This window comes from Vibrio tapetis subsp. tapetis (assembly GCF_900233005.1).
GTDB classification, from domain to species: domain Bacteria; phylum Pseudomonadota; class Gammaproteobacteria; order Enterobacterales; family Vibrionaceae; genus Vibrio; species Vibrio tapetis.
The window spans coordinates 1,672,236-1,729,906 of sequence record NZ_LT960611.1; the positions used below are offsets into that span (position 1 = coordinate 1,672,236).

The 57,671-nt window shown below is 44.4% G+C and carries 38 protein-coding genes, 3 pseudogenes and 1 riboswitch (2 of these 42 cut by a window edge); of the genes and pseudogenes, 21 read left to right on the forward strand and 20 right to left on the reverse strand.

Annotated features, from left to right (window positions below):
- A protein-coding gene (locus tag VTAP4600_RS07475; protein WP_102522220.1) for a peptidoglycan DD-endopeptidase ShyC crosses the window boundary here: on the forward strand, window positions 1-406 show its end. 899 nt of this gene lie to the left of the window's left edge; 406 of the gene's 1,305 nt are visible here — the last part of the coding sequence; its start codon lies beyond the left edge, outside the window; its stop codon occupies window positions 404-406.
- 118 nt (window positions 407-524) lie between these two features.
- Here the strand turns inward: VTAP4600_RS07475 and VTAP4600_RS07480 are convergent, their stop codons facing one another.
- The 4 genes from VTAP4600_RS07480 to erpA form a co-directional block, all read right to left on the reverse strand.
- On the reverse strand, window positions 525-1,586 hold the full coding sequence (locus VTAP4600_RS07480) for a glycosyltransferase family 9 protein (RefSeq protein WP_102522221.1): 1,062 nt from the start codon (window positions 1,584-1,586) through the stop codon (window positions 525-527).
- Window positions 1,587-1,689: 103 nt separating this feature from the next.
- Window positions 1,690-4,851, reverse strand: a complete 3,162-nt coding sequence (locus tag VTAP4600_RS07485) for an efflux RND transporter permease subunit (protein WP_102522222.1) — start codon at window positions 4,849-4,851, stop codon at window positions 1,690-1,692.
- 9 nt (window positions 4,852-4,860) lie between these two features.
- Window positions 4,861-5,952 carry an efflux RND transporter periplasmic adaptor subunit gene (locus VTAP4600_RS07490; RefSeq protein ID WP_102522223.1) on the reverse strand — a complete coding sequence of 364 codons (1,092 nt, stop codon included), beginning with the start codon at window positions 5,950-5,952 and terminating at the stop codon, window positions 4,861-4,863.
- Window positions 5,953-6,177: 225 nt separating this feature from the next.
- Window positions 6,178-6,519: an iron-sulfur cluster insertion protein ErpA gene (erpA, locus tag VTAP4600_RS07495; protein WP_102522224.1), complete on the reverse strand. Its 342-nt coding sequence runs from the start codon at window positions 6,517-6,519 to the stop codon at window positions 6,178-6,180.
- A 379-nt stretch (window positions 6,520-6,898) separates the two neighbouring features.
- On the opposite strand from erpA, the gene hemL reads away from it, so the two are divergent.
- From hemL to VTAP4600_RS07565, 14 genes are all read left to right on the forward strand, one after another.
- Complete coding sequence (gene hemL / locus VTAP4600_RS07500) at window positions 6,899-8,194, forward strand: glutamate-1-semialdehyde 2,1-aminomutase (RefSeq protein ID WP_102522225.1); 1,296 nt, start codon at window positions 6,899-6,901, stop codon at window positions 8,192-8,194.
- Between the two features lie 399 nt (window positions 8,195-8,593).
- Window positions 8,594-9,679 carry an AI-2E family transporter gene (locus VTAP4600_RS07505; protein WP_102522226.1) on the forward strand — a complete coding sequence of 362 codons (1,086 nt, stop codon included), beginning with the start codon at window positions 8,594-8,596 and terminating at the stop codon, window positions 9,677-9,679.
- Window positions 9,680-9,761: 82 nt separating this feature from the next.
- Window positions 9,762-10,784, forward strand: coding sequence for a 16S rRNA (guanine(1207)-N(2))-methyltransferase RsmC (rsmC, locus tag VTAP4600_RS07510; protein WP_102522227.1), 1,023 nt, complete (start codon window positions 9,762-9,764; stop codon window positions 10,782-10,784).
- 212 nt (window positions 10,785-10,996) lie between these two features.
- Window positions 10,997-14,383, forward strand: a complete 3,387-nt coding sequence (locus VTAP4600_RS07515) for a response regulator (protein WP_102522228.1) — start codon at window positions 10,997-10,999, stop codon at window positions 14,381-14,383.
- 774 nt (window positions 14,384-15,157) lie between these two features.
- Window positions 15,158-16,834, forward strand: coding sequence for an ABC transporter substrate-binding protein (locus VTAP4600_RS07520; protein ID WP_102522229.1), 1,677 nt, complete (start codon window positions 15,158-15,160; stop codon window positions 16,832-16,834).
- Between the two features lie 160 nt (window positions 16,835-16,994).
- On the forward strand, window positions 16,995-17,981 hold the full coding sequence (locus tag VTAP4600_RS07525) for an ABC transporter permease (RefSeq protein WP_102522230.1): 987 nt from the start codon (window positions 16,995-16,997) through the stop codon (window positions 17,979-17,981).
- Window positions 17,982-17,983: 2 nt separating this feature from the next.
- Window positions 17,984-19,009 carry an ABC transporter permease gene (locus VTAP4600_RS07530; protein ID WP_102522231.1) on the forward strand — a complete coding sequence of 342 codons (1,026 nt, stop codon included), beginning with the start codon at window positions 17,984-17,986 and terminating at the stop codon, window positions 19,007-19,009.
- A 2-nt stretch (window positions 19,010-19,011) separates the two neighbouring features.
- The gene (locus VTAP4600_RS07535; protein ID WP_102522232.1) at window positions 19,012-19,995 is read left to right on the forward strand and encodes an ABC transporter ATP-binding protein; all 984 of its coding nucleotides are present in this window, start codon (window positions 19,012-19,014) and stop codon (window positions 19,993-19,995) included.
- 42 nt (window positions 19,996-20,037) lie between these two features.
- Window positions 20,038-21,033 (forward strand): ABC transporter ATP-binding protein, encoded by a 996-nt coding sequence (locus tag VTAP4600_RS07540; protein ID WP_102522233.1) that lies wholly within the window; start codon window positions 20,038-20,040, stop codon window positions 21,031-21,033.
- A gap of 99 nt (window positions 21,034-21,132) precedes the next feature.
- The gene (locus tag VTAP4600_RS07545) at window positions 21,133-22,860 is read left to right on the forward strand and encodes a glycoside hydrolase family 9 protein (RefSeq protein ID WP_102522234.1); all 1,728 of its coding nucleotides are present in this window, start codon (window positions 21,133-21,135) and stop codon (window positions 22,858-22,860) included.
- On the forward strand, window positions 22,853-23,755 hold the full coding sequence (locus tag VTAP4600_RS07550; protein ID WP_102522235.1) for a glucosamine kinase nucleotide-binding domain-containing protein: 903 nt from the start codon (window positions 22,853-22,855) through the stop codon (window positions 23,753-23,755). Before VTAP4600_RS07545 ends, VTAP4600_RS07550 begins: the two co-directional genes overlap by 8 nt.
- Entirely contained in the window at window positions 23,752-25,671 is a 1,920-nt protein-coding gene (locus tag VTAP4600_RS07555) for a beta-N-acetylhexosaminidase (RefSeq protein ID WP_102522236.1), read from the forward strand. Before VTAP4600_RS07550 ends, VTAP4600_RS07555 begins: the two co-directional genes overlap by 4 nt.
- Window positions 25,672-25,747: 76 nt before the next feature.
- Window positions 25,748-28,153, forward strand: a complete 2,406-nt coding sequence (locus VTAP4600_RS07560) for a glycoside hydrolase family 94 protein (RefSeq protein ID WP_102522237.1) — start codon at window positions 25,748-25,750, stop codon at window positions 28,151-28,153.
- Between the two features lie 86 nt (window positions 28,154-28,239).
- Window positions 28,240-29,652, forward strand: a complete 1,413-nt coding sequence (locus VTAP4600_RS07565; protein ID WP_102522238.1) for a phosphoglucomutase/phosphomannomutase family protein — start codon at window positions 28,240-28,242, stop codon at window positions 29,650-29,652.
- 123 nt (window positions 29,653-29,775) lie between these two features.
- Here VTAP4600_RS07565 and VTAP4600_RS26670 read toward each other — a convergent pair.
- The 9 genes and pseudogenes from VTAP4600_RS26670 to cmoM form a co-directional block, all read right to left on the reverse strand.
- Window positions 29,776-29,988: pseudogene (locus VTAP4600_RS26670) on the reverse strand (TOBE domain-containing protein); the annotation flags it as partial.
- 80 nt (window positions 29,989-30,068) lie between these two features.
- Window positions 30,069-30,807 (reverse strand): annotated as a pseudogene (locus VTAP4600_RS07570) (ABC transporter ATP-binding protein); the annotation flags it as partial.
- Window positions 30,807-32,432, reverse strand: a complete 1,626-nt coding sequence (locus tag VTAP4600_RS07575; RefSeq protein ID WP_102522240.1) for an ABC transporter permease — start codon at window positions 32,430-32,432, stop codon at window positions 30,807-30,809. The pseudogene VTAP4600_RS07570 and the gene VTAP4600_RS07575, both read right to left, overlap by 1 nt.
- A gap of 86 nt (window positions 32,433-32,518) precedes the next feature.
- Window positions 32,519-33,532: a Fe(3+) ABC transporter substrate-binding protein gene (locus VTAP4600_RS07580; RefSeq protein ID WP_102522241.1), complete on the reverse strand. Its 1,014-nt coding sequence runs from the start codon at window positions 33,530-33,532 to the stop codon at window positions 32,519-32,521.
- 168 nt (window positions 33,533-33,700) lie between these two features.
- On the reverse strand, window positions 33,701-34,984 hold the full coding sequence (gene ltrA, locus VTAP4600_RS07585; protein ID WP_102521018.1) for a group II intron reverse transcriptase/maturase: 1,284 nt from the start codon (window positions 34,982-34,984) through the stop codon (window positions 33,701-33,703).
- An 801-nt stretch (window positions 34,985-35,785) separates the two neighbouring features.
- Complete coding sequence (mukB, locus tag VTAP4600_RS07590; RefSeq protein WP_102522242.1) at window positions 35,786-40,252, reverse strand: chromosome partition protein MukB; 4,467 nt, start codon at window positions 40,250-40,252, stop codon at window positions 35,786-35,788.
- Window positions 40,249-40,983, reverse strand: coding sequence for a chromosome partition protein MukE (gene mukE, locus VTAP4600_RS07595; RefSeq protein WP_172443092.1), 735 nt, complete (start codon window positions 40,981-40,983; stop codon window positions 40,249-40,251). The genes mukB and mukE overlap by 4 nt, the downstream gene beginning before the upstream one ends.
- The gene (gene mukF, locus VTAP4600_RS07600; protein WP_102522244.1) at window positions 40,964-42,301 is read right to left on the reverse strand and encodes a chromosome partition protein MukF; all 1,338 of its coding nucleotides are present in this window, start codon (window positions 42,299-42,301) and stop codon (window positions 40,964-40,966) included. The genes mukE and mukF overlap by 20 nt, the downstream gene beginning before the upstream one ends.
- A gap of 11 nt (window positions 42,302-42,312) precedes the next feature.
- A complete protein-coding gene (gene cmoM, locus VTAP4600_RS07605) occupies window positions 42,313-43,098 on the reverse strand; it encodes a tRNA uridine 5-oxyacetic acid(34) methyltransferase CmoM (RefSeq protein WP_102522245.1) in 786 nt (261 codons plus the stop codon).
- Window positions 43,099-43,213: 115 nt separating this feature from the next.
- Between cmoM and elyC the strand changes: the two genes are divergently transcribed.
- Window positions 43,214-43,996, forward strand: coding sequence for an envelope biogenesis factor ElyC (gene elyC, locus VTAP4600_RS07610; RefSeq protein ID WP_102522246.1), 783 nt, complete (start codon window positions 43,214-43,216; stop codon window positions 43,994-43,996).
- A gap of 62 nt (window positions 43,997-44,058) precedes the next feature.
- On the opposite strand, the gene VTAP4600_RS07615 is transcribed toward elyC, so the two are convergent.
- The 3 genes from VTAP4600_RS07615 to torR all read right to left on the reverse strand — a co-directional run bounded on the left by VTAP4600_RS07615 (window position 44,059) and on the right by torR (window position 48,317).
- On the reverse strand, window positions 44,059-45,381 hold the full coding sequence (locus VTAP4600_RS07615) for an IS4 family transposase (protein WP_012397019.1): 1,323 nt from the start codon (window positions 45,379-45,381) through the stop codon (window positions 44,059-44,061).
- Window positions 45,382-45,451: 70 nt separating this feature from the next.
- Window positions 45,452-46,735 (reverse strand): group II intron reverse transcriptase/maturase, encoded by a 1,284-nt coding sequence (gene ltrA / locus VTAP4600_RS07620; RefSeq protein ID WP_102521018.1) that lies wholly within the window; start codon window positions 46,733-46,735, stop codon window positions 45,452-45,454.
- A gap of 868 nt (window positions 46,736-47,603) precedes the next feature.
- Complete coding sequence (torR, locus tag VTAP4600_RS07625) at window positions 47,604-48,317, reverse strand: two-component system response regulator TorR (protein ID WP_102522247.1); 714 nt, start codon at window positions 48,315-48,317, stop codon at window positions 47,604-47,606.
- 238 nt (window positions 48,318-48,555) lie between these two features.
- On the opposite strand from torR, the gene torD reads away from it, so the two are divergent.
- From torD to VTAP4600_RS07650, 5 genes are all read left to right on the forward strand, one after another.
- Complete coding sequence (gene torD / locus VTAP4600_RS07630; RefSeq protein ID WP_102522248.1) at window positions 48,556-49,206, forward strand: molecular chaperone TorD; 651 nt, start codon at window positions 48,556-48,558, stop codon at window positions 49,204-49,206.
- 296 nt (window positions 49,207-49,502) lie between these two features.
- On the forward strand, window positions 49,503-50,507 hold the full coding sequence (gene purR / locus VTAP4600_RS07635; RefSeq protein WP_102522249.1) for an HTH-type transcriptional repressor PurR: 1,005 nt from the start codon (window positions 49,503-49,505) through the stop codon (window positions 50,505-50,507).
- Window positions 50,508-50,652: 145 nt separating this feature from the next.
- Window positions 50,653-50,744: riboswitch (cyclic di-GMP riboswitch) on the forward strand.
- Window positions 50,745-50,858: 114 nt separating this feature from the next.
- A complete protein-coding gene (locus VTAP4600_RS07640) occupies window positions 50,859-51,449 on the forward strand; it encodes a TfoX/Sxy family DNA transformation protein (protein ID WP_102522250.1) in 591 nt (196 codons plus the stop codon).
- A 135-nt stretch (window positions 51,450-51,584) separates the two neighbouring features.
- Window positions 51,585-52,271 (forward strand): TVP38/TMEM64 family protein, encoded by a 687-nt coding sequence (locus tag VTAP4600_RS07645; RefSeq protein WP_102522251.1) that lies wholly within the window; start codon window positions 51,585-51,587, stop codon window positions 52,269-52,271.
- Window positions 52,272-52,298: 27 nt separating this feature from the next.
- Window positions 52,299-52,610 carry a putative signal transducing protein gene (locus VTAP4600_RS07650; RefSeq protein WP_102522252.1) on the forward strand — a complete coding sequence of 104 codons (312 nt, stop codon included), beginning with the start codon at window positions 52,299-52,301 and terminating at the stop codon, window positions 52,608-52,610.
- An 89-nt stretch (window positions 52,611-52,699) separates the two neighbouring features.
- Here VTAP4600_RS07650 and VTAP4600_RS07655 read toward each other — a convergent pair whose 3' ends face one another.
- From VTAP4600_RS07655 to VTAP4600_RS07675, 4 genes and pseudogenes are all read right to left on the reverse strand, one after another.
- Window positions 52,700-53,500, reverse strand: a complete 801-nt coding sequence (locus tag VTAP4600_RS07655) for an alpha/beta fold hydrolase (RefSeq protein ID WP_102522253.1) — start codon at window positions 53,498-53,500, stop codon at window positions 52,700-52,702.
- Between the two features lie 314 nt (window positions 53,501-53,814).
- Window positions 53,815-55,266, reverse strand: a complete 1,452-nt coding sequence (gene glgA, locus VTAP4600_RS07660; RefSeq protein ID WP_102522254.1) for a glycogen synthase GlgA — start codon at window positions 55,264-55,266, stop codon at window positions 53,815-53,817.
- 1 nt (window position 55,267) lies between these two features.
- Window positions 55,268-56,488, reverse strand: coding sequence for a glucose-1-phosphate adenylyltransferase (glgC, locus tag VTAP4600_RS07665; protein ID WP_102522255.1), 1,221 nt, complete (start codon window positions 56,486-56,488; stop codon window positions 55,268-55,270).
- A 417-nt stretch (window positions 56,489-56,905) separates the two neighbouring features.
- Window positions 56,906-57,671, reverse strand: a pseudogene (locus VTAP4600_RS07675) (bifunctional diguanylate cyclase/phosphodiesterase); it runs 1,633 nt beyond the window's last position.

Here is a 57,671-nt window from a genome sequence, read left to right on the forward strand (position 1 = left end):
TGTCGCTCCTGTTGGCACCCCGATATGGGCTGCCGGTGACGGTACAGTAGAAAAATCTGGCTACAATCGCTTTAACGGTAATTACGTATTTATTCGCCATAGCAACACGTACATTACTAAATACCTGCACATGACCAAGCGCTATGTCAAAACCGGACAAAGAGTAAAGCAAGGTCAAACTGTGGGGACATTAGGCGGTACAGGTCGTGTAACCGGCCCTCACCTCCACTACGAATTTTTGGTCAATGGCGTTCACAAGAACCCACGTACGGTAAAGCTTCCACAATCTAAATCGCTGAAGGGAAAAACAAAGCAAACCTTCATCGCGAACTCCATAATTAGGTTGGAGCAGCTAGAAAGATACAAGCAGCTACTAGAGCCGATGGAATTAAGTGCTAAAAGCTAAGTGCTAAGTGCTAAGTGCTAAGTGCTAAGTGCCGAAGGCTAAAGAAAAAAAGAGCCAGAGCGAGGTTATCTTCGGTCTGGCTTTTTATTTGGTTCGTAAGGAATCCGATTGGCCGACACTAACTAGGATCTTGGAAGGCTTTAAGTACTTTCTCTGCATCGAGATTATCTAGACCGTCCACATCTACGCAGCGTTCGCCGAGTAAGCCGTAACGTTCAATATTCGTGTGCGTGTACAAGCCAACACACTTCGCTCCGGCGGCATCCGCTAAGTGAAGCGGCCCTGTATCACAACAGATAAAGCCATCAAGCTCTTTAAGCACTGCCGCGAGATGACGCATGTCTTTTGACTGAAATGTTTTCATGTTTGGCTGCAGCGGTTGCTTTATGTCTGGACTCAATACTTCAATCCATTGAATCGACCGCTTAGATGCTTCATCAAACTTATCAACAATGCCTTGCCATGTTAGTTCATCGAGTTGCTTGTCGCCTCTTGCACCACGAAAATATGCCATAGTGATACCTTGGTGATCACCGCGAAGCTCCGTAGCAACGTTGATTCCTTGGGAGTGCTCTTTATCATTAAATGCCATGGTATGATCCGCAGGCAACTGAACATCCAACCCCATCCCCGTTAATACATCCAAACTCTCCAAGGCGGCATGGGCATGGCGGTTTACTGCTTTATTTGAGTGAGGTGAGGCAATATTGCGACGCGGGTTAAATTCAGCCACTTTGTTTTTAGCATTCATCAATGCAGACATCATGCTATCGCCAACGGATGCATAAGGTAGCAATACCAAATCATATTGATTAGTACGCAGTTTTCTCATACAAGAAATCCACTGCGATAAACCTTTGAAAGAGAAAAACGAATAATCCATCGCTTCAAACCCCATGTTAGCAAAGACACTACCTTGCCAAGGCTCATTAAGCAGTAAATCAATTCGGGCATCTGGATACTGCTTTCGTACTTCACGCAAAAATGGCAGCATGAAATACATGTTGCCGATACGCTTATTATTACGGATCACCAATATATGTTTAATCTCATCTTTCGGTAACACTGATGAAGACAAACTGCGTTTATTGTTTAAAAGCTTATAAAGTAAGGTTTCCAAACCGCCCATCTGGTCTCGGCGGTAACTGTCAAACTGGCGCAAGGCATTCCGTAAAGTCATAGTTCCGTATCATTCTTAGTTATAAAAAAACGCTTACTAAGAATCTATCTATTGATTCTTTAGCAAGCGTTCGATTCTAGCATACCTTACCGTTCAAGTTCGATTAGGAGCGGGGCTTATCCACCTCTAAAGCGATTTGAGGCTCTGGTGACTCATGCGTATCCGTATTTGATGCACTGGTTTTATCCTTTGGATCTCGGCCAAGCATCAACAAACATGGCGTAAGAACCAATGTCAGCACCGTGGCAAATGCCAAGCCACCCGCGATTGCCGTTGCTAATTGAGACCACCATTGTGTACTTGGCGCACCAAACTCAATTTTTTGATTGATCAAATCAATGTTCATTTCCAACACCATTGGCATCAATCCAAGAATGGTCGTGATGGTCGTTAACATAACGGGTCTTAAACGCTGAACCCCGGTTCGGAGTATGGCGTCTTGCTTAGCTAACCCTCGTTTACGCAGTTGGTTATACGTGTCAATCAAGACGATATTGTTATTCACCACTATTCCAGCTAAAGCGATGACACCAATACCTGACATCACGATACCGAAAGGCCTTTGGAAAATCAGTAACCCGGCAAACACACCCACCGTAGAAAACAAAACCGCACTCAAGATCAAAAATGCTTGGTAGAAGCTATTAAACTGCGTCACCAATATCAATGCCATTACGGCCAATGCGACCACAAAGGCATTCTGTAGGAAAGCCGATGAATTGGCCTGCTCTTCATTTTGACCTCTGATCTTAAATTCTACCGAAGATGGAAAGTCCATTTCAGCAAGCGCTTGCTCTATATTCGGGAGCTCTAGCGCTAAGTTGTATCCCTCTCTCATATCAGCCGTTATATTCAGCACCCGATGGCCGTCGATACGTTCAATAGCGTCTTGCTTTGGTGTTGGGCTAATTTCTGCAAAGTTGGTGATCGGAACAAGCCCCATTGGCGTTTTGACCCTTAACTGCTCAAATCTACCAATGTCACGCTTATCTTCTGGGTACCTAACTAAAATATCGACTTCTTCATTAGCGTCATCAGGTAAGTAGTCACCAATCTTCAAACCATTGGTAACAAATTGAACCGTATTACCCACAAGCGTTGCATCTGCTGCGAAACGAGAGGCATCATCACGGCGAATATCAATTTGCCAATCGATGCCTTCCTTGCTTGAAGTATCACTGACGTTGATAAGAGCCGGGTTATTATCAGCCCAATGCCTAACTAATTTAGTTGCTTGATCCAGTTCACTCGGGACTCGAGAAGACATTTCGATAACCAAATCATTTTCTACTGGAGGCCCTGCATCTGGGAACTTAAATTCGATTTCAACCCCAGCAAACTTATCCGTATCTTCACGAAGTTCTTCAATGATCTCTTTCACTTTACGGCGATACTGCCAATCCACAGGGGTGATCTGAATTTGGCCAATAACGTCTTTACCACCAGTACGAGTGTAAACACTATCGAACTCATCATGCCCCAATACCACTTGTTCGATATCACGCATGATGGCATCTTTTTCTTGAATTGAATGATCCCCATAAGAGCGTACTTTCACGGTAAAAAATGGCGGATCAACTTCAGGAAAGAACTCTGCTCCCAAACCAGCCTTACCATAGCCAACCCCAACAGCGACAGCTAAGGCAATAGCGCTGAATAGGATCTTAATTGGGTGGTGAATTGCAATAGCCAACGTTTGGTAATACAAGCGAGTTAAGCCCGTCGCTTGTTCAAATAGGCCATTATGTAAATCAACCATTTTGGCTTGGTTTTCTTTTGACACATTTTGTGGCTTGCCGATTAAACCGCCAAGCACCGGAACAAATAGTAATGCCATCACTAACGACGCGGTTAAGGTCGCGATCAACGTAAGCGGCAAAAACTTCATGAACTCCCCGGTTACGTCAGGCCAAAACAATAGCGGCGCAAATGCGGCAAGAGTCGTAGCAGTAGAGGCGGTAATAGGCCATGCCATTCGCTTAGCCGCGTCACGATAAGCTTGTTTCTTGTCTACCCCTTCTTGCATACGACGATCAGCAAATTCTGTCACTACGATCGCACCGTCCACTAACATGCCAACAGCCATGATTAACGAAAACAAAACCACAATATTGACCGTCATGCCAAATATCGACAGAACAAGTAAGCCAGTTAAGAATGAACCGGGTATGGAGATGCCCACTAAGAAAGCAGTGCGTGTGCCAAGAATAGCGATGATAACGATAACGACCAAAATAATGGCCGACAAGATGTTGTTTTGCAGATCATTTAGCATGATCTTAACGTCTTTCGACTCATCCTTGGTGTACTTAACTCGGAGGTTAGACGGCCAATCATCACGCAGTTGAGCTTGCGCCATCACCTCTTTCACCAGATCAACGGTTTCAATGATGTTTTCACCAGCCCGCTTCTTGATGTCTAAAATAACGGCGGACTCACCGTCAAGACGGGCAAAACTTTCTGGGTCTCGAAACGCGCGGCGCACCGTTGCGATATCAGCAAAGGTGATGACTTGCTTGCCTTCAACCTTAACCGGAAGCTCCAACACGTCTTTAAGAGAGTCAAACACCGAAGGGACTTTGACAGAAAATCGCCCGTAACCAGTATCAACATAACCGGCGGCGACGACCTTATTATTCAACGCGATCAGATTGTAAATATCCCCCTGATCTAAGCCATAGCTTTCCATCAATAATGGATCAACGATGATTTCAACCACATCGTCCCGATCACCGGCAATATCCACCTCTAATACTTGACGATAACTTTCTAATTTATCTCTGATTATGCGGCCAATTTGTACTATTGTTCGTTCAGGTACGGTGCCGTATAAAACAACAGAAAGAACGGGTTGTTCTGACGCTAACGTTACCTCATTGACCGTGGGTTCATCGCTATCTGCTGGCAATTTTGGCTTGGCAAGATCCACCGCATCACGAACATCGGACATGGCTTTGTTAAGGTCAACGCCCACATTAAACTCTAGCGTTACCGATGCATGGCCTTCTGAGGCCGTTGCACTCATCTCTTTAACCCCTTCAATAGAACGTAATTCTTGTTCTATTGGCCTAACTAAAAGTCGCTCTGCATCATCAGGAGATATCCCTTGGTGACCAACAGAGACATAAATAATCGGAATAGTAATATCTGGGCTAGATTCTTTAGGAATGGTCACATAGGTCATCACACCTGCAACCAATATAAGTATCAGTAAAGACATCATGGTACGCGAGCGGGACAGTGCCGCATCAATTATGCTGTACATAATGCCTCCTTACGGCTGATAAACGGCGTTGACCATATCACCACCACGAACAAAGCCTTGCCCAATGGTAATAATATCGACCTTATCGCCCAAGCCCGTTAACCAAACACCATCTTGTTCCGCTTTAACCAATTGGATTGCCACAAACGTAACTTTACTATCAAGCACCGTTTTGACTCCCAAGTTGCCTTCTTCATCAAGCGCAAGCATGGCAGGAGTAACTTTAACCGCCAATTGAGTGTCTAACATCAATGTGACTTCGGCACTAATACCGGCCGAGATTTTTTGGCCGTGGTTTGGAATTTCTATTTCAACTTTAAACGTATTGGTTGAAGGGGAAGAAACACGAGAAACATAACGCAACGTTCCATTGATTAGCTGACCAGTCACGAGGCGTATGTTCGCCACTTGATCCAATTCAAGCTGGCTAACATGTCGTTCACTGACGTCCGCTTCAATAACCAAAGTTTCCAAATCAATCAAGGTAGCAACCGGGTCGCCGACACCAACAAAATCACCGACTTCAACCGATAAGTCATCGATAAAACCAGAAAATGGCGCTTTAATTAAGGTGTGCGATAACATCAACTTGGCATTTTCTACATTCGCCTTTGCGTCAGTAAGAGCCGCCTGTGCGGTACTAAAAGCGACTTCACCTTGTAAGCCTCTTTTTTTCAAAGATTTAGCCGCCGTGTATTCTTTCTCTTTAACATTAAGTAGTGCTTTGGCTTTTTCTAGGCGAATGAGTAAGTCGCCTTTGTCTATCTGTGCTATTGGCTGGCCTTTATTGACTTTATTGCCCTTTTGAACCAATAAACCGGAAATACGACCCGCAATTTCGGCACCTAACGTTGCGTCACGGTTTGGCGCTGTTCGGCCGTATAAGTCGAGATTTTTTGCTGTTGCTTGAGAGGTAAACGTTTGAATCACCACGTTGGCCAGTGGCACATCTTGAGTTTGTTGAGATTGAGAAGGAGAGGTAGTGCTTTCTTCAGCTTGCAACATGCCTTGTCCAAGCCAGAGGCTTAACAGCAAAACAAGTATTAAAGAAACAAGCCAAGGTCGTTGCGAAAAAAAGCCACTGACGCGGAATAACGGCATAGTAAGTCCTTGTGTTATGGGGTTACCCAAAATTTAACGTCCTCGGAAACATCCTAATACCGAGACAATTCTAGCCTTATTGTAATTTTATCCTTTGCTGAATATCTGTTCGAAAGTGCTTATTTTTGTAAGTCGACTCTTACAAACAAGCATGATGGTAAGGCAAGTTGAAAGCTCTCGGTTAGCAGAGCTTTCAACATCTATAGATAGTTCTAATATTTGAGACTAGACGCTAAATGACGCGCCACAACCACAAGTTGTTGTCGCATTGGGGTTATTGACAAAAAAGCGTGAACCTTCAAGGCCTTCAGTGTAATCAACAATGCCGCCAACTAAATACTGTAAGCTCATTGGATCAACGACTAAAGTCACTTCATCTTTCACTATGGTCATATCGCCTTCGTTGACACTCTCGTCAAAGGTAAATCCATATTGAAAGCCGCTACAACCGCCACCCGTGATGTACACACGTAATTTAAGGTTTGGATTCTCTTCTTCTTCAATCAAAATCTTAACACGCGCCGCTGCCGTATCTGAAAATGACAATGGGATATTTACTTCGCTCACAACGACCTCTCTATTTATACTCATTCCCAAACATTTAGGATCAATCTTTGGTGATTTTATTTGTCTAATTACTCGAGATTATCTAGTACCTGAGTGAAACGTTCAAGTATTCACTGAAATAAAGTGCGAAGTGGGAAGTTCGAAGTACTAAGTGCTAAAAGCGAAGTAAAAGCGTAGAGCTTCTCACTTCGCTTTTAGTTCTTAGCTTTTGGCACTTCGCTTTTAGTACTTCGCTTTTAGTACTTCGCATTTAGTACCTCACTTTTAGCACTTCGCTTCTAATACTTCGCTTTTAGCACAATTTTTCTTTTCAATGGGTGCAAAATAGTTTCGGAGCGCTACAATGCGAGCGGACTAAAAAATCATAAAGGATACATCCATGACCAAATCTGCCGAGCTGTATCAAAAAGCCCAGCAAACTATTCCGGGCGGTGTTAACTCACCAGTACGTGCATTTAATGGTGTTGGCGGTTCTCCGCTATTCGTAGAGCGCGCTGATGGCCCGCTGATTTTTGATGCTGATGGTAAAGCGTACATCGACTATGTTGGTTCATGGGGCCCTATGATTTTGGGTCACAACCACGCGGTTATCCGTGAAGCGGTAATCGACGCAGCTCAACGTGGTTTAAGCTTTGGCGCCCCAACAGAGATGGAAATCGAGATGGCTCAACTGGTGTCTGAGCTAGTACCATCTATGGAGCAACTTCGCATGGTGAGCTCTGGCACAGAAGCGACCATGAGTGCAATACGTCTTGCACGCGGCTTTACTGGCCGTGACAAAATTCTTAAGTTCGAAGGTTGCTACCATGGCCATGCCGACAGCTTGCTGGTAAAAGCAGGCTCTGGCGCATTGACTCTTGGTCAGCCAAGCTCTCCAGGTGTTCCGGCAGACTTTGCTAAGCATACATTAACTGCAACGTTCAATAATCTTGAGTCCGTTCGTGAACTTTTTGCCGCTAACAAGGGTGAAATTGCTTGTATCATTGTAGAGCCTGTCGCGGGCAACATGAACTGTATCCCACCGGTAGAAGGCTTCCATGAAGGCCTACGCGAGATCTGCGATCAAGAAGGTGCACTGCTCATTTTTGATGAAGTAATGACAGGCTTTCGTGTTGCATTAGGTGGGGCTCAAGCACACTACAACATCAAGCCAGATCTAACCACACTAGGTAAAGTCATTGGCGGCGGCATGCCTGTCGGTGCTTTTGGTGGTCGTAAAGACGTGATGCAATACATTGCGCCTACAGGCCCAGTTTACCAAGCAGGTACGCTTTCAGGTAACCCTGTTGCAATGGCAGCAGGTTATGCTTGTTTGCAACTGTTGAAAGAAGAAGGCAATGAAAAGCGCTTGAACTCAAAAACAAAGCAACTTGCTAACGGCTTCAAAGAGCTTGCACAAAAGCACGGTATTCCGCTGCTGGTGCACCAAGTTGGTGGCATGTTTGGTTTCTTCTTTACGGATCAAGAAACCGTAACCTGTTATGACGACGTGGCAAAGTGCGACGTAGAGAAGTTCAAAAAATTCTTCCACTACATGCTTAAGCACGGTGTTTATCTAGCACCATCAGCATTTGAAGCTAGCTTTACTTCATTAGCACACGGTTCAAAAGAAATTGATGCGACTCTAGAAGCCGCTGACCGTTGTTTTGCAATGTTGGCACAAGAAAGCGAATAGCAATAAATGCCCCATAGCGTCTAAACACAAGGAGCCAGTTTTACTGGCTCTTTTCATATCTAATCCCCTGCAAAACAGTTTACCTGCAACCCTGCTATCGCTTTTGCCTATTGCCTATTGCCTATTGCCAATAAAAAACGACCAAAACGAATAAACAGACCATAATCACGCTAAACCAAGGTAACCTGATGCGTTTTTTGGTTTTTGAACACGACTTCTCACCACAACATGCCATCATCAACTCCAAACTATTGCGCCAAAACCTTACGTATCACCCCTATTTTATAGTCAACACGTATGGTAAATAAGATTCACTCTCAAGTATAACGGTTAATTATTTGATAAGCGTCTGTTTTATGTCCATTATATCCAGTAACTTATTATGCAGAGAACACTACCGTGCCAGAAAAATTAAAGTTAGCCTCCAGCCATTGGGTACTTGTGATTGCGTTACTTGCAGCAGCCTATGCGTGTTTTTTGCTGGTTGAACCTTATGTCAACTCAATCATTTTGGCTTTCATCATTTCACTATTGATGTTTCCGGTTCACGAATGGGTTGAAAACAAACTGCCAAACTACCGAAATACCGCGTCAGTTTTGTCTTGCTTATTCTTAGTGGTCATTATTGTTTTGCCATTACTCGCGGTATTTGCAGCGATAGTGCAGCAAGCGTCTTTGTTCTCTCAAAATGTGTATCACTGGGGCACGACTGGCGGAATGCAGGAAGCATTAAACCACCCTTTGATCTTGCAAGCATTTGACTTAATTAACGAGTACTTGCCTTTTGATGCAATACAACCACAAGAAATAGCACAAAAAGTGGCTGGCCTTATTTCAGGGTTTGGCACTCAGTTAGTCGCCATCAGCGCTAAGATCCTAGGGGATGCCACCGGGTTTATCGTCGATTTCTTCTTAATGCTGTTCGTGTTGTTTTTCTTACTTCGAGATCACGACAAAATCATTCTAGCAATCCGTCATATATTGCCATTATCACGCAGCCAAGAAGATCGCCTACTCGCCGAAGTAGAGCAAGTCTCTAAATCCGCGGTTCTAGGGTCCTTCCTTACCGCTATAGCCCAAGGCCTTGCGGGTGGCTTTGGCATGTGGCTAGCAGGTTTCCCAGGGTTATTCTGGGGCACGATGATGGGCTTTGCGTCATTCATCCCAGTGGTCGGCACCGCGCTCATTTGGATTCCAGCTACCGTCTTCTTGTTTATTAGTGGCGATACCACGTGGGGGATCTTCTTGCTTATTTGGAGTGTCGCGATCGTTGGCTCAATTGACAATGTATTAAGACCGCTTCTGATGCAAGGCAGTGCTGGTATGAATACCTTGATGATATTCTTCTCATTACTAGGGGGAATTCAACTGTTCGGCTTGATTGGTCTAATTTACGGCCCGCTTATCTTTGCGATTACTATGGTGTTGTTTAATATCTACGAGGAAGAATTTAACAGCTTCTTGAGCAAGCAAGATAACAACTGATCTTCGTTATAACGAGATAAAAACTTCAAGCAATGGGCGGATTATGCGAAAATCCGCCCATTGTTATTTTTACGAGCTCACTATGTCTTCTTATACCGCGCCAAGCCAAATAGCCCAACGACAACTCGCTTACTTTGCCGATAAACACGTTCTTGTGGCTGGAGAGGCTGAAGACCTATTTCCTATTGAATTAGCCAAGCACTGTCTGTCCGTTGAGGTTTTTACCACTCATTACGGCTACTACCGACAGCTTAAAGATAACGACACGGTGACCACTCATTTTGGTGCCGAGTTGACTTCAGATACTCAAGCGAACATGGTGCTACTGTATTGGCCAAAAGCGAAAGCCGAAGTCGAATACTTACTCACCATGCTAATGAGCAAACTTGGCCCAGACACCGAAATTTGTGTGATTGGCGAGAACCGTTCAGGCGTTAAAAGCATAGAGAAAATGTTCAAACCATTTGGCCTGATAAAAAAATATGACTCTGCACGACGTTGTTCTTTTTACTGGGGGCAATGCACCGAACAAGTGGCTCCGTTTGTTCTGCAAGATTGGTTTAAAACCTATTCTTTAAACGTCGATCAAACAGCCGTAACGATTAAGAGCTTACCTGGTGTATTCAGCCATGGTGAATTTGATGTCGGCAGCCAATTGCTCATCGACAATTTGCCCAAACTCAAAGGAAAAGTGCTCGATTTTGGCTGTGGAGCCAGCGTTCTTGGTACCATCATGTTACTGAAAAACCCAGATATCCATTTAGACATGTGTGATATCAGTGCGTTAGCGGTTGCTTCTAGTCAAGAAACGTTAAAAGCCAACGACCTAACTGGTCATGTTTTCGCTAGTGACGTCTATTCAGATACGCAAAGTGACTATCAGTTCATTATCAGTAATCCTCCGTTTCATTCTGGACTAGACACCAGCTACAACGCCACTGAAACGCTGTTAGCAAAAGCACCAAGCAAACTCAATCGTAACGGCGAATTAGTCATTGTTGCCAATAGCTTTTTGCGTTACCCGCCGATCATTGAGCAAGCATTCGGTCACTGTAATGTAAACGCCAAAACCACCAAGTTTGCCATTTATCACGCCTCAAAATAAGATCGTCCAAATCATCAGAGCCCAGCCTAAATGGGCTCTATAACTCCTTTAAAAGTACTATTTTTGCGCCCTTACCCACGAAATACTCCCCACTTACTTGATTAAGAAAAAAAACATCGTATAAACGTTAAAAACGTCAATTTATTCATTTTTCTTAGCCTTCGAAATTAACGAGACAAGCTAGGACAACGGCCAATTTAACGCAGTTATCTATGATACGATTTCATCGAAAGCAAAAATTCAAACGCCTACAACACACCTTAATGGTCGCATTCTTGGCGCTCAGCATTATCCCATTAACCGTTATCGCACTCTTTTTTCTCCAGTCTCACAGTAAAGACTTACAAGAACAAAGTACCTCACACCTGATCTCGGTTAGAGATTCGAAAAAGCAGCAACTGCAAGATTACTTTCAAGCAAAAGAATCTGAAACCATGGGATTTGTACGCTCCGAACTTGCCTACGCAAGTGGTGGACGATTCTATGGATTGGTCAGCGCATTTAGAGACTTGGGCGCAGACCTTGATAAAGCACGTCAACACGCTCAGCAACGTTATATCAAGGGTTCTGGAAATCAAATAAGGACTTCTATTTTAAGAGAGTCGAGTGATTTTGCAGGAAGTGAACGTTATCGCCTTTTGCATAAACGTTATCACTGGGGCTATTTAGAACTTCTTAAACGTTCGGATTTTGATGACATTCTTTTGGTTGATCTAGAAGGCAACGTTACCTATTCAGTCAACAAATACGATAATTTTGGTACCAACCTACTGACTGGTCGCTATAAGCACAGCAATTTAGGCAAAACTTTTGCCCATATTCAAAACCTCATGGAACAAGCTGGCCCAGATAGCGATGAAATCCCGACCGTTTTTTCCGACTTCACCCTAGAAGGTAACGAACACGTAGCTTGGTTTGCCGCGCCAATCTTGCAGCAAGGTTATTTACACAGCTATGCGATTTTGCGACTACCAAGCACTAAATTATTAAAACTGTTCAAAGACAATACGGAATCTAACTCCATCAAAAGCTTGCTGGTTGGTGATGATAACCAGCCTCGGTTGTTGAACTTGTCTCAAGATGATGTCATTGCTAGCCAAAAAATCATCGATATTGCATTAAAAGGCCAAACCTCAGTGAAGAGCTTTGACAATGCACATGGTGAACGAGTCATCGCCGCTTATACTCCGATTCAAGTGCGGGATCTTCGCTGGGCATTAGTCACTGAGTTACCAGAAAAGCAAGCTTACGCTCGCATCCACCAACTAGAAAAATTGTTTGCTGTGGCCATGCTGATTGCCATTATATTGGTATTTATCTGCTCTCATTATCTTTCTAACTTCATCACCTCGCCACTACTAAAACTCACTTGGTCCGCGGAACGAGTGTCGGCTGGTGACCTCGAAGAAGATATGTTTACCACAAGCAGGAAAGACGAAATTGGACGCTTAGCGGTGAGCTTTGAGCGAATGCAGCGCTCTATTCGCGATAAAATTCAAACAATTGGTAAACAAAACGAAGAATTAGAGCAAAACCTCACCATCATTTCTCAACAAAATGATGAACTCCACTTAGCCAATAAGCTCAAAGATGAATTTCTTGCGACTACCTCCCATGAGCTTCGCACTCCCTTACATGGCATGATTGGTATCGCAGAAGCCCTTATTTCAGGTGCAAATGGCACGATTCCCGCAAATCAAAGGCATCAGTTAGAAATCATCATCAACAGCGGCCAACGATTAGCAACGCTCGTTGATGACTTACTGGATTATCATAAGATGCGCTATGGCAGTTTAGATATCCAAACCAATGCCGTGAACCTTTCAGGCGCGACGCGATTAGTGCTGGAGTTATCACAGCACCTAATCGGTAATAAGCCTCTGCGTATTATTAATCAGGTGCCTACAGAGCTTCCGTTGGTGAGCGCCGATCCACAGCGTTTAGAGCAAGTCCTATACAACCTCATTGGTAACGCCATTAAGTACACCAGCGAGGGTAAAATCGTTATCTCTGCCACCATTTTAGATGACGCCATTCGAATTCAAGTGGTTGATACCGGCCAAGGTATCCCCGCAGAACAGCTGGATCATATATTCGAACCTCTCATCCAAGCAGGTCAGGACTCCAACCGCTATCGTCAGGGATCTGGTTTATGGCTTTCAATCAGCCGCCAATTGGTTGAGTTAATGGGCGGAACCTTGTATGTAAGTAGCCAACCGCTTGTTGGAACAACATTCAGTTTTTCATTGCCACTGGCGAACGAAGAAGAAATTGCAACTTCACAAGTTCAAAATACCGCAAATCACTTTCAAGCCCCAGAGCAAAACGACTCTAACCTTGGCGACAATAATGCGCTGCCTGACAACCCGGATGGCCCACTGCTGATTGTGGCTGATGACGAGCCCGTAAATCTTCAAATCCTTGACAGTTTCTTGAGAATGGAAGGCTATCGAGTTAAAACAGCACAAGACGGCCCTGAAGCTCTTGAGTTGGTCATGTCAGAGAAACCTGAACTGCTCTTACTCGATGTTATGATGCCAGGAATGAGTGGTTACCAGGTCTGTGAACAACTAAGGCAAAGCTACGATCATGCTGAATTGCCCGTCATTATGCTGACAGCACTTAGTCAGACTAACGATCGAGTTAAAGGCTTCGATTCAGGCGCTAACGACTATCTGACGAAGCCATTTAATAAGTTAGAACTGGCATCTCGCATCAAGGCTCACCTCGCGGCAAGCAAAGCTGAACAAAGGCGACTAGAAAACCAACAACTGCAACAAGAACTTAAGCAAAGAGAAGTCGTCGAAGCGAACTTACTGGAAACACAAGGCCGTTTATTGGAGCAGTTAGAATCTGCTCCTGAAGCGATAATTTGCATTAATGAAGACGGACGCATTCGCTTTGCCAACGATTCTGCAGCCAAATTATTCAAGCGTTCGTCAGAGCAATTGAAACGCAGTCAGGCGGAAGAAATCATTGCTCCAAAATACCTTAACCTTAATGACGTGCATTATTGTGGCGACATTGATATTTATGTTGGCGACAAACGAGAGCATATATCCAGCGATATCCTGCTGCTTCCTAAAGGTTCAGGCCTACGCTCTATGTATATATTTAATGTAGGTGGTGGCGCCAATACGGTACGAGTCAATAACTTAGAAACCGCAGTCGAAGCGCTTTCTAGTTATGCTTTTGAAGGTGACAAAGCAAAATTGCAACAACTTAAGGAGTTAGGCGGTGAGTTTACCCGCATAGCCGACAAGGTATCTGGACAAGGTGGTGATAAACAAGAACTGATGCGCGAGATACTGGTTGATGCAATGACTACCGCTATCGACTACTGGGAAACAGACAGTGGTCAAAGTAAGTTTGCTTTTGCTGAACAAAGTGGCTTGTGGCGCGTTTATCTAGACCGTAGCACACTGCAAACCCGTACATTAGATAAATACTTACGCAAAGAAACCCTACCTAAGACTCCTCGTTGGCGTACTGTGCTCAATTCTATGGATTACATCCTTGAGCATTGTAATAGCGCAACCCAACAACGTGCTCATTTAGAGGTTCTGAGAAATAAGATACAAAAGCTGCTTACCAGTTAGTATCCCATGAATGCTTAGTTAGCATAGCCCACCAGCTCGTTGGTGGGCTTTTTTGTGGGTTCGTTAAGCCTCCCCCCATTATTCTCTTCTCACCAATGACAGTCCGAATAACAACGCCGCAATCAGCTTTCTCAATGCACATGAACGACCTCATGATAATGATGACTATAACCACTGTAAAACAAACAGCAAGCTCGTCGGCGAGCAGCCATTAAACGTTATTTATTTCCGTTAATTAAGCGGCGTATCCAACCATTATTTCAAATGAAAATCGAATAAATTAAGCGAACACTCACTCAAAAACCGATCAAGTTCATCGTATTGAGAACCCAGTCACAACAATTTGTCAGTATTAATTTTTCATGTGAATTTGACGAGAAATAACGACTTTGAACTGGATCACCTATAAAAAAACATGACAAAAAGGCAGTAAATATATAACTATAAAGGTTAGTGAACACCAACAAAATCAAAACCAACCGAAATAAAGTTTGACCTACATCACCTTAAATATTTGTACAACAAACAACCAGAACAACCGTAAATTGACGTTTATTACGGAGTAAAAGGTGATTTTAACGTTTTTAACGGACACTCTAATTGACCGTAATAGCAACAAGGTGTTTTCTTGTAGGTGACCGAGGGCTATAGGCCACCCAACTTTCATCAATATTCAGTCGAAGTTGGAGGATTTTGGGATAGTCATCGGCGAGTGTTTCCAATTGAAAACATTCCCAACTTAGTGAAACAAAAAGCAATGAGTAAGGAACAGCTATGCTTGCCAATATTAAAAAGACAGCACTTACAGCAGCAGTAATCGCAGCAGCTACAACGGTAGCACCTGTTGCATCTGCAGCAGAACGTAGTGAACTAACAATTGTACCTGACTTCTACCCTACAATGGTTCGCAACTTCAACCCATACCTAGCGACAAACCTACGTACAACAACGGATTTCGTTTACGAGCCACTTGTCATCTTTAATGAAATGCACGGTAATACGCCCGTTATGCGTCTAGCCGAAGACTTCCGCATGTCAGACGATCTGATGAGCGTAACCTTCGACATTCGTAAAGGTGTAAAATGGTCTGATGGTGAAAAATTCACTGCGGACGACGTCGTTTACTCTTACCAACTACTTAAAGATAAGCCAGAGCTAGACCAGCGCGGTATCAATAAGTGGGTTTCAAGTGTTGAGCGTTTAAATGAGTACCAAGTCCGCTTCCGTCTTACTGAAGCAAACTCAAACGTACCATACGAAATTTCTTTGGTTCCTATCGTTGCTGAGCACGTATGGAAAGACGTTAAAAACCCTACATCATTTACCAATGAAAACCCTGTAGGTACTGGTCCATTTACTGAGATTGATACGTTCACACCTCAGCTATACATCCAATGTCGTAACCCTAACTACTGGGACAACGACAACCTAGATGTTGACTGTCTTCGTGTACCACAAATTGCAAACAACGACCAATTACTGGGTAAAGTGGTTAACTCTGAATTGGATTGGACTTCATCGTTCATTCCAGACATCGACCGCACATACGCAGCTGCGAGTCCTAACCATCAGTACTGGTACCCGCCATCAGGCACTAACGCATTTGTAATGAACTTTAAAAATACAGATGCTGCGAAAAGTGAAGCACTAACAAACGTTGATTTCCGTCGTGCTTTCTCTATGGCTCTTGACCGTCAAACTATCATCGACATCGCATTCTACGGTGGCGGTACAGTGAATGACTTCGCATCGGGCCTAGGCTACGCATTTGAAGCATGGTCTGATGAGAAGACTCACAAGAAATACCAGAAATTCAACACGTACAACCTAGACGGCGCAAAAGCATTGCTTAAGAAAGCTGGCTTTGTTGATGTAAACGGTGACGGCTATGTTGACACGCCATCAGGCAAATCGTTTGAACTATCAATTCAATCTGTAAACGGTTGGACTGACTGGAACAACACAGTACAACTTGCGATTGAGCAACTTGACGAAGCTGGCATCAAAGCAAAAGCTCGTACACCTGAGTTCGCGGTATACAACCAAGCGATGCTAGAAGGTAACTACGACGTTGCTTATACGAACTACTTCCACGGTGCGGATCCACACCTTTACTGGAACAGTGCGTATAACTCAGCACTACAAGGCGGCGCGGGCATGCCTCGTTTCGCAATGCACTTCTTTACTGATGAGAAACTAGATAGCCTACTAGACAGCTTCTACAAAACAGCAGATAAGAACGAGCAGCTAGAAATCGCTCATGGCATTCAACAAATCATCGCTTCTAACCAAGTAACGGTTCCTGTTCTATCTGGTGCTTACATGTACCAATACAACGAAGCGCGTTTCTCTGGTTGGTGGAATGAGAAGAATCCTAAGGGCCGTCCAAACATCTGGGCTGGTATCCCTGAGCGTCTACTTCACGTACTGGACCTAAAACCAGTTAAATAAGTAGCACAACCCCTTTGCAGCGCGTGGTTCTGCGCGCTGCCTTTCAAAACCTCCTATCGCTTGTCACGATATGGCGCTCGTCGTCAGGGGGTTACTCGTTCTAAAAGAACGTCCTGACTCCAGGATCAGGGAAAAAATCTGGGAGAGTAAGGTAAAAGTTATGGGATATTTTTTAAGACGTTTGTCGTTCTACTTGATTGCGTTGCTGGTTGCAGCAACAATTAACTTCATTATTCCGCGAGCAATGCCAGGTGACCCAGTTACCATGATGTTCGCCAACGCGACCGCACAGGTTACTCCTGAACGAATCGCAGCAATGAAACAACTACTTGGTTTCGTTGACGGTCCACTTTGGATGCAATACCTGACTTACCTCAAAAGCATCGCTAGCTGGGAATTAGGTACGTCTATTAAATTTTACCCTCTGAGTGTAAATGACCTTTTAGGTGGCGCATTCGGTTGGTCTCTTTTCTTAGCGGGCACAGCCGTTATTCTTTCGTTCTCTATCGGTTCTATTCTTGGCATTTTTGCTGCTTGGAAACGTGGTAGTAAGTTCGATACCTTCATCACTCCGGGCATGCTGATTATCCAAGCGGTTCCACAAGTGGTTATCGCTATGCTGGCCATGTTCATTTTTGCCATTGGTTTGCAGTGGTTCCCAACAGGTTATGCCTACACAGCGGGTGTAACACCAGACTGGACCAGCTTAGCTTTCTATAAGAACGTCGCTTATCACGCCATACTACCGCTGTTTTGTGCATCTGTAGTTCAAATCGGTGGCTTCCTAGTTAACATGCGTAACAACATGATCAACTTGTTAGCAGAAGATTACATCACCATGGCGAAAGGCAAAGGCCTTAACGAAAACCGTATTGTTTTTAACTACGCCGCTCGAAACGCCCTACTACCAAGCGTGACCGCTTTGTCGATGTCTCTTGGTATGGCAATCGGTGGTCAACTTATTGTTGAAATCATCTTTAACTACCCTGGCTTAGGTTCCGTACTGCTTAACGCTATTCATGCTCGTGACTACCAAGTATTGCAAGGTCAGTTACTTATCATGACGCTGTTCATGCTGTTCTTTAACTTAATGGCAGACATGTTGTATGTCGTGCTTGACCCTCGCCTACGTAAGGGAGGCAAATAATCATGAAAGATATCTTTAAACTCATTCAAGGTAACCGAGTCGCACTTGTCGGACTCGTCATACTCTCAACTTTCTTATTTGTCGCCATTGCAGCACCACTGATCACCAAACACGCCCCAGATAAACGTACAGGTAAGCCACATGAGTACCCATCGTTCGTTGTAACGGCTGCGCAAAATACGCCAGATGGCTGGATTGCAGAAAACCTAGCAACAGATCGCCGCACATTGCTGATGTCGAAAAAAGCCGACCACGTAATGGGCACCACTCGTATGGGTCGTGACGTATGGTCTCAACTGGCATACGGTGCACGAGTATCTCTAGCCGTTGGTTTTGGCGCGGGTATTACCGTGTGTTTCTTAGCGACAGTCATTGGTATTTCAGCGGGTTACTTTGGTGGACGTGTCGATGACGTGTTAACCGCAATGATGAATATCATGCTGGTAATCCCACAATACCCATTGCTATTTGTACTCGCCGCATTTATCGGAGAAGCCGGTCCATTAACCATCGCCATCATAATAGGGTGTACGTCCTGGGCTTGGGGAGCCAGGGTAATACGTTCACAAACCTTGTCACTACGTGAAAAAGAGTTTGTGAAAGCCGCTGAAGTTCTGGGTGAATCAGCATGGCGTATCATCTTTGTAGAGATTCTGCCTAACCTGATTCCGATTGTCGGCGCGAGCTTCATTGGTTCAGTAATGTACGCCATCATGATGGAAGCAACTATCTCGTTCTTAGGTCTTGGTGACCCAAGCACCATCAGTTGGGGCATCATGCTCTACAACGTTCAAACGTCATCTTCAATGCTGATTGGCGCTTGGTGGGAACTTATTGGCCCTTGTTTAGCTTTGACTTTCCTTGTTACTGGTTTGGCACTATTGAACTTTGCTGTCGATGAGATTGCTAACCCACAATTACGTTCTCATAAAGGCATGAAACGCTGGAAAAAACTGGCGGCTCAAGATAAATCAGAGCGTACACCAGAGCTACCACCACAAAATGCACTTTGGAGCGGAGATAAATAATTATGACTGAACCACTAATTTCTGTCCGCAACCTTTGCGTTGACTATATAACAGATGCTGGCGATGTTCGCGCATGTAATAACGTGAGCTTTGACATCGCTCCAGGAGAAGTACTTGGCCTAGCTGGTGAATCTGGCTGTGGTAAATCAACCGTCGCATTCTCTTTAATGCGCCTGCACAAGCCGCCTGCTTTTATCACAGGTGGAGAGGTGATTTTCAACGGTGAAAACATCTTGGATTACAGCGACGAACGTATGCAATCGTTCCGTTGGAGCCAAATGTCTATGGTATTCCAAAGTGCGATGAACGCACTTAACCCTGTTCTCACTATGGAAGACCAATTTTGTGATGTGATTATGCATCACACTAATATGACTCGTGACCAAGCGGTTCGCCGTGCTGAGGGGCTTCTGGAAATTGTCGATATCCATCCAGGACGTTTGCAAGATTACCCTCACCAGTTTTCTGGTGGCATGCGCCAACGTTTAGTTATCGCTATTGCGCTCGCGCTTAATCCAAAAATGATCATTATGGATGAGCCAACAACAGCCCTAGACGTTGTCGTTCAACGCGAGATTTTACAAAAAATCTACGCCCTTAAAGAAGAGTTTGGTTTCGCGATATTGTTCATCACCCATGACCTGTCTTTGATGGTCGAGTTCTCTGACCGCATCGGCATCATGTACTCAGGTGAATTAATCGAAGTTGCTCCGTCAAAAGAAATTTTAACGAGCCCATACCACCCGTACACCAAAGGGCTGGGAAGTTCTTTCCCGCCGCTGATTGGTCCGAAAACCAAGCTGACGGGCATACCTGGCAACCCATTAAATTTGCTGGATATCCCACAAGGGTGTCGCTTCCAAGCTCGTTGTGAACGTGCTCATGAAGCGTGTACGAAAGTTCCTACGGTGTTGCGTCAAATTGAGCACAATCGTTTCTCCAACTGCCATCTATATGGTGAGCAACTTGCTCAGACGGAATCTTAATCGTCCATTGGTGTAAGAAGTAAAGAGTTTCTGGAGTCAACTATGAGCAATGAATACGGTGAGTTACTAGTAGAAGGCAAAAATCTGGTTAAAGATTTCCCGATCAGCAGTAATGCGCTACAGCAACCAATGATGCGTGCAATCAACGACGTGTCATTCAAAATGTATAAAAGTCGCGGCCTAGCCGTGGTCGGTGAGTCTGGTTCAGGCAAATCGACTACCGCTAAGATGATTGCAAAGATGTACGCACCAACCGATGGCATCATCGAATACAAAGGCCGTGATATCCAAGATATCTCAAGCCGTAAAGATGTGATGCACTACCGTGAAGGCGTGCAAATGGTATGGCAGGACCCATTTGGTTCACTAAACCCAACCCATAATATTTTCCATCATATTGCTCGTCCGTTACTGATCCACAAGAAAGTAGCGCCTGGCAATAAAAAAGAATTAGAAGATCGTGTCCATCACTTATTGGAGCAAGTTGGTCTAATTCCACCAAAAGAAACCGCGGCTAAGTTTCCACATCAGCTTTCTGGAGGACAACGTCAGCGTGTTAACTTGGCTCGTAATATCGCGGTCGGTGCTGAAGTTGTATTGGCCGATGAACCAACGTCCATGCTGGATGTGTCTATTCGCGCTGGCGTACTTAACCTCATGGAAGAAATGAAGTTTGAGAAAGAAATGTCTCTGCTTTATATCACCCATGACATCGCTACTGCTCGTTACATTGCTGAAGATATCTCAGTAATGTATGTAGGTCACATGGTTGAGTGGGGCGATACCGATGAAGTTATTGCAAACCCTCAGCACCCATATACACGCTTATTGGTTTCAGCCGTTCCAGATCCTAGTAAGTCAATTCACACCAAGCTGGAAGGTAATAAAGGTGAAATACCGTTATGGACACCGGTGTCGGTAGGCTGTCCATTTAGCGGCCGATGCACACACGCAACGGCTAAATGTTCAGAACAACTGCCTGGCGTGACGAAGCTTTCAGATAACCATTTTGTTCGTTGTTATTTATACGAGAGTTAATCCTCTTATCAGGAACACTCGTAAAAGCTAAACACCTACTTTCAACACTGTACCAGAGGGAGTCATTTCCCTCTTTAAACGCAATATCTGGAGACCTTGATGCAACTGTTCACGAACCAAATTGGTTATGAAGTAATAGGCTCAAAACAAGCCGTATTATTACTCGACAGCGATATAGCGACAGCCTTAACGGCCGAGTTAGTGTGTTCAGATACCTTACAAACGTTGCAAGAACTTCATGTTCAACAACCAAGTAAAGTGTCTAACTGGCATCAAGGTCTATTTAGCGTTATCGACTTTACTCAAGTAGAGCAAGCGGGACGCTACTTCATTCGCCTGGGAGAGATCAAATCTCACCCATTCGAAATTGGTGACGGGATATTAATGCAACGAACCTTTTCTGATTTGTTGCATTACTTTAAATCACAGCGATGCGGCGGCATTTTCGACCAACAGGACGGGGCTATTCCACTGCTCGGCACCGACCAAACTGCGGATGTTCGCGGGGGTTGGTATGACGCCTCTGGTGATGTGAGTAAATATTTAAGTCACCTCTCTTATAGTAACTTTTTAAACCCTCAACAGACCCCAATGGTCGTATGGAACATGTTAAAAGGCTTAGCGATTTTGGAGGATTGCTCTGACTTTTCAGCATTTTCACGAGTGAGATTGAGTGAAGAAGCCCTATTTGGTGCTGACTTCCTCGTCCGTATGCAACATTCGGAGGGTTACTTTTATTTAACGGTCTTTGACAAATGGAGCAAGGACGTAAAACAACGGGAGATTTGTGCCTACGAAACTCAAGATGGTCACAAAACAGCGGATTATCAGGCTGGATTCCGTCAAGGTGGAGGCGTCAGCATCGCAGCATTGGCTGCCGCTGCTCGCCTTGATAGCCATGGCGAATATGACCAACAACAATACCTTGAGGCCGCGACACGTGGTTATTGGCACCTAAAAGAAAACAACACTCAATATCTCGATGATGGCACCGAAAACATTATTGATGACTATTGTGCACTGCTGGCGGCTGTAGAGCTTTACCGCACAACCAAAGACAGCCGTTACTTAACTGAAAGCCGCTTTTGGGCAGACAAACTTGCCTCTCGTCAACATTGTGACGACGCTTTCAATCACTACTGGTCGGCAAACCAAGATGGCAGCAGACCCTATTTCCACGCAGCTGAAGCCGGGCTTCCAGTAATCGCCTTGTGTGAATACCTATCAATCGAGTCCAATACTCAGAACTTTACACGTATTCAAACCGTTGTATCCAATGCCATTGAGTTTGAATTAAGCATTAGCTCAACCGTACCGAATCCCTTTGGCTACCCTCGCCAATACGTTAAATCCGTAACGGGTCAAAAACGTGATGCCTTTTTTGTTGCGCACGAAAATGAATCTGGTTACTGGTGGCAAGGTGAAAACGCGCGCTTAGGCTCTCTTGCGAGCATGGCATTTAGCGCACTCCCATATATTGACACATCAAAACACGATGCAGTAAACGAGTACGCTCAGCAATGTTTGAACTGGGTTGTTGGATTAAATCCTTACGACATGTGCATGCTCGATGGTCATGGACATAACAACCCAGACTACTTGCCTCAACTTGGCTTTTTTAATGCCAAAGGCGGCGTATGTAATGGCATAACGGGCGGTTTTGACGACGAAGATGATATTGCTTTCAACCCACCAAAACAAAAAGATGACATGTTGCAAAACTGGCGCTGGGGAGAGCAATGGATTCCACACGGCGCATGGCTACTGCTCGCAGTAATGACTCAATTTCATTCTAACGAAACCGCAAAGGAACAGCATTATGGTTAAGTATTTCGTTGGTATAGATGGCGGCGGTACATCCTGCCGTGCCCGAATTAAAGACGCTCAAGGCAATGTCATCGGCGAAGCCAAAAGTGGCAGTGCAAACATATTACTGGGTGTGTCCGTTGCGATGCAATCCATCGTATCGGCTATCACTCAAGCCGCCACTCAAGGCGGGCTAAATGAAAATGACTTCCAGCACATGCACCTTGGATTAGCACTCGCGGGCGCTGAACAAAAGTCTGCATGGCACGCATTTATGGCATTAGAACATCCATTTGCCAGCCTCACACTTAATACCGATGCTTATGGCGCTTGCTTAGGCGCTCATGACGGAAAAGACGGCGCTATTATGATCGCAGGTACTGGGTCATGTGGCATTTTACTGCTGAATGGTGAACAACATGTTGTTGGTGGCCGAGAGTTTCCAATCTCCGATCAAGGTGGCGGTGCAATCATGGGTCTCCATCTTATCCAGCAAGTCTTATTAGCCCAAGATGGCATAAAACCAAACACCAAATTATCGCAACACGTCATGGCTCACTTTTCTAACGATGTCGATGAGATAGTCGCTTGGTCAAAAACCGCGAAACCGCGAGATTATGGTCAATTTTGCCCTCAAATTTTTGAATTCTCCCTAACGGGCGACACCTTAGCGGTTGAATTAATGCAACAAACAGCCGCTGACATCGAAATGTATCTCGTCGCATTAAACAACCGAGGGGCAAAAAGAATTGCTCTTATGGGTAGCATTGGCGAGCGCATTTCTAAATGGCTTTCACCTTTGGCACAGCAATGGTTAGTCCAACCAAGCTCTGATGCAATAGAAGGCGGCCTGATGATGGCGGGTCGTCCGGAACATAACTTATACCCACTTGAAGTGCTTGAGGTAACCCAATGAACTATCGCGTCGATTTAGCGGTGCTCTCTGATGAGAACAAAGTTTCTCGCTTTGGCATGACCCTACATAACCTAAGCGACCAAGCCTTAACGGACTGGACACTTCATTTTGCAGTTGATCGCTACATTCTTCCGGAAACATTGACTCAAGGAAGCATCAAACAGATCGGTGGCTACTGCCAGTTAACTCCAGAAAACCAGCAAACTTTGGAAGCAAACAACCTCTATTATGTTGAGTTTGACATCAACACCGTACCATTTAGGTTTCTAACTGACGGAATAAACGATGCGTTCATTGAAGTAAATACTTCTTCAGATTCTCAAAGAATCAGTGTTGATATCACACCAATCACATTGGCAAGTCCATACAAAGAAAGAACACACGTCCCAACGGTGTCTTCGGCTGAGTTATCACTGATCCCTCAACCTTTATTTTTAGAAAGGTCAGAAGGCCGTTTCATTCTCACTCCAGACGTAGGAATTAATCGTCAGTCTGAATTAGCGAATGTGGGCGTAAACTGGCTGATTGGCGAAATTGAAAAGAACGCCGATATAAGCTTATGCGAATCTGAAACGGGGAAAATCACTTATCGTTCGAATCCGACTCTCGACGAAGGTTGCTATAATCTCACCATTTCACCCAACAGAATAATTGTTGAGTCAGGGTCTTCCAACGGCTTTGTTCATGCCAGTGCAACCTTATTGCAGATCATCTCCGGCCAACAAATTAACTTAGTCTTGCCTTGCCTGAGCATTAAGGACAAACCCCGCTATCGTTACCGTGGCATGATGTTGGACTGTGCTCGTCATTTTCATAGCGTAGAGCAAGTAAAATCGCTCATCAATCATTTAGCGAGTTACAAATTTAACCACTTCCATTGGCATCTAACTGATGATGAAGGCTGGCGAATTGAAATTAAAGCCTTCCCTGAATTGACTCAAATAGGCGCGTGGCGCGGTCTAGATACCCCTATCGAGCCGCAATACAGTCATATTGATTCAACGTATGGCGGATTTTATACTCAAGAAGACATAGCTGATGTTGTGCAATATGCGTTAGATCGTAGCGTTACCGTGATCCCAGAGATCGATATCCCTGGTCATTGCCGCGCAGCAATAAAATCACTACCAAACTTACTGGTTGATCCTGAAGATAAGTCCGAGTATCGCAGTATTCAGTATTACAACGACAACGTACTTTCCCCTGCATTACCCGGGACATATCAATTTGTTGATACGGTATTAGAAGAAATCGCCGCACTGTTTCCAGCTCCTTACATCCACATTGGCGCAGACGAAGTACCTAAAGGTGTTTGGACAAAAAGCCCGAGCTGTCAAGCGCTGATGGAACAACATGGTTATGAAGAACCAAGCGAGCTTCAAGGCCATCTACTGCGTCATGCGGAACAAAAATTAAAATCCTTGGGTAAGCGAATGCTGGGTTGGGAAGAAGCACAACACGGCGATAAAGTCAGTAAAGACACCGTTATTTTTTCATGGTTAAGTGAAGAAGCTGCGCTGACTTGTGCTCAAAAAGGCTTTGATGTGGTTCTACAACCAGGCCAAAGCACTTACCTAGATATGACCCAAGATTTTGCCCCCGAAGAACACGGTGTTGACTGGGCAAACCCAATCCCATTGGAGCGAGCCTATCGCTATGAACCACTTGATGCTCTCGCTGAAAATGACCCAATTCGAAACCGTGTTTGGGGAGTCCAATGTGCACTTTGGTGTGAAATCATTGAAAACCAATCTCAACTTGAATACATGGTGTTCCCACGAATAACCGCAATGGCGGAAGTGAACTGGAGTGACAAATCTCGACGTGACTGGCTGGATTACCTCGCCAGACTGCAAGCTCATTTGAACCATTTAGATCGTCAAGGCGTCAACTACCGAAACCCTTGGCAACAGTAATAACACACTTACAGAATTAGTATTTTAGGGCGTAGCGGCCAATGCATTACCGCCCAATTTAAAAGGAAATGAAGCAATGAAATACGGCTATTTCGACAACGACAATCGTGAATACGTCATTACCCGTCCAGATGTTCCTGCACCTTGGACAAACTACCTAGGTACAGAAAAGTTTTGTACGGTAATTTCACACAATGCTGGTGGCTATTCATTCTATAACTCACCGGAGCACAATCGTGTTACTAAGTTTCGTCCAAACGCTTCATTTGATCGCCCTGGGCATTACGTCTACTTACGTGATGACGAAACCGGTGATTACTGGTCGATTTCATGGCAGCCGGTGGCAAAAAGCTTAGATGAAGCAAGTTATGAAGTTCGTCATGGCTTGTCTTATTCTAAATTCAAATGTGAATACAATGACATCACCGCTACCAAAACCTTATTCGTACCAAAAGGCGAAGACGCCGAAGTTTGGGACGTAGTATTAAAAAATACCGGTAACAAGCCTCGTACGATTAGTGCCTTTTCTTTTGTAGAATTTTCTTTTAGCCACATTGCCTCTGACAATCAAAACCATCAAATGTCGTTGTACTCAGCGGGGACGGAATACAAAGATGGCGTCATTGAATACGACTTGTACTACAACACCGATGATTTTGAAGGCTTCTATTACCTCGCCTCAACGTTTGACCCAGATAGCTACGATGGCCAACGTGATAACTTCCTAGGTATGTACCGTGATGAAGCTAACCCGATTGCGGTAGAGCAAGGTCGTTGTAGTAACAGCGCCCAAACGTGTTACAACCATTGTGGTTCATTGCATAAACAATTTGTTATTCAGCCAGGTGAAGAGATTCGTTTTGCTTACGTGCTAGGTATTGGTAAAGGCAACGGCGCTAAATTGCGTACTAAATACCAAGACCTAACCAAACTTGATGAAGATTTCGCAGGCATCAAGCAACACTGGGATGAACGCTGCAATAAATTCCAAGTCACGTCACCAAACGAAGGTTTGGATACCATGATCAACACATGGACGCTTTACCAAGCCGAGACTTGTGTCGTTTGGTCTCGTTTTGCTTCTTTCATTGAAGTGGGCGGCCGTACTGGCCTTGGTTATCGTGATACGGCTCAAGACGCCATTTCTGTCCCGCATTCAAACCCAGAAATGACACGTAAACGCTTAGTCGATCTACTCCGTGGGCAAGTAAAAGCGGGCTACGGTTTGCACCTGTTTGATCCAGACTGGTTCGATCCTGAAAAAGCAGACGTTGTACCATCTAAATCGCCGACCGTTGTGCCAACGCCAAGTGACGAAGACAAGATCCACGGTATCGAAGACACTTGTTCTGATGATCACCTATGGATCGTACCAACCATCTGTAAATATGTAATGGAAACCGGCGAAGATAGCTTTTTCAACGAAGAAATTCCGTACGCTGATGGCGGAACGGCTACCGTTTATGAGCACATGAAAGCAGCACTAAACTTCTCAGCTGAATACGTGGGTAACACCGGTATTTGTAAAGGTTTACGTGCCGACTGGAATGACTGTTTAAACCTAGGCGGTGGTGAGTCGTCGATGGTGTCGTTCCTACACTATTGGGCGCTGCAAGAGTTTATCGACCTAGCTAAACACCTAGGCCGTCATGATGACGTCGATACTTACACCACCATGGCAGAAGGCGTTCGCCAAGCCTGTGAAACTCACCTATGGGACGAAGAAGGCGGTTGGTACATTCGTGGTTTAACGAAAGATGGCGACAAAATTGGTACCGCTCAACAAACAGAAGGCCGTATTCACCTTGAGTCGAACACATTAGCAGTGCTTTCTGGTGCGGTATCTCAAGAGCGTGGCGAAATTGCCATGAACTCGGTCGATGAGCACCTGTATTCCGATTACGGATTACACCTAAACTCGCCATCGTTTTCGACACCGAATGATGACATCGGCTTCGTTACTCGCGTCTATCAAGGTGTGAAAGAAAACGGCGCGATCTTCTCCCACCCTAACCCATGGGCTTGGGTCGCTGAAGCTAAGCTAGGTCGTGGCGATCAAGCGATGAAATTCTACGATGCGCTTAACCCATACAACCAAAACGACATGATTGAGACTCGCTATGCAGAACCATACTCATACGTGCAGTTCATCATGGGACGAGATCATCAAGATCATGGCCGTGCCAATCACCCATGGCTAACAGGTACGTCAGGTTGGGCTTACTTCGCCGTAACCAACTTCATTTTGGGTGTACGTCTGGGCTTCGATGGTCTGATTGTCGACCCATGTATCCCAACGGACTGGCCTGGTTTTGAAGTTCGCCGTGAATGGCGCGACGCGGTTTATAACATCAAGGTTGAAAACCCTGACTCGGTAAGTAAGGGCGTAAAAACGTTACTACTAAATGGCCAAGCCATTGATGGCGCGATTCCAGTACAACCTGCTGGTAGCGTGAATGACGTAACGGTTATTTTAGGTTAATTACTTTGAGGGGAGCACTTCTCCCCTCCTCTAGTGCCAATAAAAAATTGGCACAAATAGCAACGAGAGAGAAATAGGATTTTATTATGATCAAGTTCGGTACAGGTGGCTGGCGCGCCTTTATCGGTGAAGAGTTTACCAAAGACAATGTGTGTCTTGTGGCTCAAGCCGTCGCCAACATTATGATCGACGAAGCAGTAACCGATGAGGGATTTGTTGTCGGTTTCGACCGCCGTTTTTTATCGGATAAAGCAGGGCGTTGGTTTGCACAAGTTTTAGCAGCCAATGGTATTCAAACAAGTTTCATTGATAAGTTTGTTCCAACACCTATTGTCATGTTCAAAGCTAAAGAGATGGGTTGTGCCTACTCTGCTTGTATAACGGCCTCTCATAATCCAGCCGATTACAATGGCATCAAGGTGTTCATTCGTGGCGGTCGTGATGCTGACGAAATCATTACGGAAAAAATTGAAAGCCAAATTTCACACCTAACACTGCACGACGTAAAGTCAGTAGATTTTGACACTGCGGTTAGTAATGGCTCAATACTGGTTATCAACCCAATGAACGAGTTTGTCGATTCCATCATCGACTTCATTGATATTGAAGCCATCAAAAAAGCCAATTTGCGCGTCCTGATTGACCCTATGTTCGGCGTAGCAAAGAATGCTCTGCAAACGGTATTAATCAACGGTCGTTGTGATGTCGACGTGATCAACGATGGCAAAAACCCTGACTTTGGTGGCCTAATGCCATCACCGAATGCGGCCACTTTGTATTTACTTAAGCATCTTGTCGCTGCAGAAAAATACGATATTGGTATTGGCACTGATGGCGATGCCGACCGCTTAGGCATCATCGACGAAAAAGGCAACTTCATTCACCCGAACGAAGTGCTTATTTTATTGTATTACTACTTACTTGAGTATAAAGGTTGGAAAGGCTCGGTTGTTCGTAACATCGCCACCACTCATCTCCTAGACAAAATTGCCCATGCCCATGGAGAAAAGAGTTTTGAGGTTCCTGTAGGCTTTAAGCACATCAGCTCCCAAATGGAAGCAGACGACTCACTGATTGGCGGTGAAAGTTCCGGTGGCTTAACCATCCGCGGCCATATCAAAGGGAAAGATGGTGTTTTTGCATCTAGCCTTTTGGTGGAAATGATCAGCGTGACCGGTAAAAAGTTGTCTGAAATGCTTGATGAGATTTACGCAAAATATGGTTATGCCTACACGGCGGAAGGCGACTGCACCTTTAAAACGTCAGAAAAAGATGCGTTATACAACCGTATTTATGTAGAGAAGCAGCTGCCTGAATTTGAATATGAAATCGATCGTGTCAGCTATGAAGATGGCGCTAAAGTCTACTTCAAAAATGGAGGCTGGGTCATTGCTCGCTTCTCTGGTACAGAACCATTACTACGAATATTCGCCGAAATGGCCGATCAAACCACTGCCGAGAAGGTGGTAAATCAAGTGAAAGCGTTCCTTTCATTGTAGTGGTGACAGTGGCATTGCGCAGTATTTATGTCGTCCTCTCACCTTTTGGACATTGCTTTTAGCTGGTCACTAAAAGCACTCCCTATAGGTCCATTAAGCCCAGCACTTTTGTTGGGCTTTTTCTTAGGAAAAAATAAGCGCGCCTTGAGTTTCTATTTTAACGTTAACATTCTGGCCGACACACAAAGCTTCGCAAGAACTAGCCAATAAACGAATACCATGAGCTTCAATGACATAACGACAATGATCGCCCATAAATTGTTGCTCTAATATTTCGATGCCGCTGTCCGACGACGCGCTAATATTGACATGTTGAGGCCGTAATAGCAGTTCGCAGTTTTGTTCTTCAACTAACGTATTTCCCGCGTCGCTCTCTAGCTCACCAAACACAGTAAGGAAACGTTTATTGCCCAGTGCTTTCGCAGGCAAGTAGCTACCTCCACCTAAGAAGTCTGCCACAAACTTGCTTGATGGCTGAAAGTACAGTTCAGCAGCAGTACCAAATTGTTCAATGACACCGTTGTTCATTACCGCCATTTTATCTGAAAATGCAAAAGCTTCTTCTCGGCTATGAGTAACAAATATGGCGGTTACACCTTGTTGTTTAAAGATCTTACGGATCTCGCCAATCAAAGTATGACGCACTTGGGTATCGATGTTCGAAAATGGTTCATCGAGCAAGAGTAAATCTGGTTTATACGCAAGTGAACGTGCGATAGCGACACGTTGTTGCTGCCCGCCAGAAAGTTGATGAGGGTACCGCTCACCAAGTCCTGTAAGCTTAACCAAGTCTAGCATTTCATTTACTTTCTGATTGCGCTCAGTATTGGCAAGTTGGCGCAAGCCAAATCCAACATTATCCGCGACCGTTAAATGAGGAAATAGCGCATAATCTTGAAAAATCATCCCGATATTGCGCTTTTCCGGCGCAAGCCAACGCATTCCATCATCGAGAGTTAGACCACCCAAGGTCAATTTTCCTGAACTTAAAGGAAGCAAACCGGCAATGGCTTTCAATAGCGTGGTTTTACCACAACCACTAGCCCCTAATAAGCAGACGATCTCACCTTGCTCAACCTTCAAAGACAAGGATTCAAGCACTGTTAATTCTTGATACTGGCAGGTAAGGTTTTGAACAGCCAAAGCAGTACTCATTAGTGGTCTCTCTCTAAAGAACGGTTTACAACAATAAGCGGAACAAGCCCCACTAGTACCAATAAAACAGCAGGAAGCGCAGCTAATTCGAGATGCTCATCGGAAGCAAAATTGAATACATAGGTAGCAAGGGTTTCAAAATTAAACGGTCGAAGCAGTAACGCGGCATTAAGCTCTTTCATTGCTTCAATAAATACCAACAGCCCGGCGATTAAGGCACCTCGCCTAACAAGTGGCAAATGGACACGCTTTAACATTTGATTGGCGCTGCAACCCATCGTGCGTGTCGCCATATCCAAAGACGGTGATATTTTATTTAGGTTACTTTCAATACTGCCAATCGCCACGGCTGAGAAACGAACAACCATAGCAAAGATAAGTGCGAACATAGAGCCTGAGAATATCAGCCCTGGCCTGCCCCACTCCATATACTTAGCGATATCGTTAACCATATGATCCATTGAGATAACAGGCGCCATTACGCCAATGGCTAACACCGTACCCGGTACAGCATAACCCATTGAAGACAAACGCATAGCCATCACGCTGCCTCTAGATTGATTTAAACGCTGATTGAAGTTCACCACAAGTGCAATCGTCACGGCGATCACGGCTGCCGTGATCGACACATATAAACTATTGAGTGCGTATTGACGAAACTCAGCGGTCCAACTTTGGTCAAAATACTTAAAGGCATAAATGCACAGCTGCATTAACGGGAAAATAAAGGCCACGGAAACAAGCCCCCAACACCACAGTAATGCGAGCCATTTTTTAGTACCCTTTAACGTGGTCCGGATGTCTTCATGACTACTGTATTGACTCTGAAACAGCTTCTGCTTTCTTCGGCTGTATCTTTCGCTTGAAAGGAAAACAATCACGACGATCAACATCAATGCCGATATCTTAGCTGCGGCGGTTAGGTTCGAATAACCGAGCCAAGTATCATAAACCGCAGTCGTTAGTGTATTCACAGCGAAATAGCTTACCGTACCAAAGTCACCAATCGTTTCCATTGCAACGAGAGACAAGCCGACTGCGATTGATGGCCTAGCTAACGGTAAAGATATGCGTTTAAACGTCTCCCAAGGAGAGCACTTCAATAGGCGAGAAGATTGCAGCAAAGAAACATTTTGTTCCATAAACGCCGCTCGAGCTAACAGATAAACGTAAGGGTAAAGTACAAGAGACAGAACAAAAATAGCGCCAGGAAGGGTTCTTAAATCTGGAAACCAGTATTCGCCAGGCCCCCAGCCGGTAAAGTCTCGAAGCAGAACCTGAACAGGGCCTGCAAAGTCAAACCAGTCGGTAAAAATATACCCCACAATATAGCCAGGCATCGCCAATGGTAAAACCAAAGCCCATTGCAGTATTTTTTCACTCGGCAATTTACACATAGCCATAAGCCATGCACTGGGTACACCCATTAACAATGAGAGCAGCATGACACCCACAACTAACACTACCGTGTTGTAGGCATAGGTTGGCATGACCGTATTGAGTAAATGGTGGAACAGATCATCTGCGTCCCCCATCGATGTATAGAAGATCGCTAAGATCGGCAAAACCAGCAGTAAAGCAAAGCTCCCACTGCTGGCTTTCCAAAGATTATGTTTTTCTTTCATTGCCTACAAACTACAAAGAACATGAACTTAATGTCCATGTTCTTAGAAAACTAAGGGATATAAAGAGTATATCCCTTAATGGTTCATTAAAGGTCAAATTTCACTTCATCAAGAAGTTTAATTGCAGCACTGTGATACTCGGCGATTTTATCTAGTGATAAATCATCGGCACGGAACTCACCCCATGAAGCAACAAGCTTAGATGGTGCTACGCCCGCTTTAACTGGGCTTTCGAAGTTCACTTCAGCGTACATGCTTTGTGCTGTTGACTCAGTTAGGAACTCCATTAGTTTCTGAGCGTTGTCTTTGTTTGGCGAGTACTTAGCCATTGCCATGCCGCTGATGTTTACATGAGTACCTTCCGCATTTTGGTTCGGGAAGTTAATGTATACCGCATCAGCCCAAGCTTTTTGCTCTTTATCGTTAACCATTTTACCAAGGTAGTAGCTGTTACCTAAAGAAACATCACATAGACCTTCTTTGATAGCCTTAACTTGGCCACGGTCGTTACCTTGAGGCTTACGTGCTAGGTTAGCTTTAACGCCTTCTAGCCATGCTTTTGTTTCCGCTTCACCTTTATGAGCGATCATCGCAGAAACTAGAGATACGTTGTATGGGTGCTTACCACTACGAGTACAGATTTTACCTTTGAACTCAGGAGTTGCTAGATCAGCGTAAGTGAAATCGTCGCCCAACTTACCAACACGATCACGTGATGAGTAAACGGCACGAGCACGAGTCGTAATACCAAACCACTGATTGTCTACGTCTTGGTACTGAGCAGGAATGTTCGCTTCGATGATTTTGCTGTTTACAGGTTGAACTAAGTCTTTATTTGAAAGTTCTGCAAGACGGCTGATATCAACAGTTAAGATAACATCCGCAGGGCTGTACTCCCCTTCTTGAGCTAACTTCTCTGCCAGACCTTTTTTCGCGAATTTCACGTTTACTTTGATGCCAGTTTCTTTTGTAAACTCGTTGAACATAGGCTCAACAAGGAAAGGCTGACGGTAAGAGTAAACATTGACTTCATCTGCAGCCATAGCTTGAGGAGCAAGAACACCACATGCCACAGCGGCTAAGGTTAGCATTTTTTTCATTAGTTCAATCCTTTATAAAAATGGTAATGATAAGGCTTATCATTTACCTAATTATATTGAATTTTAGTTACCATGCAATAATTCATTGACTCAAAAAACATCGAGTAGGGTGAGGCGTCTCCGCCTCATCCCTCTCACAGAACCGTACGTACGGACCTCGTATACGGCTCATGCACATTTCCATTCAGCATAATGGCTGAACACATATCCTGTCCTAACGTGTTCAAGATTCACTAATCCAAGGTCGTTAAACCATTGATTTGGCATCGAGTAACTGGCTAATGGACTCGCAGCATTTCTCCAACTATCCATACAGATATACCTGAATGACCCTTCGTAACCTAGCTGTCTTAGCCTGCGGTGGAGTCGGGTCGGTTTTTTCCATAATCGTAATTGGACGCTGCGAAGTCTTCGCCTTAACCACGCGGCCAGTTTCTTAAACTCCCTGTTGGCATTCGCTATTCGAAAGTACTGGCTGAACCCTCTCAGAAGTGGATTCAGTTGTTTAATGACTTCTAACAATGGCTTACCGCCATTGCGTCTTGTCACTCGCTTCAACTTTCCTTTGAACGTCGACATTTTCTTTGGCTGAATACGGCTATAATGGCTACCGATTTCTATTCCAAGGAATTTCACACCTTCGCCGCTGTGCGCTATGTGTGATTTGGTTTCGTTCACCGTTAACTTGAGCTGTTTTTCCAGGACCTTCGTTGCCTGTACTTGCGCATTTTCTGCACCTTTACGGCTGCGACAGAAGATCAGTATGTCGTCGGCATAACGGACTATTCGATGTCCTCGCTTTCGCATCTCTTGATCAAACGCATCCAGATAGATGTTCGCTATCAGTGGGCTTATTACTCCACCTTGCGGACTACCTATCTCGGTATGCTGCCACTCTCCATCAACCATTACGCCACTTTTCAGGAACTGTTTGATGAGCTCCAGTACGCTACTGTCTGTGACTCGTTTCTTAATGCTTTTTAGAATAAGCTCGTGGTCGAGCTTATCGAAGCACTTCGATAAGTCCATATCTACGACGTGTTGCATTCCGTATCGACGGATGAACATCGTCGCTTTGTTTATAGCATCGTGACAACTTCGATTCGGTCTATACCCAAAGCTGGATGGGTGAAACTGCTCTTCGAAGATTGGGGTTAATAGATCATTTAGAGCTTGTTGGACAACTCTATCCCGTACTGTTGGGATCCCAAGTAATCGCACCCCACCATCATCTTTCGGTATTTCTACCCGTCTGACGGGTTGAGGGGTGTATCGCTTGGTTTTGAGTTCCAGAAGAAGTTGATCTAGGTTATCACTCAGATTTTGGGCGTAGTCGCTTAGGCTCTGCCTATCTATTCCGGCCGCGCCTTTCGCTTTCCACACTTTTTTAAATCCTTTATAGAGTCGCTCTTTGTGGAGCAAGTGACCATATAAACTGTAGTAAACTCTCAACTTTTTCCTTTAGATTGTGTGCCGTGTGGGGACAAATGCTCTCTCACAGTGTTGGTGTATTTCACTCCACTCTCTAGCCTTCTAGCTCAATGGCAATTTACTAGAGTGAGTCAGAGTTACTCCCTTGTACGGTTTCTCGCTTCAGTGCTTTGCTTTCACAAAGACCGAGACGGAATACCTCGATAGCTAATCAACTTGTATACCACTGAAAAAAAAAAACATCTGCTCATCACAGACTTAAAATGTACTTCATCCCTTCGCAACACCAGATTGCTTTTGGCAAAATGTTGTCCCATCAGACGTGTTACTGATGGTCAGCTCAGTTTTATCCTCCACACCATTACTGGGCTTCACCGGCCGAGCTTTACTCACTACTACGGATTCATCTGCCACCTCGCACCAACATAGATCTTGGCTCTCGCCTTGAGTTTATGCTTCCGACGTTTGCTCGGATGTGGTGTCAGGCTTCCCCAGTTACTGCACTGGCTCCCTGTTAACAATGCCACCCTCAAGCACAATCTAGGTCTGATTGAGTATCGGGCTTCACGCTATTTTGCACGCTTACCCACCTAAATTGCCGAATCAGGTTCACTTTCGTTGTGTACTGTTAACTTCCTATCGCTTCCTTCAAACCCTGCCGTTGGCCAGCAACGCCCTTGCGATTCGGATTATCTTCCCCTCAATCAGGGTGATTTAGGCTTCTTTCAGCCTAATGGGTTTGCCAGCTTCGCTGGGCAAACAAAAAAGCGCCTCTAAAAATAGAGACGCTTTGGTTAGTGGTTATATATTACGTTAGTCGAATTACGCTAAATCCGCTTCTTCTATCAGCTGTTGCACTTCTGATTTTGGCTTGGCTTTGTTGCCGAAGCCTCGCAAGCCAACCACATGAACGTGCTCATGATCCTTGAATATCTTACGAACCAGTTTATAGGTTGTACCTTGCTCTGGGCTAATATTCTCAGGAGCAGCAATAAGTAGCTGCATGTCCAAACGATCACAAAGCTCAAACAAAGTATTGATTGACTTGGTATCCAGACGAGCGGCTTCATCTAAGAACAACAGACGACATGGTACGATGTCTTTGCTTCTTAAACGTCGTGACTCTTCTTCCCAGCTTTGAATCACCATCAACAAAATAGATTGACCAGTACCAATCGCTTCACCTGTTGATAAGGCACCAGACTCTGCTTGTAACCAACCGTCCGTTCCACGATTAACTTCAACGCTTAATTCTAGGTAATTACGGTAATCCAGTAGCTCTTCACCCAAAACTTGTGGTGAACGCTGACCCATATCAATATGAGGATTCACACGTTGGAACAGCTTGGCCATCGCTTCTGAGAAGGTGTAGCGCGGGTTTTCGAACAAGTCTTGATGTTGCTCTTTTTGACCCGCTAAACCGTTTAACAAGACTTCATGGCTTTCACGGATATTTACGTTTAAGCGAACGCCCTTCACCTGACCAAAGTTAATGTTCGACAAGCCTTGGTTAAGCATGCGAATGCGGTTCTGTTCACGTTGAATGGTTTTCTTAATGATGGCCGCTGCCGACTCAGAGCTGATCGCCAAACGATTTTCACGTTGGGTTAACTCTTCGGTTAGTCGAGCAAGCTCAACTTCCATTTCTTCAATTGCTTCCACAGGATCATCGGTGTGAATGATGTCTTGACGAATGCGAGCACGAAGGTGTTGATAAACCGCAATGTAGAACAATACCTTACGTTCAGGGCGAGCGTTATCTTCCGATGCTCTTAATGAGTCTCGTAAGTCTTCGTTATCTGACACGGCAAGACGCAACGCACCTAACGATTTATCCGACATTGAACGAAGGTCGTCTGCCGACATATAAGCCAGCTCACGACGATGCAAGCGACGCTCCACGTCATTTTCACGAGCAAGACGAAGTACAGAGCACCAACCGGCTTTAGCTGCAACGACGTAAGTTCTCAGCTCAACGTACTCTTTTTGAACTTTCTTCAAACGTTTCGCCAACGCTTTCATTTCTAGCTCTGTTGACGTAATCGTGCGTTCAAATTCACTCTTACGTGTGCGGGAACTGTGTAAGCGTTCTTGCAGTTCGTTACGACGACCGACTGCTCGCTCTTCTGAACCGGCATCGGCATTCACACCATACTCTTGCAGTTCCAATCGGAACTCTTGCATGGTTTCCGCTTTTGCTTGATGAGAGCTTTTTAATGATGCCAACACTTGGTTGTATTGGTTCATTTGCAATTGAGCTTGCTTGTAACCGTCACGGCCTCGTGTTCGAGCGCGCTCGGCTTCGACTAATTTGGCTTTCAGTTGATCACTCAGTTCGCTGCTCTTGTTAAGCAAGTCAACCGAATCTGAATACGCAAAATGGTGACGACGTTCGACCAAATCTGCCAGTGCAAATATAGTCGTTTTAAGTGACTGAAGTGCGTTGTCTGCAATGTCGTAACTGGCTTTTAATGCATCAAATTGTTCTGGGTCCGCTTCCAATGCATTAGCAATTTTCTCTAGCTGCTGTACGGCTTTACCATGAGACGAAACAAATGTTTTTGCTTCACCGAGCTGTGCAAGTTTACTTTCTACTTCTTCAAAGCGATCACTAAGGGTCTGATCTTCCATCAAGCCCATTAGTGGTGCTAACGAATCAAGTGATTTAAGTGCGTGTTTACTTGCCGTTAATAAAGCACGTTGAGTCTGTTCTTTATTGGTAAGTTCCGACAAAGTACGAGCAACTTGCGTTCGTTTATCTCGCGCTGTTTCCAACGCTTGCTCTGGGTCTGCTTCAAACGCCACCGCGATATGTTTAGCGACAAAGTTGTTATAGCTTTGGAACAGTCGCGAAAGCTTCTGCGAATCAAACGCTGCTTTTGCATATTGCTCTTGCACGTCTTCACGCTCACCACGTAGCAACTCTAAGCGTTGTTCACGAGCTGCACGGCCAAACAGTGGGATCTCAGGTAAGCGGGAGTAACGTAGTTGACGGTCGTTTAGCTGAACACACACCGCACCGTTAAGTTCGTCGGCATTGAAAGAGCTGTCGTCAAAGGCATCAATGTCTCCTTCGATAATGTACAAATCTTCTGGGCAGTCATCTAACTCAATGAGCTTTTCTTTAATACCTTCAAGATCAGACACAACAATTGCGTGACGAGCGGGCCCATACATAGCGCTGAAATACGGCGCATCTTCGATCGTGATGTCATCATAAATTTCTGAAAGTAATACGCCACCAACGGTATCTTCCAAGCCTTTAAGACGAGGATCGTTTGAACCGCCAGGTGATGCTAAGCGTTCGATGTCTTGATCCAGTTGGTTACGTCGCTCAGCGAATTTGTCTTTGGCTAGCGATTGTGTTTTCTCTGACTCAAGTACTTGCTGCATTTGCGACATGACAGCATGGCTATCGTAAAGATCAGCGTCTGACTGTTCTTTCAGTTTTTCTAGCGCGTCATTTGCGGCAATCCAAGCTGGAGCGATGGCTTCTAGCTTATTAATTTCCGCATTGGCGTCTTGCTCCGCTCGGCGTAATTCACTGCGCGACTCTCGAAGTGACTCTTGTTCATGCTCCATTGACTCTACACGAGCTGAATGGCGCTCACGCTCTTCTTCCAACGCCAGTTCGTCTTCAAGTTGTACTTGATGCTGTTTCTGATACTCGGTAACAGATTGAGCTACTTGACGTTGCTGATGAAGACTGCGCTCAAGATCTCGATATTGAGCTTGCCACTGCTGCTCGTTTTGCAACAATTGCTGTGCGTTTTGATGTTGGCGTATTGCTGATTTTGCGTGATGAGAAGCTTGTGCACGATCCACGTCACCGGCAATGCTTTTCACCAAGGTATAAGCGCGTTCAAACTGCTCTACTGCCGCTGAAGACATATCAAGCTTGTGTTTTACCGCTAACAGTTCAGATGTTTTGTCTGCTTCGGATTGCTGCAGTTCACCAAGAAGCGCTTTCGCGTTGTCTGGGGTTAAATCGTCAAACTTAGCGAGGGTCTTGGCTTTTTCCAGTGCCGTTACCGCTTGCTGGTATTGCAATGCGCGAGTTTGCTGCACATCCAGAGCTTGTTGGTAGTCAGCCAATTGAGATTTCAGGCTGTCTACTTCTTCTTCCGATATCTGTGCTTGCTCTTCCGCCATCATCACGCGTTCTTGCGCTTCTTCAACCACCATCATCTGTTCTTCAAGACGCTCGCTGAGTTCTTCAAGATCTTCTTTATAACGGGCGATTTTTTCTTGCTGACGCAGGGCGTTTTGAACCAGTTGCAAATGATCCGATGCTGCTTGGAAATCTTGCTCTAGGCCAGTTTCTTGCTCCACCAGCATTTCAAGTTCTTCTTGAACGCGGTTCAGTAGGCTATTTTGTTCTAGCAGCTTTTCGCGAGAACCAAACAGTTCACCACGAAAACGCATGGTTTGATCAAGCTTATTACGGCGCTCGTTGGCATGACGCATGTAATCCGCGGCTACATAGTTGGTAGACTCGGTAATTAAGTGCTTAAAGAGATCACGATCCGATTGAGTGGTTTTAATTGCTTCCAAGGTCATGCGGTTTTCACGCAGAGCCGATTCCATGTCTTGGAACGCTTTTTTCACACCACCATTTTGCGGTAATAAGTAATCTCGAAGTGAGCGTGTGATTGCACTAGAGATACCACCGTACAAAGACGCTTCAATCAAACGATAGAATTTTGAACGATCACTGGTGTTACGAAGCTTCTTCGGTAATACGCCAAATTCAAACATTTGAGAATGGTATTCAACCACTGATGAAAATGCTTTGAAAGACACACCTTCGTATTGGGCAACCGCTTCTTTTACTTCATTGATCTGACGAACACGCGCATGTTTATCTGACACACTTTCTATCAGGATGTCCGTCGGCTTAACGTCGCTCGGCAAGCCTTGAATAACAAACGGCTTAATGTCGACTTTTTTATCACGACCCGCTACCTGCTGTAGCTTTACGCCGAACAATAGGCGTTGGTTACGTGAGTTAACGACATCCAACGCTGCATAACAGGCGCCAGGTTGCAGTTTACCGTAAAGCCCTTTATCACGGGATGCTTGAGAGCTACCCGCTTCGGTTGTATTTCTAAAGTGCAGTAAGCTCTGATCAGGGATCAGCGCCGTAATAAACGCTGCCATCGTGGTCGATTTACCTGCACCGTTACCACCGGAAAGCGTAGTAACCAAGCCATCGATATCAAAAGTACGAGCAAAGAAACCGTTCCAGTTGATCATGCTTAGTGATTGATACTTGCCTCTTTCAATCATGCTTCGCTCTCTACTTCTTGTTCATTTGAATGTTGTAATTGATCTTGTGCTTGTTCTGAATCGTCCAGTAAGCTTGCTTGATCAGGTTCTTGTTGATGCACAACCGCTTCGCCATCACGGATCAAACGTAATTGAGCTTCGCGTACGTCATCCCCAACGCGCACATCGGCACCAAAACGGAAAACCGCTTCACTGATGCGGAATTTACCACTTTCACCAATTGGCATGGTCATACCGATGCGTCGTAAACGGCGTAAAGAGGTGCGTACTTTCTCAAGCAATTTTTCTTTGTCTAAATCTGAGCCTGATGCACGGTTAGTGACCAGCTTCATGAGTTTTTTCTCGTCTGCAAGAGACAACAACTCTTCGTACAGTTCGTGATTAGAGAAAATACCTTCATGTGCCAATCTTTCAGGGCTGAGGTATAAGAAACACAGTACTTTACCCACCAGCATATCCATCTCTGACAAAACGCTTCGGCCAATCAAAGAGGTTGAACGCGGACGAAGATAAAAGAAACCTTCCGGTGCTTTCACTAATTCCGCATTATATCGTTGGTAAAAAAGCGCCAACTCTGTTTCGAAATCCATCAATAACGCGTGGTTATCCAGATCTTCAAAAGAGATATGACGTCCGCCACGTAACGCACTGTCTAGTGCAGGAAACAACGGGTTGGAAATTGCTTTGGCCAGTTTCTCTGGCATGTATTCATCAGTATTTGTCAATGACATTTGCTTGTACCTTTGCGCCAAATTCGTTAATCGCTTGCCAATCCGGCTGAATCGCTCGGTAATCAGATTCGGAATACCCTAATCTGACGGCTTGGTCGACAACAATTCTCGCTAAATCAAAATGATGAGCGTATGGGTGTGTTGAGAGGTAATCTCGCAAAACCCGTCCTAGGTCAATCGGTGTTCCTTGATCTTTATGCTGGCGTAGCATTAAGGCGATACGCTCAGACAACTCATCATTTACTTGTTCAAATTCTTCATATTCCACTTCAGGTGGAACGTGACCCGTTACTTCATCGTCACGCAGGATCAGTGCTTCATCACGTAAGTCGCGCAAGCGTTCTGCATCCGCATAGGTTAATAACCACGGAGCGTCGAAGTAATCTTTCACCGACTGACGTAACCTTTGGCTAAATGCGCGGTTTTTGTCCATGTCGATGGCGGTTCGGATGAACTTATGAACATGGCGATCGTAGCCAATCCATAAATCTATCGCTTGTTGTCCCCAACTCACGATACGATCCAACTTCATCTGTAAACCATATAAGGTTTCTTCGATGAAGTTTAACTCTTCTTTGCCATACACCAATTCTTGAATATCAAGTAACTGACTTTGCATTTCATCGCCCGCAGCTTGCAAGGTATCTTGCAACTCTTTTAGCGTGTCTGAGGTTTCATTAAGTAAAGCCTCACAGCTGTTAATGGCCTCACGCCAATCTTGAGTCAACAGTGCCGCGATTTGATCTTTTACATTCTGTTGCTGTTCGTCCATCACTCGTTGGTTAAGGTCGATCTGGTCGAAGATCTCCCCCACCGAGTATTTCAAGACGCCGTAAACGTTCTTCTGCCAATGGCCTGCCGTCCCGCCTTCTTTGGCTGCGGTAATGGCTTTTTCCATCTCATCCGCCACCATGGATAGCTGAATCGACAAACGCAGCTTAGAGAATTCTCTATGGCGAACGTAGTAGTCTGTGATCCCTATTGCTAATGGGCTCAAGCGATAGATGCTTGCACCTTCATTCAACTCACTGGTAAAGCGGCTCAGTAAGCGCTGTTTTACCAATTCATTGATGGCGTTATTCGCTCGAAATGCCGAGGCATCTCCAGACTCTTCAAATAATCGAGTGACAATGGCAAATGCATCATGCAACTCTCCTTCGCCCAACTCTTCATCAAATCTTTCATTACTTAGCACCGCTAAAGCAATCAAGAATGCTAAACGTTCCGTTGAAAGGTTTAATGAAAAATCGTGCTGCTTTACCCAACCCACCAGCTCATCAAGCGGTTGTTGTGCAACATCTTGAGTTGTATCACTCATTGTAAATCCTGTTATTCAACTTTCTTCTTCGCCCACACGTGTATGTACCGGCCAAGTGAGAGATAGGGTTCTTGACGACATAGTTGACGCTCAAGCTCCAGTATATCTTCGTATTGATAATCGCCCTTATATTCCATTTGACCAACATAGTCATGAAAAGAACGAATACCTGATTTCCCGCAGATCTCAAAACCAGCCTCTTCTATCCATTGATAGACTTGTTCCGGCATTAAGCCTTTTTGAGGCTGAAGCTTGAATCTACGTCGGTGTGGCATCCCTTCTAATATGTGCGGGATGTTGCCACAAATAACGTTTTTGAGCACTAACCCATGATGGTTATAAAACATCACCGAAGCGACACCACCCGGTTTAACTTGCTCCAATAGTGTTCCTAACGCCTCTTTTGGGGAAGCTAACCACTCCATTACGGCATGAAAAATCAGTAGGTCAACAGGGGCATCTATGTGCTCACCAATATCCTGCACCGCAGAATGAACCAGCCGATACTGCTCAATCAGCTTATTCTTTTCAATATCTGCTTTCGCTAGCTTCAACATTTCCGAAGATAAGTCACATAATGTGATCTGGTGTCCGCGTTGTGCAATTTTTTGGGATATTTGCCCCAATCCACCACCAGCATCAAGTACATTTAAACAATGTTTTTTATCATTAAGGCTGGTAAGTGCTAATATTAAATCTTCCCAAACAATGGTTTGACGGACATCGCCCTTACCCGATTCGTAAATATTTTTTACGAATTTGTGGGCAATATCGTCGAAATTACGGTCTTCAGTCACTGCTGCTTAGGTTATGATGTGTATTCGTGCCGCTTATTCTGTCACAGGATAAGAAGTAATAAAGACTTGTTCGCCTTTTTCCTAACCAAGTGATGATTTTTCGGACTATTTAAGTATGTTTGAGCTGAAAAAAGTGTTTTCTGCATTGTTAATGCCCCTTCCTGCGTTTCTGATCATCGGTCTATTTGGCCTTTTGTTAGTCATGTTCACTATGCGCAGAGGTACTGGTTGCCTACTGATATTTTTATCTTTTACCGGAATTTTCTTGGCATCATTCCAACCTGTCGCGCAATCTCTTCTGATGCCAATGGAGCGCCAACATAAAGGTTTCTTACCGATTGATGAGCCCATTGATTATGTCATGGTACTTGGTAATGGCCATATTGTTGACGACGATATTCCTCCAACGTCAGAGTTGAGTCGCACGGCCCTAATGAGGTTAACGGAAGGTATGCGCATCCTTCGCATGTACCCTGGTGCCAAACTTATCCTATCGGGATACGCTGGCGGTTCAGAAATAAGCCATGCACGTATGATGGCAAAAGTGGCTTTGGCTTTAGGGGTTTCGAAAACCGATATCATTTTGCTTGAATCGGCGAAAGATACATGGGAAGAAGCAAGACAAGCGGCCGTTTTCGTCGCGAACAAAAATCTCGTGCTCGTTACCTCTGCGAGCCACATGAGCCGAGCTTTAGTCGAATTTGAAGATGCGGGTATTTCTCCTTTTCCAGCACCAACCAACTTTTTAGCGTCCAACGCGGATATGCAGCCGTGGAATCAATATCGCCCTAGCTCCCAATACTTAGAGTGGACGGAGACCTACTGGCATGAAAAGTTAGGGACTTGGTGGCAATCTCTACGCGACTTCGCAGTCGACAGTAATGCAAGTGCGAATTAACGCCTAGAAAGGTATTACGTTAATAAATAAAAAACCGAGATAATCATCTTAATGCCACTCGCTTAAGAGCGAGTGGCATGTTTATTGGGGTATCGGGCTGGCTTTTTTAAAACCGCTCTGGGGTATGGTTTCCTTTTCCGTTTCTTGGGGAGAATAAGCCGCTTCCCATTGTCCCTGAGAGCTTTTAAGTTTTTTGGTATCGCTCCTGGACTTCGAGTGTCGCTCGCCCAAATCATCTCATCCATAATCAAAAATAAGGCATTAATGAAGCTGATCCGTAGAGGCTCAACTTCATGTTGTTTAGCCATCTCAGCCATTTCCAGCCTCACGATGTTATAGCTGGTTAATATTCCCCATAGCTCCTGATATATCCCGACTTTTTTCTTACTTCGTAATGTTGGTTTGTTTTGTAACTGATACTGCTTTAGTTCGCCGTAACTGCGTTCGATTTCCCAACGCTCCCAATACACTTTAACTAAGTCATCAAACAGATAGCGCTCAGGGCATAAGCACGAAGTAATGAAGCCTTTGATTTCACCTTTAGGGGTTGGAATTAGAATAAGGCGTGCTTGCCATCTCTTGCCAAGATAGGGAGTCTGCTTTTGAGCTTGTGGTGAAACAGGCATCTCAATGAGATGATCATAATCAGTATAACTCTCGATTATGTCATAGCGCATTTTGGTTTTGATTGGTGTTAACCAGTGGCTGTTACTGCTAGCACCCTGCCAGCTGGTAAATAACTCCGCAGAAGTGAACCCTCTATCAAAAAGTGTTAATGAGTCATCTGGTGCTGACCCCACAAGTTGTTGGGCATATGATATTTCACTGTTTGTTACTGGTCCAAAAGCAGCATCGGACACAAGGTGGCTACGTGTAGACATTAATGTTACTGCCAACACGCTTGGAAATGATGCACCTTTTTGAGCAAACCCAAAATGCTGATTTTCTTCGGTATTGTGAGTTTTGAAATACGTTCCATCGACACTAAGAAGCTTTAAGCCACAAACTTCGTCAAAGTCTGATTGTTGCTCCCACTGTTGGGCTGTAGTTTTAAATAAGTAACGCATAGGTTTATCGCCGAGGCGTTCTTTCCCCTTGATAATACTGCTTGTTGCCATAGGTGTGAGTTCACCATCTACATCAGGGAATGCTAACTCCAACTTGTCGCAGACATCTTGAATGGAGCGATTACGTTGGAGCCCAATCCCTAATACTAACCAAACAGCTTGCTCTGCGGGGAGGCGTCGCTTTCTGAGCGATACTCGTCCAGTTTGTTGAACAGCTTCTTCAACCCATTCCCAAGGAATGTGTTTATTAAACACATCGATTGGACGTTCGTGGCAAAACTCTGCGGTAACCTGTAACTCTTTTGAAAACTCAGACATAATCGAGTAGGGTGAGGCGTCTCCGCCTCATCCCTCTCACAGAACCGTACGTACGGACCTCGTATACGGCTCATGCACATTTCCATTCAGCATAATGGCTGAACACATATCCTGTCCTAACGTGTTCAAGATTCACTAATCCAAGGTCGTTAAACCATTGATTTGGCATCGAGTAACTGGCTAATGGACTCGCAGCATTTCTCCAACTATCCATACAGATATACCTGAATGACCCTTCGTAACCTAGCTGTCTTAGCCTGCGGTGGAGTCGGGTCGGTTTTTTCCATAATCGTAATTGGACGCTGCGAAGTCTTCGCCTTAACCACGCGGCCAGTTTCTTAAACTCCCTGTTGGCATTCGCTATTCGAAAGTACTGGCTGAACCCTCTCAGAAGTGGATTCAGTTGTTTAATGACTTCTAACAATGGCTTACCGCCATTGCGTCTTGTCACTCGCTTCAACTTTCCTTTGAACGTCGACATTTTCTTTGGCTGAATACGGCTATAATGGCTACCGATTTCTATTCCAAGGAATTTCACACCTTCGCCGCTGTGCGCTATGTGTGATTTGGTTTCGTTCACCGTTAACTTGAGCTGTTTTTCCAGGACCTTCGTTGCCTGTACTTGCGCATTTTCTGCACCTTTACGGCTGCGACAGAAGATCAGTATGTCGTCGGCATAACGGACTATTCGATGTCCTCGCTTTCGCATCTCTTGATCAAACGCATCCAGATAGATGTTCGCTATCAGTGGGCTTATTACTCCACCTTGCGGACTACCTATCTCGGTATGCTGCCACTCTCCATCAACCATTACGCCACTTTTCAGGAACTGTTTGATGAGCTCCAGTACGCTACTGTCTGTGACTCGTTTCTTAATGCTTTTTAGAATAAGCTCGTGGTCGAGCTTATCGAAGCACTTCGATAAGTCCATATCTACGACGTGTTGCATTCCGTATCGACGGATGAACATCGTCGCTTTGTTTATAGCATCGTGACAACTTCGATTCGGTCTATACCCAAAGCTGGATGGGTGAAACTGCTCTTCGAAGATTGGGGTTAATAGATCATTTAGAGCTTGTTGGACAACTCTATCCCGTACTGTTGGGATCCCAAGTAATCGCACCCCACCATCATCTTTCGGTATTTCTACCCGTCTGACGGGTTGAGGGGTGTATCGCTTGGTTTTGAGTTCCAGAAGAAGTTGATCTAGGTTATCACTCAGATTTTGGGCGTAGTCGCTTAGGCTCTGCCTATCTATTCCGGCCGCGCCTTTCGCTTTCCACACTTTTTTAAATCCTTTATAGAGTCGCTCTTTGTGGAGCAAGTGACCATATAAACTGTAGTAAACTCTCAACTTTTTCCTTTAGATTGTGTGCCGTGTGGGGACAAATGCTCTCTCACAGTGTTGGTGTATTTCACTCCACTCTCTAGCCTTCTAGCTCAATGGCAATTTACTAGAGTGAGTCAGAGTTACTCCCTTGTACGGTTTCTCGCTTCAGTGCTTTGCTTTCACAAAGACCGAGACGGAATACCTCGATAGCTAATCAACTTGTATACCACTGAAAAAAAACATCTGCTCATCACAGACTTAAAATGTACTTCATCCCTTCGCAACACCAGATTGCTTTTGGCAAAATGTTGTCCCATCAGACGTGTTACTGATGGTCAGCTCAGTTTTATCCTCCACACCATTACTGGGCTTCACCGGCCGAGCTTTACTCACTACTACGGATTCATCTGCCACCTCGCACCAACATAGATCTTGGCTCTCGCCTTGAGTTTATGCTTCCGACGTTTGCTCGGATGTGGTGTCAGGCTTCCCCAGTTACTGCACTGGCTCCCTGTTAACAATGCCACCCTCAAGCACAATCTAGGTCTGATTGAGTATCGGGCTTCACGCTATTTTGCACGCTTACCCACCTAAATTGCCGAATCAGGTTCACTTTCGTTGTGTACTGTTAACTTCCTATCGCTTCCTTCAAACCCTGCCGTTGGCCAGCAACGCCCTTGCGATTCGGATTATCTTCCCCTCAATCAGGGTGATTTAGGCTTCTTTCAGCCTAATGGGTTTGCCAGCTTCGCTGGGCAAACAAAAATCGGCCGTAACTTACGTTACGACCGATTATGAGGCCTCTGGAGGATCGTTCAAGTAGCTAAACGATCGGCATTAAGATAATCATCTCGGTTTTTTTATGGCTCATTTACTAGAAGGGCTCACGAGGTCAATCACCCGCAAACATATAGCCTTCACCATGAACCGTTACGAAGATTTGTGGATTTTTAGGATCCTGTTCCATCTTGGCTCTCATTCGACGAATCAATACGTCGATAGTACGATCGTTAGGGGCGTCGACACGATGGCTGATCATATTCAAAATCCGTTCACGACTTAACACTTTGTTCGGATAAGATGACAAGGCAACAAGCAATTCGTACTCAGCCTTTGTCAGCTTGACCGGCTCTCCATTGCAACTTAATGATCTTCTTTGAACATCAAATGTCCATTCACCAAAACGCACAAGTTGTCCTGATTCTTCTTTTTGAATATCACGTGAAGAAGCTTCCGATACTAACGAAATTCTCCAAAGTAAATTCTTAACCCGAACGAGTAATTCTCGCAATTCAAAGGGCTTGGTAACGTAATCGTCTGCGCCCATCTCCAAACCAACAATTTTATCAATGCTGTCTGTACGACCGGTAACCAGTATGATGCCAATGTTAGACTGGCTACGAAGTTCTCGCGTCAGCATTAGCCCATCTTCGCTAGGAAGGTTAATATCTAGCATCACCAAATCTATGGAGTACTCACCCAAAATGGCACGCATCTGTTCGCCATTTTCAGCTTCGCTCACGGTATAACCTTCATTTTGGAAGTAACCCGCCAGCTTACTACGTGTGACCACATCATCTTCTACGACTAAAACGTGATAGCTCATCTACACCACTTATAATATTTTTATCTACACTCTCTATTTATTCTATTCACAATCCGTTACATATCTAGCGAATAGACTAAAATAACCATTTTTTTTAGCTTTTATTGATTCAGAGCAACCTTGACAGCCTGGGTTAATAATCAGCAATAAGCTTTCATTATTTAACATATTTTGGATTAGTTCTGTTCATCTTAATCCGTTAGAATCACCTTGTCAGTTCTTTATGAGAGTTATCCCTATGCAAGAAGCTAAAGCGTTCAACGAAAAACGGGCAGAGATATATTGGTGGCTATCGAGCCTATTTGCGCGTGAACTAACTGAAGATGAATTAACGGCGTACCATACAGCTGAGATCAGAGGCTTTATTTCTGGCTTAGGTGAAAACCCTCAGTTAACAGAGGCGACATCCGCGCTGATTAACTCGCTTAACCAACTGCAAGACCGTGCCGATGTTCAACTAGAACTGTCCGCCGACTTTTGTGGTTTGTTCTTAGCTACCGCCAAAAATGCGGCACTCCCTTATGCCTCCTTGTATATTGGCACTGAAGGTTTGTTAAACGGTAAACCTGCTCTGGCAATGGAGCAACTGATGAAAGACAAAAACATTACCAAGCAAGAAGGCTTTAATGAACCTGCCGATCATCTCGCATTAGAGCTCGACTTCCTTGGTAACCTAATCGTGCGTTCTAACGAAATCGACAATGAAAACGACTTTGAGTTGGCTTTACTGGAACAAAAACAATTTATCGAACAACACATGCTGACTTGGGTTCCATCATTTAACGCAAAATGCCGCCAATTCGATGAATTTGGGTTTTATGCCGCAGTAGCACAGCTGTTGCTTGCCTTCCTTAAGCTTGATTGTGAATACATTTCAGGCGAGCAGTAAAAGACATCTAGAGGGTCGAAAATACGGCCCTCTCCCTTCATTTTGGTCATCTCTCGTTATCATTTTTCATTCCTGAATTCACTGTTTTAATGAATACATCGTCGTTTTGAAACAAATAACGTTGTCAGAGTGTTTGAATCGGTCTAAAATTGTGATCGCAAACGATAAAATATGAAAACACGCCAGTTCCATGAAAACCGCCTATATTGAGCGGTTTTATTTTTTGCATTAATTATATTTGGTCAGCCCTCCATTAAACTAATACTCATACGGTGCTGACTCGACAGGAAATTTTTATGGCCACGATTAAAGATGTTGCGCGTATTGCCGGTGTATCGACTACTACGGTTTCACATGTAATTAATAAAACTCGTTTTGTTGCTGAAGCAACGCAAGAGCGAGTAAACAAAGCAGTAGAAGAACTAAATTATGCCCCAAGCGCTGTCGCACGCAGCCTTAAGTGTAATACGACCCGTACGATCGGCATGCTAGTAACTCAGTCTACCAACCCATTTTTCGCCGAAGTTGTCGACGGTGTTGAGAGCTACTGCTACCGTCAAGGCTACACTTTGATTCTGTGTAATACTGGTGGTATCTACGAAAAGCAACGAGATTATATCCGTATGCTCGCTGAGAAACGTGTAGACGGCATATTAGTCATGTGTTCAGATTTAACGGAAGAACTTCGTGGAATGCTTGATTCTCACGCTGACATTCCAAAAGTAATCATGGACTGGGGCCCTGAAAGCTCTCATGCAGATAAGATCATCGATAACTCTGAAGAAGGTGGGTATCTAGCAACGAAATACCTAATTGATCACGGACACACAGACATCGCTTGTTTAAGTGGCCACTTAGACAAACTCGCCTGCATCGAGCGTATAGCCGGTTATAAACGCGCTCTAGCCGAAGCAAACATTGAGTTCCAAGAAGATCACATCATTGAAGGTAATTTCGAATGTGATATGGCGGTTGTCGCAGCGGATAAAATCATTGCTATGGCACAACGCCCAACCGCGGTTTTTTGCTTCAATGACACCATGGCTCTTGGACTCTTAAGTCGTCTTCAAGAAAAAGGCCTGAGCGTTCCTGACGATATCTCTGTTATTGGTTACGATAATATTGAAGTCTCTGGTTACTTTTCACCGCCACTCACCACGGTACACCAACCTAAACGTCGTGTTGGTAAAACAGCTTTTGAGATCTTGCTTGAACGCATTAAAGATAAAGAACATGACAAACGAGTGTTTGAAATGCACCCCGAGATTGTTGAACGTCAATCCGTCAAAAGATTAATCTAGCAAATAGCAGATTAATTCATATTTAATGGCCCTTGCTTCATATGCGAGGGCTGTTTCATATTGTAGGCACTCTTATTTGAACCAATGTCACATTAAGAAACCTCAATTGTGATGTTTGTTCCGATTTTTCACTATGATTTTATTGTCACGCACAGGGCAAACTACTTGAAAAAGTAGGACGCAAAACTTCCGGCCTAAATCAATATGTATTATTGGTATGGTAGTGGGGTCGCCGATGGCAAATATGCAAAATTTATATAGCTACCTTGTGGCTTATATAACACTCGCATAGTTTTGCTCACTTCTCGGACCTGATTTTGGTGACGTTGTTTCTAAACCGAGATTATTAGCATGGATAAACCGATATTAAAAAACTCACTTAAGCTATTTGAGACTTTAGGGAAGATAAAATCTCGCTCTATGTTTGGTGGCTTTGGTGTCTTTGCAGACAATACTATGTTTGCTTTGGTCGTAAACGATACTCTTCACATAAGGGCTGATGCAGCCAATGCGCTGACATTTAAGCAACAAGGTCTTCAGCCTTATGTCTATAAAAAGCGTGGTTTTCCCGTCGTTACCAAGTATTTTGCATTACCTTTTCAGATGTGGGAAACGCCTCAAGATATCCTCGATATTGCACTTAAGGCTCTCACGGTTGCAAATACCGAAAAGCTCAAGCAAGCCGAGGTGAAACCAACTCGTTTAAAAGATTTACCTAACCTGCGTTTAGGTACTGAAAGAATGCTTAAGAAAGCCGGAATCAATAGTGCCGACGATTTACGCACTCACGGTGCAGCTAAAGCTTATCAAGCAATTAGCCAAACGCACACCGGAGATGTTGGATTCGAGCTATTGTGGGCGCTTGAAGGCGCTATTAACGGCACACACTGGTCAGTCATCCCGAAACAACGCAGAGACGAGCTCATCGATCAGCTAAATTAGGTCGACATAATATGAACAACAAAAAACCGCGAACTGACAAGCTCGCGGTTTTTTTTGTATCAAATGAAAGTTTTATCCTATTTCCTCTGTCATACTTATTAAGATTTATACAACTTTTCTAAACAGGACGTAAATATGAACAAGAAGATCATTTTAGGGATAGTCTTCATCGCTGTAATCGTGGTATTGGCGATCAATTTTGGTCCACACCTAACGCTTGAAAACGCTAAAGCCCAACAAGTTGCTTTAGGTGAGTTTATTGAAAACAATTTCATTGTTTCAGCGTTAAGTTACTTCGCATTATACGTATTAGTCACCGCCTTCTCTGTACCCGGAGCTACCGTAATTACCCTACTCGGCGCCGCACTATTTGGTTTTACCACCGGACTTATCTTAGTTTCTTTCGCCAGTACGCTTGGCGCAACATTGGCGTTTTTGAGTAGCCGCTATCTACTACGCGACTGGGTACAAAATCGATTTGGCGCCAAGTTAGAAACCATTAATGAAGGGGTTAAGCGAGATGGGGCATTCTACCTATTTAGCCTACGCTTAATCCCTGTTTTTCCATTCTTCTTGATTAACCTCGTCATGGGATTAACACCAATAAAAACGCTGCAATTCTATTTTGTAAGCCAACTCGGCATGCTCCCTGGCACTGCAGTATTTATCAACGCAGGCACGCAATTGGCTCAAATAGAAAGCTTATCCGGTATTGTCTCCCCTACTGTTCTATTATCCTTCGCATTATTGGGCGTTTTCCCAGTCGCCGCTAAGTGGATCATGGGGAAAGTACAGTCGTCTGTACAAAAAAAAGCCAGCTAGCAGAACGATAATAAAACGAGAGAGAGTATGAAATTATTTTCCGCCACAATCCCGCCGGAAGCGCACATTGTTTGCGAGCTACTCAAGACGCAAGGGATAGAGTGTGAAGTTCGCGGAGAAGGCTTGTTTGGCCTTCAAGGCGAACTGCCTTTCGGGGAGAACAGTGAGCCTTATGTATGGTTGTTAAATGAAAGCCAACACCAGCTATCATTAAGCCTCATACAGCAATATTTGGACTCAACGTCTAATGGGCAAACGCCGTGGTTGTGCAAACAATGCGGCGAGTCGATTGAACCGCAATTTTCTTGCTGTTGGAATTGTGGCTCACAAGATTTGTAGGGAATGATTAGGGCTAAAGGCTAAGTAAAGCAGAGAAAGCAGAGAAAGCAGAGACGGTACTCAGGTTTGGGGAAAAGAGTACCGTAACGTTATGAACAAGCGTGCTGCTGAATAAAGGCGATTGATTGCCTGTTAAAGGCTTCCGGCTTTTCAACATTACAGACGTGACCGCAATTTGGAATCTCGATCAACGCACTTTTCTTGTGTACTTTTACCATCTCTTTTACCGGTTGGATAAACATGTAGTCTTTATCCCCCATAAGATAAAGCGTCGGTATAGGGATATCTTGCTCTTTAAAGTAACGCATTAACGGATTCACATCCGCAGCCAAGGTATACCAGCGTTTGAATTCCTTTTGGCATAATTTTTTTGCTTCTCGGATGAATAAATGCCGTGATTCTTTTTGACTACGCTGAGGCATAACGATATAAGCAAATAAGCGATACAGCCACATATATGGCAAAATATTCTTGCTCCAATCCCCCAGTTTTACCAAGGCTTGAGAGCGAGCGTTAAACCGTGTTACCGCGCCACCAAGTACCATACTTGATACTCTTTCAGCTGCGATTTCAGCGACATTGCGCACGATGATCGTTCCAAGAGACATTCCGACAAAGTGCGCTGATTGGATCTTTAAATGATCCATGACTTTCAACACATCCTGCGATACATCTTTGAACGTGTAGTCGCTATTAATGATGTCTTTTATAAGCTGGTGTGAACGACCGTGTCCACGTAGATCCACCAACACTAAGTTGAAGTGCTCTCGATAGGCTTTGATTTGTTTAAACCAAATAGATGAGCTTCCGCCCGCACCATGGACGAATACCACCCAGTGTTTACTCGTTGGGTGAAGGTAAGTTTTATGGAACAGCAAGGCGTCAGACATTCAAATATGCTTATCTATTTATTTTAGTACTTATATTGATTGCAAAATACTACCACATATAAAAGGCAGTGTAACAGCAATGCCTAGGTGCATAACCTAGTACCGAAGCTTTCACGCGCTACATATTGATCACTTTCAAATTTAAGTTACTCATTTTCTTATGTCTTTCAGGTTAACGAACCACAATTCATACCGACTTACTTCGCCAACCATATTGCAACAAATTGCGTCATTTCGTGATATCTAGAGCGATTAGGCTTACTGATATAAAAAAGGCCTCGCAAGGAGGCCTTCTAATAGGAACATTGGTCGTTCTATCTTAATGCAGCGCGGTACATCTCATCGTACAGCTTAGCCGAATCGATCCAGCTAAAGTCTGTGTTCATGGCATGTAACTGAACGCGTTTCATTTCATCAGGTTGCTGAAGATACAAAATCAACGCTCTTTGCATAACCGCTAACAACGCGAGAGGCTCTGGCTCGTCGAAGCTAAAACCTGTTGCTTGTTTTGGGCTCTGATCATAGTCCACCACTGTGTCTTTAAGGCCACCGACCGCACGTACGATTGGCAATGTTCCGTAAGACATGCTGTAGATTTGATTCAAACCACACGCTTCAAACTCTGAAGGCATCAAGAAGAAGTCCGAACCTGCTTCAACTAAATGAGCTAGACGGTTATCGTAAGCTTCGATAAAAGCGAATTTAGTCGGAAACTGTTTCGCCACTTGATGCAGTTGCTGAGCCACTTCTGGTTCACCCGTACCAACGATAACCAACTGGACGTCATTACGAAGAAACTGCTCTAAAATTGGCAATATGTAGTGGAAGCCTTTCTGATGCGTCAGACGGCAAACCATACCAAATACTGGCAATTTTTCTGTTTGTAACCCGACTTCTTCTTGCAGACAACGCTTATTCAGCGCTTTGCCTTTCACCATACTCGTTAATGTTGGCTTGTAATTAGCAGGTAAGTGTTTGTCCGTTACCGGGCTCCACTCACTGTAATCACAACCATTAACAATGCCGTATAAGTCAGCACTACGATGAACAAAATCATCGACCATTCCGTGTGAACCAAGCGGTGTCATTAGTTCTGCAGCGTAGTTGGGACTGACTGCATTTACTTTGTCAGCAAAGGCAACGCCTGCTCTAAGCATACTGACATGACCATAACCATATTGCAGGTGATCCATTCCCGACAGATTAAGCTCTGGGATGATCTCAAGCTCATCGTAAGAATAAATACCCTTAAAGATGGCGTTATGTACTGTTAACACACTACGAATATGCTGATAACGCTCATCATGCTCATAACGTGTTTTTAGTAAGAATGGTATTAGCCCTGTATGCCAATCATTTGCATGAATGATGTCTGGATTAATGCCCAGTTTTGGCAACATATCTAGACAAGCAGAAGCGAAAAAGCCAAAACGTTCGCCGTTATCGGCATAAGCTTGATTCGCTTGCGCATAGAGTTCAGGTCGATCAAAGTACTTGTCGCACTCAACCGCATAAACATCCACACCATCAAGCGACAACTTGCGGACTTGATAGCCAATATGAGGCCAAAAATCCAACTCTGTAGAGAGGACAACTTGCGCGTCCGACTTACCTGGCAGTTTTTGATACGCAGGAAGTACAATCGCAACCTCGTGACCTAACCCTTGAAGCGCTTTCGGCAGAGCCTTAGCCACATCGGCTAAGCCTCCACTTTTGATCAAGCCTTCAGCTTCAGATACTGTAAACCAAATGTTCAATCGATCCATCTTAGAATCCAACTTTCATCCCTTTCTTAACGACAACAATGCCATCAGGAGAAACATGGAATCGTTGTGCGTCTAGTTCTAAATCTTCACCAATAACGGTGCCCGGTGCAAACTCAACATTCTTATCAATGATTGCGCGGCGAATTTTACAGCCAGCGCCTACTTTAACATCACCTAACAAGATTGACTCGCTGATCATTGAGCCACTAGCAACATTACTGCGATAGCCAAGTACAGACTTGTAGATATCAGAGCCTTGAACGTAACTACCACCTGAGATCAAACTATCGGTAACTTTGTTTACCTTGTTTTCATCAACGTCAACAAAAGTTGCTGGCGGCAATGGTGGGTAGTATGTATGCAACTGCCACTTACGGTTATAAAGTGAGAATTGAGGATCTTTGTCTAGTAGATCCATATGAGCAGACCAGTATGAATCGATGCTACCTACATCACGCCAGTACGTTGTTTCTTTCTCACCGCTGATTTTATTGGTTGAGAAGTCGTAAACGTACACATCACCTTGAGGGAACATTTTCGGGATAATGTCTTTACCAAAGTCATGGCTTGATGCTTCGTTGTCTGCATCTTCACGAAGTTCTTTACAAAGAGCGTCTGTCTCAAAAATGTAGTTACCCATAGAAACCAACGCTTCGCCTGGAGAACCAGGGATTGATTTAGGGTTTTGTGGTTTTTCTTCAAAACCAATCATCTTGCCGTTTTCGTCTACTTCAATAACACCAAATTCAGAGGCCTCAGATAAAGGCATACGAATTGCTGATACTGTTAAGCTTGCTTCTACTCGTTTGTGGAAATCAAGCATTTGGCGAATATCCATTTTGTAGATATGGTCAGAGCCAAAAATACAAACTTGATCAGGGTCAGCCAACTCAACGAAACGGATGTTTTGGTAAATAGCATCTGCTGTGCCTTCATACCAACGTTTACCGTCACGCATTTGAGCAGGGACTGTATCAATGAATCGATCCGTAATACCGGATAGGTTCCAGCCTTTTTTCATGTGAAGGTAAAGTGATTGCGATTTGAACTGTGTTAACACGTAAATACGCATTAAATCAGCATTAACGAAGTTGTTTAGAGCGAAGTCAATCAGACGGTAGCTACCGCCAAAAGGAACCGAGGGTTTACTGCGTGATTCCGTTAAAGGACGAAGACGTGAACCTTCACCACCCGCAAGAATCATTCCTAGAACACCAGCCATTTTAAATCTCCATATTTATAGTTTTTTGACATCTGTGTTAGCAACTAGGTAAATAGCGCATGTTAAGTGTCTAGGTATTGACGTTTATACCTAGCGGTACACTCACAGGCGCTATCAAAGGGAAAGTTGCCCACACAGTGAGCTCAATTTGTTATAAATGGAGAAAAAAGAGGCACTTTGGTGCATTTTCAATCCATTGAGCAAACCAAGCGAATAATACATATCCAATATCTATTAATTTTTATTTTTTCGTACTTTTAATTATATTTTACAGAGTACGCTTTAATGAAGCCTTTGTAGCTAAATTAATATGCAATTACAATCACTAATTCAAGAATTGTGACAGGTCTTACCACGTATATTTATTATGTAACAATAAGGTTTCAATTGTGTTACGTGATCTTCGTTTTATCATATCTAACAAGGCGACATTTCCTTTCTGAGTATCAATTCCAGCTCTGTTGGGGGGACTGGCTTACTAAATAGGTAACCTTGGCTATACTCGCACTGCCTTGCCACGATATAGTCGAATTGATTCTGGGTCTCTACACCTTCAGCGATAACACTCAAACTCAACCCATGTGCGATTGAAAATATCGCATCAAGCAACATTTCATTATCATTTTCACCCACTTTTGCAACAAACGAACGATCTATTTTCAATTTAGTCAATGGAAGTTCGTTCAAATAACTAAGGCTTGAATAGCCAGTACCAAAGTCATCAAGTGCGATCTTGATCCCAAACTCTTTTAACTCCTTAATCTTACCGATGACATCCGTATGGCTAGATAAAAGTGACGTTTCCGTCACTTCAAGGGTCAATAAGTTCGGAGACAACTGATAGTGTTCACAGAGGGATTTGACCTGACTGACGATTTTTGCATCGTTAAGTTGAAGAGCGGATAAATTCACAGCAATGTCTTTCAACATAACGCCATTAACGTGCCACTCTTTCATTTGGGAAATGGCTTTTTCCAATACCCAATCGGCAGAATCAAGCCTGATTCTTCTGCCACAGGGATAAACTCAGCAGGAGAAACCATGCCTCGAGTTGGATGATTCCACCTAATAAGAGCCTCTGCCGACTCGTAAAGGCCTGAGCCATTACTTTTTATTGGCTGGTAATAGAGCTCAAATTCGTTGTTTTGTAGCGCCGTTCTTAATTCTGCTTCCAATTCGAATT

What these genes read in the sequence shown, in the direction of transcription:
- VTAP4600_RS07555 (WP_102522236.1), top strand. Translation starts at nt 23,752, where the DNA reads ATGAACTATCGCGTCGATTTAGCGGTGCTCTCTGATGAGAACAAAGTT.
- VTAP4600_RS07485 (WP_102522222.1), bottom strand. Translation starts at nt 4,851, where the DNA reads ATGTACAGCATAATTGATGCGGCACTGTCCCGCTCGCGTACCATGATG.
- VTAP4600_RS07530 (WP_102522231.1), top strand. Translation starts at nt 17,984, where the DNA reads ATGAAAGATATCTTTAAACTCATTCAAGGTAACCGAGTCGCACTTGTC.
- VTAP4600_RS07545 (WP_102522234.1), top strand. Translation starts at nt 21,133, where the DNA reads ATGCAACTGTTCACGAACCAAATTGGTTATGAAGTAATAGGCTCAAAA.
- VTAP4600_RS07515 (WP_102522228.1), top strand. Translation starts at nt 10,997, where the DNA reads ATGATACGATTTCATCGAAAGCAAAAATTCAAACGCCTACAACACACC.
- VTAP4600_RS07575 (WP_102522240.1), bottom strand. Translation starts at nt 32,432, where the DNA reads ATGAAAGAAAAACATAATCTTTGGAAAGCCAGCAGTGGGAGCTTTGCT.
- torR (WP_102522247.1), bottom strand. Translation starts at nt 48,317, where the DNA reads ATGAGCTATCACGTTTTAGTCGTAGAAGATGATGTGGTCACACGTAGT.
- hemL (WP_102522225.1), top strand. Translation starts at nt 6,899, where the DNA reads ATGACCAAATCTGCCGAGCTGTATCAAAAAGCCCAGCAAACTATTCCG.
- rsmC (WP_102522227.1), top strand. Translation starts at nt 9,762, where the DNA reads ATGTCTTCTTATACCGCGCCAAGCCAAATAGCCCAACGACAACTCGCT.
- mukE (WP_172443092.1), bottom strand. Translation starts at nt 40,983, where the DNA reads ATGTCATTGACAAATACTGATGAATACATGCCAGAGAAACTGGCCAAA.
- glgA (WP_102522254.1), bottom strand. Translation starts at nt 55,266, where the DNA reads ATGGATCGATTGAACATTTGGTTTACAGTATCTGAAGCTGAAGGCTTG.
- glgC (WP_102522255.1), bottom strand. Translation starts at nt 56,488, where the DNA reads ATGGCTGGTGTTCTAGGAATGATTCTTGCGGGTGGTGAAGGTTCACGT.
- VTAP4600_RS07615 (WP_012397019.1), bottom strand. Translation starts at nt 45,381, where the DNA reads ATGTCTGAGTTTTCAAAAGAGTTACAGGTTACCGCAGAGTTTTGCCAC.
- VTAP4600_RS07640 (WP_102522250.1), top strand. Translation starts at nt 50,859, where the DNA reads ATGGATAAACCGATATTAAAAAACTCACTTAAGCTATTTGAGACTTTA.
- VTAP4600_RS07490 (WP_102522223.1), bottom strand. Translation starts at nt 5,952, where the DNA reads ATGCCGTTATTCCGCGTCAGTGGCTTTTTTTCGCAACGACCTTGGCTT.
- VTAP4600_RS07580 (WP_102522241.1), bottom strand. Translation starts at nt 33,532, where the DNA reads ATGAAAAAAATGCTAACCTTAGCCGCTGTGGCATGTGGTGTTCTTGCT.
- torD (WP_102522248.1), top strand. Translation starts at nt 48,556, where the DNA reads ATGCAAGAAGCTAAAGCGTTCAACGAAAAACGGGCAGAGATATATTGG.
- elyC (WP_102522246.1), top strand. Translation starts at nt 43,214, where the DNA reads ATGTTTGAGCTGAAAAAAGTGTTTTCTGCATTGTTAATGCCCCTTCCT.
- VTAP4600_RS07650 (WP_102522252.1), top strand. Translation starts at nt 52,299, where the DNA reads ATGAAATTATTTTCCGCCACAATCCCGCCGGAAGCGCACATTGTTTGC.
- VTAP4600_RS07560 (WP_102522237.1), top strand. Translation starts at nt 25,748, where the DNA reads ATGAAATACGGCTATTTCGACAACGACAATCGTGAATACGTCATTACC.
- mukF (WP_102522244.1), bottom strand. Translation starts at nt 42,301, where the DNA reads ATGAGTGATACAACTCAAGATGTTGCACAACAACCGCTTGATGAGCTG.
- VTAP4600_RS07540 (WP_102522233.1), top strand. Translation starts at nt 20,038, where the DNA reads ATGAGCAATGAATACGGTGAGTTACTAGTAGAAGGCAAAAATCTGGTT.
- mukB (WP_102522242.1), bottom strand. Translation starts at nt 40,252, where the DNA reads ATGATTGAAAGAGGCAAGTATCAATCACTAAGCATGATCAACTGGAAC.
- VTAP4600_RS07655 (WP_102522253.1), bottom strand. Translation starts at nt 53,500, where the DNA reads ATGTCTGACGCCTTGCTGTTCCATAAAACTTACCTTCACCCAACGAGT.
- VTAP4600_RS07525 (WP_102522230.1), top strand. Translation starts at nt 16,995, where the DNA reads ATGGGATATTTTTTAAGACGTTTGTCGTTCTACTTGATTGCGTTGCTG.
- VTAP4600_RS07480 (WP_102522221.1), bottom strand. Translation starts at nt 1,586, where the DNA reads ATGACTTTACGGAATGCCTTGCGCCAGTTTGACAGTTACCGCCGAGAC.
- VTAP4600_RS07645 (WP_102522251.1), top strand. Translation starts at nt 51,585, where the DNA reads ATGAACAAGAAGATCATTTTAGGGATAGTCTTCATCGCTGTAATCGTG.
- VTAP4600_RS07565 (WP_102522238.1), top strand. Translation starts at nt 28,240, where the DNA reads ATGATCAAGTTCGGTACAGGTGGCTGGCGCGCCTTTATCGGTGAAGAG.
- VTAP4600_RS07520 (WP_102522229.1), top strand. Translation starts at nt 15,158, where the DNA reads ATGCTTGCCAATATTAAAAAGACAGCACTTACAGCAGCAGTAATCGCA.
- VTAP4600_RS07550 (WP_102522235.1), top strand. Translation starts at nt 22,853, where the DNA reads ATGGTTAAGTATTTCGTTGGTATAGATGGCGGCGGTACATCCTGCCGT.
- purR (WP_102522249.1), top strand. Translation starts at nt 49,503, where the DNA reads ATGGCCACGATTAAAGATGTTGCGCGTATTGCCGGTGTATCGACTACT.
- VTAP4600_RS07535 (WP_102522232.1), top strand. Translation starts at nt 19,012, where the DNA reads ATGACTGAACCACTAATTTCTGTCCGCAACCTTTGCGTTGACTATATA.